The organism is Streptomyces sp. NPDC020898 (assembly GCF_044333925.1).
Classification (GTDB): Bacteria; Actinomycetota; Actinomycetes; order Streptomycetales; family Streptomycetaceae; genus Streptomyces.
The window spans coordinates 1-54,726 of the sequence record NZ_JBIRRV010000026.1 but is presented as its reverse complement, the minus strand read 5'-3'; the positions used below and the strand labels follow the sequence as shown (position 1 = coordinate 54,726).

At 70.0% G+C, this 54,726-nt stretch carries 56 protein-coding genes and 3 pseudogenes (1 of these 59 only partly in view); 31 read left to right on the top strand and 28 right to left on the bottom strand.

Annotated features, from left to right (window positions below; all coding sequences use genetic code 11):
* Positions 1 to 338, bottom strand: the 5' portion of a protein-coding gene (locus tag ACH4TV_RS43765; protein ID WP_398407010.1) for a type III effector protein. The gene continues 271 nt to the left of window position 1, outside the view; 338 of the gene's 609 nt are visible here — the first part of the coding sequence; it begins with the start codon at positions 336 to 338; the stop codon falls past the left edge of the window.
* Between ACH4TV_RS43765 and ACH4TV_RS43760 the strand changes: the two are divergent.
* Positions 334 to 429, top strand: a pseudogene (locus tag ACH4TV_RS43760) (DUF2267 domain-containing protein); the annotation flags it as partial. The gene ACH4TV_RS43765 and the pseudogene ACH4TV_RS43760 overlap by 5 nt on opposite strands.
* Before the next feature lie 27 nt (positions 430 to 456).
* Here ACH4TV_RS43760 and ACH4TV_RS43755 read toward each other — a convergent pair.
* The 4 genes from ACH4TV_RS43755 to ACH4TV_RS43740 form a co-directional block, all read right to left on the bottom strand.
* Positions 457 to 1,047 (bottom strand): hypothetical protein, encoded by a 591-nt coding sequence (locus ACH4TV_RS43755; protein WP_398407009.1) that lies wholly within the window; start codon positions 1,045 to 1,047, stop codon positions 457 to 459.
* A 34-nt stretch (positions 1,048 to 1,081) separates the two neighbouring features.
* Positions 1,082 to 1,912: an SDR family oxidoreductase gene (locus ACH4TV_RS43750; RefSeq protein ID WP_398407008.1), complete on the bottom strand. Its 831-nt coding sequence runs from the start codon at positions 1,910 to 1,912 to the stop codon at positions 1,082 to 1,084.
* 216 nt (positions 1,913 to 2,128) lie between these two features.
* Positions 2,129 to 2,395, bottom strand: coding sequence for a type II toxin-antitoxin system Phd/YefM family antitoxin (locus ACH4TV_RS43745; RefSeq protein ID WP_398407007.1), 267 nt, complete (start codon positions 2,393 to 2,395; stop codon positions 2,129 to 2,131).
* 67 nt (positions 2,396 to 2,462) lie between these two features.
* Positions 2,463 to 3,233 carry a sugar isomerase domain-containing protein gene (locus tag ACH4TV_RS43740; RefSeq protein WP_398407006.1) on the bottom strand — a complete coding sequence of 257 codons (771 nt, stop codon included), beginning with the start codon at positions 3,231 to 3,233 and terminating at the stop codon, positions 2,463 to 2,465.
* A 278-nt stretch (positions 3,234 to 3,511) separates the two neighbouring features.
* On the opposite strand from ACH4TV_RS43740, the gene ACH4TV_RS43735 reads away from it, so the two are divergent.
* The 8 genes from ACH4TV_RS43735 to ACH4TV_RS43700 all read left to right on the top strand — a co-directional run bounded on the left by ACH4TV_RS43735 (position 3,512) and on the right by ACH4TV_RS43700 (position 13,643).
* A complete protein-coding gene (locus ACH4TV_RS43735) occupies positions 3,512 to 4,396 on the top strand; it encodes a MurR/RpiR family transcriptional regulator (protein WP_398407069.1) in 885 nt (294 codons plus the stop codon).
* Between the two features lie 209 nt (positions 4,397 to 4,605).
* Positions 4,606 to 8,913, top strand: a complete 4,308-nt coding sequence (locus ACH4TV_RS43730; protein WP_398407005.1) for an NEW3 domain-containing protein — start codon at positions 4,606 to 4,608, stop codon at positions 8,911 to 8,913.
* The gene (locus ACH4TV_RS43725) at positions 8,910 to 9,623 is read left to right on the top strand and encodes a peptidyl-prolyl cis-trans isomerase (RefSeq protein ID WP_398407004.1); all 714 of its coding nucleotides are present in this window, start codon (positions 8,910 to 8,912) and stop codon (positions 9,621 to 9,623) included. Before ACH4TV_RS43730 ends, ACH4TV_RS43725 begins: the two co-directional genes overlap by 4 nt.
* 144 nt (positions 9,624 to 9,767) lie before the next feature.
* Positions 9,768 to 11,138 carry an extracellular solute-binding protein gene (locus ACH4TV_RS43720; protein ID WP_398407003.1) on the top strand — a complete coding sequence of 457 codons (1,371 nt, stop codon included), beginning with the start codon at positions 9,768 to 9,770 and terminating at the stop codon, positions 11,136 to 11,138.
* Positions 11,139 to 11,140: 2 nt separating this feature from the next.
* The gene (locus tag ACH4TV_RS43715; protein ID WP_398407002.1) at positions 11,141 to 12,169 is read left to right on the top strand and encodes a carbohydrate ABC transporter permease; all 1,029 of its coding nucleotides are present in this window, start codon (positions 11,141 to 11,143) and stop codon (positions 12,167 to 12,169) included.
* A gap of 65 nt (positions 12,170 to 12,234) precedes the next feature.
* The gene (locus tag ACH4TV_RS43710; RefSeq protein ID WP_398407068.1) at positions 12,235 to 13,080 is read left to right on the top strand and encodes a carbohydrate ABC transporter permease; all 846 of its coding nucleotides are present in this window, start codon (positions 12,235 to 12,237) and stop codon (positions 13,078 to 13,080) included.
* A gap of 88 nt (positions 13,081 to 13,168) precedes the next feature.
* Positions 13,169 to 13,342, top strand: coding sequence for a hypothetical protein (locus ACH4TV_RS43705; protein WP_398407000.1), 174 nt, complete (start codon positions 13,169 to 13,171; stop codon positions 13,340 to 13,342).
* A 76-nt stretch (positions 13,343 to 13,418) separates the two neighbouring features.
* A complete protein-coding gene (locus ACH4TV_RS43700; protein WP_398406999.1) occupies positions 13,419 to 13,643 on the top strand; it encodes a helix-turn-helix domain-containing protein in 225 nt (74 codons plus the stop codon).
* 110 nt (positions 13,644 to 13,753) lie between these two features.
* On the opposite strand, the gene ACH4TV_RS43695 is transcribed toward ACH4TV_RS43700, so the two are convergent.
* On the bottom strand, positions 13,754 to 14,956 hold the full coding sequence (locus ACH4TV_RS43695; protein ID WP_398406997.1) for an MFS transporter: 1,203 nt from the start codon (positions 14,954 to 14,956) through the stop codon (positions 13,754 to 13,756).
* A 91-nt stretch (positions 14,957 to 15,047) separates the two neighbouring features.
* Positions 15,048 to 15,632: a hypothetical protein gene (locus ACH4TV_RS43690; protein ID WP_398406996.1), complete on the bottom strand. Its 585-nt coding sequence runs from the start codon at positions 15,630 to 15,632 to the stop codon at positions 15,048 to 15,050.
* A 223-nt stretch (positions 15,633 to 15,855) separates the two neighbouring features.
* Here ACH4TV_RS43690 and ACH4TV_RS43685 point away from each other — a divergent pair, with 223 nt between their 5' ends.
* Positions 15,856 to 16,824, top strand: coding sequence for a DUF4232 domain-containing protein (locus ACH4TV_RS43685; protein ID WP_398406995.1), 969 nt, complete (start codon positions 15,856 to 15,858; stop codon positions 16,822 to 16,824).
* A 104-nt stretch (positions 16,825 to 16,928) separates the two neighbouring features.
* Here the strand turns inward: ACH4TV_RS43685 and ACH4TV_RS43680 are convergent, their stop codons facing one another.
* Complete coding sequence (locus ACH4TV_RS43680; protein WP_398406994.1) at positions 16,929 to 17,171, bottom strand: FxLYD domain-containing protein; 243 nt, start codon at positions 17,169 to 17,171, stop codon at positions 16,929 to 16,931.
* A 10-nt stretch (positions 17,172 to 17,181) separates the two neighbouring features.
* On the opposite strand from ACH4TV_RS43680, the gene ACH4TV_RS43675 reads away from it, so the two are divergent.
* The gene (locus ACH4TV_RS43675) at positions 17,182 to 17,481 is read left to right on the top strand and encodes a hypothetical protein (protein WP_398406993.1); all 300 of its coding nucleotides are present in this window, start codon (positions 17,182 to 17,184) and stop codon (positions 17,479 to 17,481) included.
* 291 nt (positions 17,482 to 17,772) lie between these two features.
* On the opposite strand, the gene ACH4TV_RS43670 is transcribed toward ACH4TV_RS43675, so the two are convergent.
* The 5 genes and pseudogenes from ACH4TV_RS43670 to ACH4TV_RS43650 all read right to left on the bottom strand — a co-directional run bounded on the left by ACH4TV_RS43670 (position 17,773) and on the right by ACH4TV_RS43650 (position 21,210).
* Positions 17,773 to 18,012, bottom strand: a complete 240-nt coding sequence (locus ACH4TV_RS43670) for a hypothetical protein (protein WP_398406992.1) — start codon at positions 18,010 to 18,012, stop codon at positions 17,773 to 17,775.
* Positions 18,013 to 18,109: 97 nt separating this feature from the next.
* Positions 18,110 to 18,742 (bottom strand): hypothetical protein, encoded by a 633-nt coding sequence (locus tag ACH4TV_RS43665; protein WP_398406991.1) that lies wholly within the window; start codon positions 18,740 to 18,742, stop codon positions 18,110 to 18,112.
* Positions 18,743 to 18,916: 174 nt separating this feature from the next.
* A pseudogene (locus ACH4TV_RS43660) lies at positions 18,917 to 19,162 on the bottom strand (type II toxin-antitoxin system Phd/YefM family antitoxin); the annotation flags it as partial.
* A 216-nt stretch (positions 19,163 to 19,378) separates the two neighbouring features.
* Positions 19,379 to 20,116, bottom strand: a complete 738-nt coding sequence (locus ACH4TV_RS43655) for a dienelactone hydrolase family protein (protein WP_398406990.1) — start codon at positions 20,114 to 20,116, stop codon at positions 19,379 to 19,381.
* 113 nt (positions 20,117 to 20,229) lie between these two features.
* Entirely contained in the window at positions 20,230 to 21,210 is a 981-nt protein-coding gene (locus ACH4TV_RS43650) for a winged helix-turn-helix domain-containing protein (protein ID WP_398406989.1), read from the bottom strand.
* Between the two features lie 89 nt (positions 21,211 to 21,299).
* On the opposite strand from ACH4TV_RS43650, the gene ACH4TV_RS43645 reads away from it, so the two are divergent.
* Positions 21,300 to 22,598, top strand: a complete 1,299-nt coding sequence (locus tag ACH4TV_RS43645; RefSeq protein ID WP_398406988.1) for an MFS transporter — start codon at positions 21,300 to 21,302, stop codon at positions 22,596 to 22,598.
* 47 nt (positions 22,599 to 22,645) lie between these two features.
* Here the strand turns inward: ACH4TV_RS43645 and ACH4TV_RS43640 are convergent, their stop codons facing one another.
* From ACH4TV_RS43640 to ACH4TV_RS43625, 4 genes are all read right to left on the bottom strand, one after another.
* Positions 22,646 to 24,862, bottom strand: a complete 2,217-nt coding sequence (locus ACH4TV_RS43640) for an NACHT domain-containing protein (protein ID WP_398406987.1) — start codon at positions 24,860 to 24,862, stop codon at positions 22,646 to 22,648.
* Positions 24,859 to 25,326 carry a hypothetical protein gene (locus ACH4TV_RS43635; RefSeq protein ID WP_398406986.1) on the bottom strand — a complete coding sequence of 156 codons (468 nt, stop codon included), beginning with the start codon at positions 25,324 to 25,326 and terminating at the stop codon, positions 24,859 to 24,861. The genes ACH4TV_RS43640 and ACH4TV_RS43635 overlap by 4 nt, the downstream gene beginning before the upstream one ends.
* A gap of 119 nt (positions 25,327 to 25,445) precedes the next feature.
* Positions 25,446 to 26,099, bottom strand: a complete 654-nt coding sequence (locus tag ACH4TV_RS43630) for a LuxR C-terminal-related transcriptional regulator (RefSeq protein ID WP_398406985.1) — start codon at positions 26,097 to 26,099, stop codon at positions 25,446 to 25,448.
* The gene (locus ACH4TV_RS43625) at positions 26,087 to 27,205 is read right to left on the bottom strand and encodes a sensor histidine kinase (RefSeq protein ID WP_398406984.1); all 1,119 of its coding nucleotides are present in this window, start codon (positions 27,203 to 27,205) and stop codon (positions 26,087 to 26,089) included. Before ACH4TV_RS43625 ends, ACH4TV_RS43630 begins: the two co-directional genes overlap by 13 nt.
* A gap of 203 nt (positions 27,206 to 27,408) precedes the next feature.
* Here ACH4TV_RS43625 and ACH4TV_RS43620 point away from each other — a divergent pair, with 203 nt between their 5' ends.
* The 6 genes from ACH4TV_RS43620 (at position 27,409) to cpt (ending at position 31,892) form a co-directional block, all read left to right on the top strand.
* Positions 27,409 to 27,936, top strand: coding sequence for a hypothetical protein (locus tag ACH4TV_RS43620; RefSeq protein WP_398406983.1), 528 nt, complete (start codon positions 27,409 to 27,411; stop codon positions 27,934 to 27,936).
* Positions 27,937 to 28,066: 130 nt separating this feature from the next.
* Positions 28,067 to 28,462, top strand: a complete 396-nt coding sequence (locus ACH4TV_RS43615) for a DUF6281 family protein (RefSeq protein WP_398406982.1) — start codon at positions 28,067 to 28,069, stop codon at positions 28,460 to 28,462.
* A 65-nt stretch (positions 28,463 to 28,527) separates the two neighbouring features.
* The gene (locus ACH4TV_RS43610; RefSeq protein ID WP_398406981.1) at positions 28,528 to 29,346 is read left to right on the top strand and encodes a leucine-rich repeat domain-containing protein; all 819 of its coding nucleotides are present in this window, start codon (positions 28,528 to 28,530) and stop codon (positions 29,344 to 29,346) included.
* Between the two features lie 174 nt (positions 29,347 to 29,520).
* Positions 29,521 to 30,393, top strand: a complete 873-nt coding sequence (locus ACH4TV_RS43605) for an alpha/beta fold hydrolase (RefSeq protein WP_398406980.1) — start codon at positions 29,521 to 29,523, stop codon at positions 30,391 to 30,393.
* A 5-nt stretch (positions 30,394 to 30,398) separates the two neighbouring features.
* Complete coding sequence (locus ACH4TV_RS43600; protein ID WP_398406979.1) at positions 30,399 to 31,256, top strand: class I SAM-dependent methyltransferase; 858 nt, start codon at positions 30,399 to 30,401, stop codon at positions 31,254 to 31,256.
* Positions 31,257 to 31,316: 60 nt separating this feature from the next.
* Entirely contained in the window at positions 31,317 to 31,892 is a 576-nt protein-coding gene (gene cpt, locus ACH4TV_RS43595) for a chloramphenicol phosphotransferase CPT (RefSeq protein ID WP_398406978.1), read from the top strand.
* A gap of 13 nt (positions 31,893 to 31,905) precedes the next feature.
* Here cpt and ACH4TV_RS43590 read toward each other — a convergent pair whose 3' ends face one another.
* Positions 31,906 to 32,760, bottom strand: a complete 855-nt coding sequence (locus tag ACH4TV_RS43590; RefSeq protein ID WP_398406976.1) for an SCO4225 family membrane protein — start codon at positions 32,758 to 32,760, stop codon at positions 31,906 to 31,908.
* A gap of 224 nt (positions 32,761 to 32,984) precedes the next feature.
* On the opposite strand from ACH4TV_RS43590, the gene ACH4TV_RS43585 reads away from it, so the two are divergent.
* Positions 32,985 to 33,296, top strand: coding sequence for an NIPSNAP family protein (locus ACH4TV_RS43585; RefSeq protein ID WP_398406974.1), 312 nt, complete (start codon positions 32,985 to 32,987; stop codon positions 33,294 to 33,296).
* Here the strand turns inward: ACH4TV_RS43585 and ACH4TV_RS43580 are convergent.
* Both ACH4TV_RS43580 and ACH4TV_RS43575 read right to left on the bottom strand, forming a co-directional pair.
* Positions 33,293 to 35,500, bottom strand: coding sequence for a glycoside hydrolase family 3 N-terminal domain-containing protein (locus ACH4TV_RS43580; RefSeq protein WP_398407066.1), 2,208 nt, complete (start codon positions 35,498 to 35,500; stop codon positions 33,293 to 33,295). The two genes, ACH4TV_RS43585 and ACH4TV_RS43580, sit on opposite strands and share 4 nt — an antisense overlap.
* Positions 35,501 to 35,568: 68 nt before the next feature.
* Positions 35,569 to 36,681 (bottom strand): N-acetylglucosamine kinase, encoded by a 1,113-nt coding sequence (locus ACH4TV_RS43575; RefSeq protein ID WP_398406973.1) that lies wholly within the window; start codon positions 36,679 to 36,681, stop codon positions 35,569 to 35,571.
* 84 nt (positions 36,682 to 36,765) lie between these two features.
* Here ACH4TV_RS43575 and ACH4TV_RS43570 point away from each other — a divergent pair, with 84 nt between their 5' ends.
* From ACH4TV_RS43570 to ACH4TV_RS43560, 3 genes are all read left to right on the top strand, one after another.
* Positions 36,766 to 38,016 carry a cellulase family glycosylhydrolase gene (locus tag ACH4TV_RS43570; protein ID WP_398406972.1) on the top strand — a complete coding sequence of 417 codons (1,251 nt, stop codon included), beginning with the start codon at positions 36,766 to 36,768 and terminating at the stop codon, positions 38,014 to 38,016.
* A gap of 94 nt (positions 38,017 to 38,110) precedes the next feature.
* Entirely contained in the window at positions 38,111 to 38,776 is a 666-nt protein-coding gene (locus ACH4TV_RS43565; protein ID WP_398406971.1) for a SigE family RNA polymerase sigma factor, read from the top strand.
* Positions 38,773 to 39,264, top strand: coding sequence for a hypothetical protein (locus ACH4TV_RS43560; protein ID WP_398406970.1), 492 nt, complete (start codon positions 38,773 to 38,775; stop codon positions 39,262 to 39,264). The genes ACH4TV_RS43565 and ACH4TV_RS43560 overlap by 4 nt, the downstream gene beginning before the upstream one ends.
* A gap of 16 nt (positions 39,265 to 39,280) precedes the next feature.
* Here ACH4TV_RS43560 and nagZ read toward each other — a convergent pair whose 3' ends face one another.
* Complete coding sequence (gene nagZ / locus ACH4TV_RS43555) at positions 39,281 to 40,789, bottom strand: beta-N-acetylhexosaminidase (RefSeq protein WP_398406969.1); 1,509 nt, start codon at positions 40,787 to 40,789, stop codon at positions 39,281 to 39,283.
* A 189-nt stretch (positions 40,790 to 40,978) separates the two neighbouring features.
* Here nagZ and ACH4TV_RS43550 point away from each other — a divergent pair, with 189 nt between their 5' ends.
* From ACH4TV_RS43550 to ACH4TV_RS43535, 4 genes are all read left to right on the top strand, one after another.
* The gene (locus tag ACH4TV_RS43550; RefSeq protein WP_398406968.1) at positions 40,979 to 42,346 is read left to right on the top strand and encodes a histidine-type phosphatase; all 1,368 of its coding nucleotides are present in this window, start codon (positions 40,979 to 40,981) and stop codon (positions 42,344 to 42,346) included.
* Between the two features lie 83 nt (positions 42,347 to 42,429).
* A complete protein-coding gene (locus ACH4TV_RS43545) occupies positions 42,430 to 42,861 on the top strand; it encodes a DUF6153 family protein (protein ID WP_398406967.1) in 432 nt (143 codons plus the stop codon).
* A gap of 51 nt (positions 42,862 to 42,912) precedes the next feature.
* Positions 42,913 to 43,509 carry a DUF305 domain-containing protein gene (locus tag ACH4TV_RS43540; RefSeq protein ID WP_398406966.1) on the top strand — a complete coding sequence of 199 codons (597 nt, stop codon included), beginning with the start codon at positions 42,913 to 42,915 and terminating at the stop codon, positions 43,507 to 43,509.
* 288 nt (positions 43,510 to 43,797) lie between these two features.
* Positions 43,798 to 44,787, top strand: a complete 990-nt coding sequence (locus ACH4TV_RS43535) for a hypothetical protein (protein ID WP_398406965.1) — start codon at positions 43,798 to 43,800, stop codon at positions 44,785 to 44,787.
* A 94-nt stretch (positions 44,788 to 44,881) separates the two neighbouring features.
* Here ACH4TV_RS43535 and ACH4TV_RS43530 read toward each other — a convergent pair whose 3' ends face one another.
* The 4 genes and pseudogenes from ACH4TV_RS43530 to ACH4TV_RS43515 all read right to left on the bottom strand — a co-directional run bounded on the left by ACH4TV_RS43530 (position 44,882) and on the right by ACH4TV_RS43515 (position 48,748).
* Positions 44,882 to 46,294 carry an ATP-binding protein gene (locus ACH4TV_RS43530; protein ID WP_398406964.1) on the bottom strand — a complete coding sequence of 471 codons (1,413 nt, stop codon included), beginning with the start codon at positions 46,292 to 46,294 and terminating at the stop codon, positions 44,882 to 44,884.
* On the bottom strand, positions 46,295 to 47,062 hold the full coding sequence (locus tag ACH4TV_RS43525; protein WP_398406963.1) for a response regulator transcription factor: 768 nt from the start codon (positions 47,060 to 47,062) through the stop codon (positions 46,295 to 46,297).
* Positions 47,063 to 47,116: 54 nt separating this feature from the next.
* Positions 47,117 to 47,431 (bottom strand): annotated as a pseudogene (locus tag ACH4TV_RS43520) (NAD(P)H-dependent oxidoreductase); the annotation flags it as partial.
* 216 nt (positions 47,432 to 47,647) lie between these two features.
* Positions 47,648 to 48,748 carry an LLM class flavin-dependent oxidoreductase gene (locus ACH4TV_RS43515; RefSeq protein ID WP_398406962.1) on the bottom strand — a complete coding sequence of 367 codons (1,101 nt, stop codon included), beginning with the start codon at positions 48,746 to 48,748 and terminating at the stop codon, positions 47,648 to 47,650.
* A gap of 148 nt (positions 48,749 to 48,896) precedes the next feature.
* Between ACH4TV_RS43515 and ACH4TV_RS43510 the strand changes: the two genes are divergently transcribed.
* Positions 48,897 to 49,661 (top strand): SDR family oxidoreductase, encoded by a 765-nt coding sequence (locus ACH4TV_RS43510; RefSeq protein ID WP_398406961.1) that lies wholly within the window; start codon positions 48,897 to 48,899, stop codon positions 49,659 to 49,661.
* 3 nt (positions 49,662 to 49,664) lie between these two features.
* Here ACH4TV_RS43510 and ACH4TV_RS43505 read toward each other — a convergent pair whose 3' ends face one another.
* A complete protein-coding gene (locus tag ACH4TV_RS43505; RefSeq protein WP_398407064.1) occupies positions 49,665 to 50,141 on the bottom strand; it encodes a hypothetical protein in 477 nt (158 codons plus the stop codon).
* 145 nt (positions 50,142 to 50,286) lie between these two features.
* Between ACH4TV_RS43505 and ACH4TV_RS43500 the strand changes: the two genes are divergently transcribed.
* Entirely contained in the window at positions 50,287 to 50,625 is a 339-nt protein-coding gene (locus tag ACH4TV_RS43500; protein WP_398406960.1) for a YnfA family protein, read from the top strand.
* Between the two features lie 24 nt (positions 50,626 to 50,649).
* Here the strand turns inward: ACH4TV_RS43500 and ACH4TV_RS43495 are convergent, their stop codons facing one another.
* On the bottom strand, positions 50,650 to 51,084 hold the full coding sequence (locus ACH4TV_RS43495; protein ID WP_398406959.1) for an ester cyclase: 435 nt from the start codon (positions 51,082 to 51,084) through the stop codon (positions 50,650 to 50,652).
* A 179-nt stretch (positions 51,085 to 51,263) separates the two neighbouring features.
* Between ACH4TV_RS43495 and ACH4TV_RS43490 the strand changes: the two genes are divergently transcribed.
* Together ACH4TV_RS43490 and ACH4TV_RS43485 are read left to right on the top strand one after the other, a co-directional pair.
* Positions 51,264 to 52,040, top strand: a complete 777-nt coding sequence (locus ACH4TV_RS43490) for an SDR family NAD(P)-dependent oxidoreductase (RefSeq protein WP_398406958.1) — start codon at positions 51,264 to 51,266, stop codon at positions 52,038 to 52,040.
* Positions 52,040 to 52,234 (top strand): hypothetical protein, encoded by a 195-nt coding sequence (locus tag ACH4TV_RS43485; protein ID WP_398406957.1) that lies wholly within the window; start codon positions 52,040 to 52,042, stop codon positions 52,232 to 52,234. Before ACH4TV_RS43490 ends, ACH4TV_RS43485 begins: the two co-directional genes overlap by 1 nt.
* Positions 52,235 to 52,262: 28 nt before the next feature.
* Here ACH4TV_RS43485 and ACH4TV_RS43480 read toward each other — a convergent pair whose 3' ends face one another.
* Complete coding sequence (locus ACH4TV_RS43480; protein WP_398407062.1) at positions 52,263 to 53,444, bottom strand: cytochrome P450; 1,182 nt, start codon at positions 53,442 to 53,444, stop codon at positions 52,263 to 52,265.
* A 361-nt stretch (positions 53,445 to 53,805) separates the two neighbouring features.
* On the opposite strand from ACH4TV_RS43480, the gene ACH4TV_RS43475 reads away from it, so the two are divergent.
* Complete coding sequence (locus ACH4TV_RS43475; RefSeq protein ID WP_398406956.1) at positions 53,806 to 54,606, top strand: hypothetical protein; 801 nt, start codon at positions 53,806 to 53,808, stop codon at positions 54,604 to 54,606.
* The last annotated feature ends 120 nt before the right edge of the window (positions 54,607 to 54,726 follow it).

Genomic DNA, 54,726 nt, shown 5'->3' with positions numbered 1-54,726 from the left:
GTGGTGACGGTGCGGGCGGCGGCGCGGCGGTCGCGGGTCGCGCGTACCCGCTGCTCGCCCGTGGATCCCGGGGTTCCGGGGCGTACGCGCAGGTAGCGGCGTTCGGCGGCCTGGCGGCTGGAGACGCCGAGGGGGTGGGCGAGGTCGGCCCAGCTGGCGCCCGCCTCCCGGGCCTCCTCGATCAGACCCGGCTCCCACTCGGCGAGCTGATCGCGGACTTCACGGAGCAGCAGGAGCGCGGCGAGTGCCTGCTCCGAGCCCGAGACCGAGTCAGCGCCGGTGCCGGTTGGGTGGCCGGGCTCGGAGTCCTCGCCGTCCCGCGACGCCTCCCAGCTCACCGGCGAGGAACTCCTCACCCGCGTCCTCGCCCGACTCCCCTCCGGCTACGCCCTCCTCTTCGGCCGCGCCGAACTCATCCAGGCGGCCTGACGCGGATACGGGGCGGTGAGAGTTGGGCTACCCGGCCTGCGCCCGCCGCCACTCCAATTCCTCGGCAGTCAGCGGGGCGTGGATGCTGTAGACGTCGCCGACCCGCAGATTGTCCGGCGTTTCGTGCTCGCCGTAGGTGCCTATGACGGTGATGGCTACACGGGAATCGGGCTGCCAGAAATCACGGTAATACGGGCTGGCCGTGGGCAATCCCGGGACCTCCAGCAGGGGGACCCCGCGCCGCGCCAGTAGACGTTGCAGCTTTTCGAAACGCAGCCGGGGAGTGAACCGTCCGTACCTGGCACGAAGCACGCCGTGGACGTCGGGGCGGTTCCAGTTCCGGTCCTGGTTCCAGTTCCAGTGGCTGTTCCGGTACGCGAGCCGGTGTACATAGAGGGTGAAGTGGTGGCCGGACCAGGGGTGTTCGGTGGAAGCGCGGTCACAGTGGAACTCGACGAAGCCGTAGCCACGGCACATGGTGCGGTCGTCGAACGTGTTCTCAGCGAAGTCCGGCCCAAGGACCTCGGCGACGCGCTCGGGGGAATCCGCGGGGCCCACGCCGAGCACGGTGCCGGTGGTGACGACGTCCATGTAGAACGCCAGGGAATGCGGAGTCAACGGCTGATCCTCGATGCGGTGTGGTCCAACATGACTACCCAAGTCCCCCGTTGCTCTTCAGCAGTTGCCCGTTGATCCACTGCCCCTCCCCCGAGCACAGGAAGTCCACGAGGTGCGCCGTGTCCTGTGGAGTGCCCAGGCGGCCCAGCGGGGTGTGGCGAACGGCGTTCTCGCGGTCCCCCTCCGACATCCAACCGGTGTCCACCGGACCGGGGTTGATGACATTGGCGGTCACCCCGAGGTGGGAGAGTTCGTGGGCCGCCGCCAAAGTGATGCGGTCCAGGGCCCCCTTGCTCGCCCCGTACGGCAGGTTGCCCACGGTGTGGTCGCTGGTGAGGCTGATGATCCGGCCGGTTCCGGGAGGTGCCGTGAAGCGTCGCCCGAACTCGCGGATCAACAGCCAGGTGGCTCGCGCGTTGACGGCGAAATGGCGGTCGAAGCTCTCCAGGGTCGTGTCCAGCAGCCCCGAGTCGACCGACTCGCAGTGACACATCACCAGCGCGGTGACACCCGTACCGGCACCGGCACCGGCACCGCCCATCCTGCGCTCGGCCTCGTCGAAGACGTGGGCCGGGGAGTCCGGGTCGGCGAGGTCCGCCTCGATCGCCGTACTCGCGGCGCCCCGCTCGGCCAGGGACCGGGCGATCGCCTCGGTCGCGCCCGGCTCGGCGCCCCAGGACATGCGGTCGTCGTACGGCGTCCAGTGGGTGAAGGCGATGTCCCAGCCCGACGCCGCCAGCCGTCGCGCGATCCCGGCACCGATCCCGACGGTGCGACCCACTCCGGTTACCAGGGCGAGCGGGCGGGTGGTGGGAGGGTGCGGGGTGCGGTCCCCGGGGCGGGGCTCGTCGGCATGAGTCGTCACGGTCCGGGATCGTCCATGACGGACGCCGGCTCAGCAACTGCTTTTCCTCTGACGGAAGTTGAAGCCAAAGCCGACGTCGACGGTGAGGGAAGAAGGGGAGCCATGAGATCCACCCGCCCTCAGCCTCCGACGGGACCTCACGCCCCGTAGACCGCGGAACGGTGCCCGGCCTGCGCCTCGGGCCGGAAGACCGTGCGGTACTCGCTCACGCTGTGCTCATTCACTGCGTGCCCAGGTCTCCTTTATGACGTCCTCGATGGGGACACCGGCGGAACGGTTCGCCATGCGCTCGTCGATGATGCGGTTGGTCTCGCGCTCTTCCCACTTCAGGTACTTGCGCAGGACGTCGATCGAAACGACGGCGGCGACTTCCTTTCCTCGTCGCGTGATCACGGTGGGCCGGTCATCGCGCTCTGCCCGCTCGACGACTTCGGCAAGGTGCGTGCGGACGTCACGGATGGACTCTTTGGGCATCTGCGTCATGTACACATAGGTACCGGATGCCCCATGTGTACACAACGGCGGACGCGGCCCCGGATCCGTACGCCCCTCAGCTAGCCGGCCGCCGAATCCGCCCCCCGTAATGCTGCTCCAGCCCCAGGTTCCCCTCGAAGCCCCCGGGCACGTTCGCCGACACGTACACCGGCGGACGCTCCCCCGCCTCGATCAGCACCGCCGCCGCCTCCGCGACCGCCATCTGTACGAGCATCACCCCGGTCAGTGTGGACAGCGCACATACGGCACCCCCGCCCGGGAGTTCGAGCAGCGCGTCGCCCGTCGGTGCCTCGTTGTCCAGCACCACGTCCGCGATGTCGGCGAGCTTCTTGCCGCTGACGTGGCCCGCCGGGACCGTGCGGGTGTGGGTGAGGGAGGTGATCGCGAGGATCTTGTGGCCGCGCTCCTTCGCGCGCAGGGCCATCTCGACGATGACGTTGTTGACGCCCGAGTTGGAGATGATCACGAACAGGTCGGCGGGGTGCGGCGCGGCGAGATCGTACAGCCGCTCGGCGATGCCCGGCTTGCGTTCCAGGAGGGGGTCGTCGAGGGCGCTGGGGCGGTCGCCGCCGTAGAGGACGAGGTCGGCCATCGACAGGCGGTTGGTGGGGACGAGGCCGCCCGCTCTGCCCGCCAGCTCCAGGACCAGGGCCTGGGAGTGGCCCGTACCGAAGGCCTGGATCACGCCGTCCGCGCGGATCGTGTCCGCGATCAGCCTGGCGGCGCGGCTCACCGACTCCTGGACCGCCTCCGACCCGGTGATGCGGTCGAGGACGGCCCGGCTCTCGCGCGCGAAGCCCTGGGCGCTGACGGACTCGACGGACACTCGACTCTCCCCACCGGTGGATTGAACCACCCGCTCTATCGCTATCGGTGAATCAATAAATCACAGTGTACGGGCTGCGGGCAACGACAGGGCGGCGACAGAGCTACGGCCCCGGCCCCTTGAACCCTCTTGGGCCCCTTCCCTGGTCCTGGAATTCAATCCGGCCCTCAGACGGTGGCTGATACATTCGACACCCCCACCATCAGTCACCGTCAGTTCAGCGCCGAGGAGACCGGAAACCCATGGAACGGACCGAACGGACCGGCTCCGGCAACGGAATGCCCCCGACGGACGTCACCACCCTCATCCGTACGGAGCTGCCGCGCCTCGCCGGCTCCCTGCGGAAGGTGGGTGAGCTGATCCTTGAGGATCCCGCCGCCGTCACCCACTGCTCGGCCGCCGAGCTGGGCCGCCGGACCGGCACCTCCCAGGCCACCGTCACCCGGTTCTGCCGTGCCATCGGCCTCGACTCCTACCAGCATCTCCTCATCGAGCTGGCCCAGGAGCGCGGTCGCGGCGAGGTCTCCGACTGGGGCACCGCCGAGATCGGGCCGGACATCTCCCCCGACGACAGCCTGGAGCGGGTTGTCCAGGTCGTCGGCTCGGCCGATCTGCGTGCCGTCCAGCAGACCATCGACCGCATCGACTTCGACTCCCTCGAACGCGCCGGCCAGGCCGCCGCCCGCGCCCGCCGCATCGACGTGTACGGCGTCGGCGGCAGCGGTGCCGTCGCCCAGGAGACCGAGACGCGGCTCTTCCGTATCGGCTGCGCGGTGCGCGGCTGGACCGAGGTGCACGCGGCCCTGACCTCCGCCGCCCTCCTCACCCCCGCCGACGTCGCCATCGGCATCTCGCACTCCGGTGCCACCCGCGAGACCATCGAGCCCTTCGAACTGGCCAAGCAGCGCGGCGCCACCACCGTGGCCATCACCGGCGACCCCAAGTCCCCGCTGGCCCGCGCCGCCGACATCCGGCTCATCTCCTCCTCCTCGGAGACCAGCTTCCGCACCGAGGGCATCGGCGCCCGGCACTCCGTGCTCGTCCTCATCGACTGCCTGTACGTCCGGGTCGCCCAGCTCTCCTACCAGCGCGCCAGCTCCTCCCTCGCCCTCACCGACCACATCGCCAGGGAGCACTCGGTGAAGTCCCGCCGCACGCGCTGACCGAACGAAACGAACGAAGCGAACGACAAGCACCCCGAAAGCCGCCTTGGGAGACATCCCCCAGGGCGGTTTTTGCATGGATGAACCACCAAGGAAACGAGAAGGTGGTTGTTTGAACCATCCGAACGGTGCCACGATGGCCCCCGTCGTTCCCCGTTCCCCCCGCCCTCCCCCTCCCCTGTTTCCCTCGTATGCCTCGTAGGAGACCCATGCGCGTCACCTCAGTCGAGTCGACCGAGCTGTTCGTCGGCAGCGCCGAGCATCCGCGTCAGGTGGTGGCCGCCGAGGTCAGCCACGCCGCCGGCCGTACGGTCCGCCTCGCAGTCGAGGGCCCCGGTGTCCGCGGCGACGAGGAAACGCTCGCGGTCGTCGGTGACGACGGCACCGTCCGCGTCGAGATACCCGTGCTCTGCGACCTGCCCCCGGGCGAGCGCACCCACGTCACGGTCACCGCGCAGGACGTCGACGACCCCGCCCAGCAGGCCGCCCTCACCGGCAGCCTCCTCGTCGCCGAGCCGGGCTGGACGATGTTCATGGTCAGCCACTTCCACTACGACCCGGTCTGGTGGAACACCCAGGCCGCCTACACCGAGACCTGGGACGTCGCCGACGATCCGGCGGCCTCCGGACTCCCCGCCCGCACCTTCGACTCCCGTGGCCAGTCCGGGATGAGCCTCGTCCGCGCGCACATCGATCTCGCACGGCGCGATCCCGCGTACACCTTCGTGCTCGCCGAGGTCGACTACCTGAAGCCGTACTGGGACTCGTTCCCCGAGGAGCGCGCCTTCCTGCGGCAGCTGCTGCGGACCGGGCGCGTCGAGATCATGGGCGGGACGTACAACGAGCCGAACACCAACCTCACGGGTGCGGAGGCGACCGTACGCAACGCGCTCTACGGCGACGGCTTCCAGCGCGGGATCCTCGGCGCCGACCCGCACACCGCCTGGCAGCTCGACGCGTTCGGGCACGATCCGCAGTTCCCCGGGCTGATGGCCGACGCGGGGCTCACCTCCAGCTCCTGGGCGCGCGGGCCGTTCCACCAGTGGGGGCCCACTCTGTCGGTCTTCGGCGAGGAACCCCGCGACCCCCAACGCATGCAGTTCCAGGCCGAGTTCGACTGGATCGCCCCCTCGGGACGCGGGCTGCTGACCGCCTACATGGTCAACCACTACGGCGCCGGCTGGGCCATCGACAACGCGCCCACCCTGCCCGAGGCAGAGGAGGCCGCCCTCAAGCTCTTCGCCGGGCTGAAGAAGGTAGCGCTCACCCGCAATGCGCTGCTGCCCGTCGGCGGCGACTACGCGCCGCCCTGCCGCTGGGTCATGGCCATCCACCGCGACTGGAACGAGCGGTACGTCTGGCCGCGCTTCGTCTCCGCGATCCCCCGCGACTTCTTCGCCGCCGTGCGCGCCGAACTCGACGCCGAGGGGCGCAGGGCATCGCCGCAGACGCGGGACATGAACCCGGTCTACACCGGCAAGGACGTCTCGTACATCGACACCAAACAGGCCCAGCGGTACGGCGAGACACTCCTCGCCGACGCCGAGGCCTGGGCGACGCTCGCCTCGCTCGTCACCGGGCGCGCCTATCCCGACGCCGCGCTCGACAAGGCCTGGCGGCAGCTCGTCTACGGCGCCCATCACGACGCCATCACCGGTTCCGAGTCCGACCAGGTCTACATCGACCTGCTGACCGGCTGGCGCGAGCTGTACGACCTCGCCGAGTCCGTGCACACCGACGCCACCCAGGCCCTCGCGGATCAGGTCACTCCGCTGCCCGGCGGCGGGCCCGACCTCGTCGTCCTCAACTCGGCCACCTGGCCACGCCGGGACACCCTCACCACCGACCTGCCCGACGGCCTCGTCCCGCTGGACGACACAACAGGCCTTCCCCTGCCCGCCGTTCGGGAAGCGGACGGTGAACTACGGGTCGTGGTGCCCGAGGTGCCGGGGCTCGGGCTGAAGGCCCTTCCGCTCGGGGACGGGTCCGTCCCCGGCTGGACCCCCGGCGACGGACTGACCATCCGCAACGACTTCTACGAGGTGACGGTCGACCCCGCTCGCGGCGGCGGCGTCAGCAGCCTGCGCCAACTCACTGACGGTGGACGAGAGTTGCTGCGCGCCGGTGACATCGGCAACGAGCTGGTCGTGCAGGAGGAGTATCCGAGGCACCCGCGCTTCGGCGAGGGGCCCTGGCATCTCACGCCGACGGGTACGACGGCCGCCCGTAGCCGCGACCTCACCGGCGCGGACGTACGGGTGGAGCACTCGGCCGCCGGGTCGCGTATCACCGTCACCGCGACTCTCGGCCAACTCCTCACCTACACCCAGCAGTTGACCCTCTGGACGGGTGTCGACCGACTCGATGTCTCGACGACCATCGACGGGTACGACGGCTCCGACCGGCTCATCCGCGTCCGCTGGCCGGCCAATGTCCAGGGCGGGCTGCCCGTGCACGAGGTGGCCGACGCGGTCATCGGGCGCGGGTTCGGGTTCGTGGAGGTCGACAGTGAGCAGTTCCCGTGGACGCTCGACAACCCGGCCAACAACTGGTTCGGGCTGGGCAGCACGGCTCGGGTGGCGGTCAGTGACGACACCGGTCGGCTGCTCGGCAAACGGGCCATCGGTGTCGCCGAGTTGATCTATCCCTCCTGGGACGAGGCCGGTGAACTCGGTGCCGAACTCGCCGCCGCGCTCGTGCGGGTGGGCGTCACGGCCACCTCGACGATCGCGGGCGGGCAGCGCTACGGCGACCTCGAAGTCGACTCGAACCTCCCCGACATCCGTATCGCCGTCGGCTCCCCCGAACGCAACTCCGTCGTCGCCGAGGCCCTCGGCATGGACCCGGCCGCCGGACGCGAACTCCGGCGCCAGCTCGCCGAGTCGGGCGTGGCGGCGGTGTGGGTCGCGCCGCGTGCCGGGCTGCGCGAGGAGTGGGTGCCCGGGGCCGACCTGCGCGATCTGGAGCGGCTGCCGCTGCTCGTGGTGGCGGGCAGGGGTCCGGAGGACGACGCCAAGGCGGTGGACGCGCTGATCGCCGACCTCGGCGACGCGGTCGTCCATGCCACGGCCGCCGGTGGCGGCGAGGCGCTGCCGCCGGGCGACACCTGGGACGGCACCAGCCTCGCCGTCCTCAACCGGGGCACACCCGGCTGCGTGGTCACGTCCTCCGGCGACCTCTACATGAGCCTGATGCGCTCCTGCACCGGCTGGCCCTCCGGCATCTGGGTCGACCCGCCCCGCCGCACGGCCCCCGACGGCTCGGCGTTCCAGCTCCAGCGCTGGTCGCACACCTTCGAGTACGCCGTCCTCGGCGGCACCGGCGACTGGCGTGAGCTGCGGCTGCCGCAGGCCGGGCACGCGTACAACCATCCGTTGCGGGCGAGGCTGCGGGAGCGGTCGGCGGGATCAAAAACGTCAGGGGGCGCCGAACTTCCGCGCACCACCACCCTGTTGAGCCTGGAACCCGCCGGTGAGGTGATCCTCGACGCCCTCAAGCCCGCCGGGTCGCCGCTCGCCCGGGGGAGCGTGGCGCCCGCCGACCCGGGGCGCGGTGTCGTCGTACGGATGCACGAGGTGAACGGCCGTCCGGTGCGGGCGCGGGTGCGCGGGCCGGTGGCATGGACGGACGCCGCCCGTGCCGACGTCCTGGAGAGGCTCGGGACTTCCCTGCCCCCGGACGCGGACGGTGGCCTCGGGGACCACCTGACCGGTTTCGAGGTCGCGACCGTCCTGGCAACCCCCGGTAGCACGGCGGCTGTTGACTGCGTGGGTACCGATGCGGTGGGCACCGAGGACGTGGGCATCGACGCGTACGAGCCCGCCCAGCCCGTCCACACCCGCTACTGGCTGCACAACTCCGGCCCGGCGCCGCGCGGCAACCTGCCCGTCGCCGTCTACCTCTCCCCCACCGCCCTCACCGCCTCCGGCCCGGTCACGGCGACGGTCCGCATCAGTTCCGAGCTGACCGACTCCCCCGTCTCCGGCACCCTCGCCCTCGGCGTCCCGCCCGGCTGGACGGCCGAACCGGCCGAGCTGCCGTACGCGCTCGGCCCCGCCGGTTTCACCCTCACCGAGGTCACGGTGACCCCGCCGAAGGACGCGCCCCCCGGCCGCCACTGGCTCATCGCCCGCCTGCCGCACGGCGGCCAGGTGTACGAGGACACCGTGGCCCTGGACGTGCCGGACGGCCATACCGGCCCAACTCTGGTGACAGAGCTGGGAGTTGACCGAGTCGTCGTGCGTCGCGGAGAGCGCGCCCAAGTCCCCGTGAACCTGCGCAACACCACCCTCGGAGAGATCAACGGCACCCTGTGGGCCGTGTCCTCGTGGGGGACGTGGGCGGGCGTCGGACCGGGGGTCCAGGGGTTCGCCGTACCGGCCGGGGAGTCGGTGGAGTGCGCGATCGAGGTGGACGGCGGGGCGCTGGCACCGGGGTCGTACTGGCTGATGGCGAAGTCCGCCTGGCACGGCTGCGTGGCGTACACGGAGGCCGTGATCCTGGAGGTGACGCCATGAACCAGCAACACGAGCATGTGCATCCGCCCGAGGGCGCCTGTGCCCTCGTACACGGCGAGTCGGTATCCCGGGACCAGGTGGACGAGGTTCTGGCGGCGATTCCGGTACGAGAGGGCTGGGGCCGCGGTGACGCGCCCCTTCAGGGGCGCGGGGAACTGCGCGACCAGCCCCCACCCGCCGGCAGCCGAAACACAACGCTCTCCGCGGAGCGACAACGCCGCCGCTGGGCAACACAGATCGTCGTGGCGGACGTACTGGCACGACGGGAATGCGAGGAGCGGGGCCTGAAACCTCCGGAACCCCCCGTACGTGCCCTGCCCGCCGTGCCGGAGGCAGACGTCGCCGGACTAGGCAGCATCGTCGCGGTGGTGCTGGCGTACTCCGCCGCCGCGCGGACGCTGCTGGGGCACCTCGAAGGGCGCCAGGCGATCCCCGAGGCGGCCGTGTGGGAGTACTACGAGCGCAACAGGGACCGCTTCCTGACAGTGGCCGCGCTACGAACCGGCGTCGATCCGTTCGGCGACGCGGCGGACGCGGATTTCCTGCCGTACGAGCAGGTGAAGGCGGGTATCGAGGGCGAGTTGAGGCAGGCGGCGGGCCGGCGCGCCTTCTTCTCGTGGCTCGACCTGGCGCGGGCGGACGTCGTGTACGCGCACGGGCACGAGCACCCCGGGGACCCGTCCCACCCGGACCACGAACACCGGCACTGAAGCGGCCTCGCCGGTTCCGGAACACAAAAGCAACACGGCACCCCATTGACCTCCGATGAATTCTGGTCCACATTTTCATCACTCGGAGTCAAAGTTGGTGAATTGAACCAGCATCGCCAGCATCCATCCAGGAGGGCAGCAGCAATGCGCGCAAGAAGACTGACCGGATCCCTGTCCTGTCTCGTCGTACTGACGTTGACGGCCGCCGGCTGCGGACTCTCCGGAGGCTCCGACGACGGCGGCGCCACCGCCGGCGGCTGCACGGTCGACAAGGGCAACGTCGGCTCCGGGAAGCTCACCGGCGACGTCAAGGGCAAGATCACGTTCCAGACGACGAACCTGAAGAAGGACTTCGGCGGCTACTTCAACGGAGTCATCGCCGCCTTCGAGAAGGCCCACCCGGACACGACCGTCAAGTGGATCGACGACCCGGGCGACAGCCAGTTCACGCAGCGCCTGGTCGCCGACGCGCAGGCCTGCACGCTGCCCGACGTGGTCAACCTGAACGTCAACACGCAGATCGCGCTGACCAAGGCCGGCTACCTGCTGGACCTGGACAAGAAGGCCCCGGACTCGGGCAAGGTGTTCGGCGCCGCGATGTGGAAGTCCAGCATGTTCACCGACGCCTCGGGGGCGAAGGTGCACAGCGCGTTCCCCTGGTACTCCGGCGGCATCGCCCAGACCTTCAACACCGACCTGATGAAGAAGGCGGGCCTCGATCCGACCAAGCCGGCGACGACGATCCTCGGCTTGTTCGACGACGCCCTGAAGATCGCCAAGGTGTCCGACGGCAAGTACTACGCCACCGTCGCCAACCCGATCTGGCGCATCCCGGCCGACTGGCAGCAGATGGGCGTCAAGGTCCTCTCGGACGACGGCAAGTCGTTCGCCTTCGCCGACGATCCCAAGACGGTGGCGTGGGTCGAGGCGATGACCAAGATGTACAAGGCGGGCGCGATGCCGAAGGACTCGCTCTCCTCCAACCAGGACGCGTCCACCCTCTACGCGCAGGGCAAACTGGTCTACGGCTCCACCAACCCCAACTACCTGCGCTTCATCCAGGAGAACAACCCGAGCGTCTACAAGAAGACGGGCGTCGCCCGCTACATGCTGGACGACCTCGGCCACACGGTGGGCGCCCCGCAGTACATCTCGGTCGCGGCGACGAGCAAGAACGCGCCCACGGCCCTCTCCTTCGCCCAGTTCCTGACGAACGCGGAGAACCAGCTGCTGTGGGCGAAGGACCCGAACGTGGTCATCTTCCCGTCCACGACAGCCTCGTTGGACGACCCCTTCTTCCAGTCGGTCAAGGGCACGGACCCGTTCTCCGAGGCCCGCAAGATAGTCGCCGAGGACCGCAAGACGGCGACAGCCGACGAAATCGCCCTGTCCCCGGGTGAGTTGAACGCCATCACGGCCCAGGTGCAGCTGGCGATGCAGGGCAAGAAGAGCGCCGAGGACGCCCTCAAGGAGGCACAGTCCAAGGCCGACGAGCTGCTGAAGCAGGGCAGTTGAGGATGACGGCGGTACGTACGATGCCTGACGGCGAGGCGCCCGCGACCGCTCCGGCGGCCAAGGGCGCCCCGGCGCCGAACCCCCCTTCGGGCCTGCGCCGCCTGGTGAAGGCGGTCACCCCCGGCCCGACCCCGGACGCGGGCGGCGCGGCCATCTACCGCCGCTGGTGGCTCCCTTGGCTGTGGATGCTCCCGGCGATCTTCGGAGCGGCGGCCTTCGGTGTCTTCCCGTTCCTGAACACGCTGGTCCTCTCCTTCACGGACGCGAAACCGCTCGGCGGCGTGGCGGACTTCGTGGGCCTGGACAACTACACCCGTATGTTCGGCGACTCGGACTTCTGGCTGGCGACCCGCAACAGCGTGCTGTACGCGGTGATCGTGGTCCCCCTGATGGTCCTGCTGCCCCTCCTCCTGGCGATCCTGGTGGAGAAGAACCTGCCGGGCATCGGCTTCTTCCGCTCGGCGTTCTACACACCGGTGCTGGCGTCGAGCGTGGTCGTCGGCCTGAGCTGGCAGTGGCTGCTGGCGGACCAGGGCCTGGTCAACACCTGGCTCCAGAAGGCCCACATCATCAAGGAGGCCATTCCCTTCCTCTCCGACAGCTGGCTGATCCTGCTGTCGGCGATGGGCCTGACCCTGTGGAAGGGCCTCGGCTGGTACATGATCTTCTACCTCGCCGCCCTCGGAAACGTCCCCAAGGAACTCCACGAGGCGGCCTCGGTGGACGGCGCCGGCGCGGTACGCCGCTTCTGGCACATCACGGTGCCCGGCGTACGCACGTCGATGATGCTGGTCGGCACGCTGACCGGCATCGGCTCCCTGCGCGTCTTCACGGAGATCTACATGCTCGGCGGCTCGACAGGCGGCCCCGGCGGCGCCGACCGCACGCTCCCCTTCTACATCAGGGACGTCGGCCTGGACCCCCTGAGCGGCAACGCCGGCTACGGCGCGGCCGTCAGCGTGGCCCTCTTCGCACTGACCCTGGGCCTGACGCTGCTCGCACAGCGCCTGACGAAGGAGGACGAGTCGTGACGACGGCAGCCCCGGCCACTGCTCCGGCGAATTCCCCGGCCCCGGCGCCCCGGAAGAAACGGTTGATGCCCCGCTGGCGCGACTACGGGCGCCCCCGCGAACTCATCGTCCGCTACCTGCTGTTGCTGTTCGTGCTCGGCATCACGATCGGCCCGCTGCTCTGGCAGTTCCTGGCGTCGCTGAAGGGCGTAGGAGAGGACGTCTTCGGCTCGAACGCCTCCCTGATCCCCCACCACCCGACGCTGCGCGCCTACCGCGAGGTCTTCGCCCAGGTCCCGGTGGCCACGTACATCAGGAACAGCGTGATGATCGCGCTGCTGTCGATAGCGAGCCAGCTCGCCTTCTCGACGATGGCCGGCTATATGCTGTCCAAGCCCGGCTGGAAGGGCAAAAAGGCAGTCTGGGTCCTGTTGCTGGCATCCATGATGTTCCCCTTCGAGTCCATCATGGTCTCCCTGTTCCTGAGCATCCGGGACCTGGGCCTGATCGACCACCTGGCCGGCGTCTGGCTCCCCGGCTTCGTCGGCGCGATCAACGTCCTCATCATGCGCGCCGCGTTCCTGGCCGTCCCGCGCGAGATCGAGGACGCCGCGATGCTCGACGGCGCGGGCGAGTGGAAACGCTTCCGCTACCTGTACCTGCCTTCGGCGTACGGCGCGATCCTGGTCGTCACCATCAACACGTTCATCAGCGCCTGGGACGACTTCCTCTGGCCCCTGATCGTCCTGCGCACCGAGGAACACTTCACGCTGACGCTGGGGTTGGCGAGGCTCCAGACGTCGTCGTTCGGGTACGACCAGCGGATGGTGATGGCGGGGTCGGTGATCTCTGTGGTGCCTGTGCTGGTGCTGTTCGTCATCACGCAGCGGTGGTTCTACCGGGGGGTGGCTTCGGGGGCGGTGAAGATCTGAGGAGCGGGGTGCGTGCCCCGGCCTGTCCGCGCCGGCGAGGGCCGGGCGGACGGGCGGGGCGGGCAAGGGGGGGACGGTCAGCATCCGGATGCTGTTCGTCTTCGACCCCGAGCGTCGAGCTATCTTCCTGGTGGCGGGCAACAAGGCGATCGCGCGGCAGTGGGCATCCTGGTACCCCCGGGCGATCAAGGAAGCGGACGACAAGTACACGGCCTACCTTGAGGCACTTCAGCAGGAGAAGAAGGAAGGGCAGGGCAGATGAACCTCGGCACCATGGCCGACCTGGCGGCCGACATCCCCCCGAGAAGCGCGAACGCATCGACGCCATCAAGGCGGAGATGATCGACGCCGAGCGAGGACATGAACTGGCCGCCCTCCGCAAGGCACAAGGATTCACGCAGGTTCAGGTCGCCGCAGCGATGGGAGTCACCCAGGGGCGGGTCAGTCAGATCGAGCGGGGGGCCGCCCGTCTGGACACCTCGACCATGGCCGCATACCTGCACGCGATCGGTGGCGAGCTGACCATAACTGCCACCGTGGGGAACCTCTCAGTGCGGCTGTAGAACGTCTGCGCGTGCAGTGCGCACCTTCTGCCAGATCTGTGACGGCCAGTCCTCGACGGCTGAACCACCAGCCACCGACCTGAATCGGTGACCCGCAAAGTACGGGCCCACTACTCCAGCCGCACCAGCACGAGCGCCGTCACGAGATACGGGACCGCGAACACAGCGAACGCGATCCCGTGCGCGTACGACGCACCGACCAGGGCGTACGCGGCGAACACCCCGACCGTGGCCAGCTCGGTCCCCATGCTCGCGACGGAGGTCAGAGTCGCCCGGCGAGCCCCCTCGATCCGGTCCTGGAGCCGCGCGTCAGCAAGGACGTTGACCAGCTGGAAGCCGCCGAAGGCGACCGCGACCAGACCGATACCGGCCGGAGTGCCCATCAGCGAACCCACGGCCAGGGCGAACGCCGAGCCCGCAAGCACCACGCCGAGCCCCGTCGTGCTCAGCCGCTCCCCCGCCCCGGCCAGCAGGCTGCCGATCGCGGGGCCCACCCAGATCACCAGCAGCAGATACGGAATCGTCTGCTGGGCCACGCCGGTGTCCCGGACCAACAGCGGCGTGTACTCGTCGAGCGCACCCCAGACCGCACCGACGGCCGGAACGAGCAGCAGCGCCCCACGGACGGACCGGTCCCGGCGGGCCTCGACGAGCCCGGCCCGCAGGGTGGTGAGAGCGGAAACCCGCTCATCATCGTGAGACACCGCGTCCCGATGCTCGGGGAACCGGGTCGCCACCACCGAGGTCAGCACACAGGCCAGCACGCTCGCCGCGCCCACGGCCTGGTAGCCGCCGAAGTCGAGCACCGGACCGGCCAGTCCCATCGCCGCCATCACGGCGACCATCCCGACCGCCTGAGCCCGGCCGATGACACGCGCGTACCGGTCGGCCGCGCCCAACCGGTCGAGCTCGTCGTACACCAGTGCTTCCAGCGCACCGGAGCCGAGCGCGCCACGCACCCCCCAGAGCACGAAGCCGAGCGCGAAGGCCCAGTACGACGGCACGATCACCCACAGGGCGAAGCCGACGACGGTGAGCAGCGGGCCCAGCCACAGCAGCAGCCGCCGGGAGACGGCGTCGGCCCAGGCGCCGGAGGGGACCTCCAGCAGGATCCCGGTGATCGACCACAGGGCGAACAGTGAGGAGATCTGCCAGATCGACAGTCCGGTGTCGCTGAACAGCAGCGCGTACACCGGGTAGAGCAGCACGAAGTCGTCGAGGAACGCGTAGCCGTAGAGCGTGGCCGTCAGCCGCCGGACACCGGTGCTCCTGGTGTTCTCGGCGCCGGGCGCACGCGCAGGTGAGAGAGTCATGAGGCCTTCCCGCAGGGGCGATTCGGACGTCGGATGTACGGCGTCCGAGGCGGCCCTCGGGAGGCACGGCTGGTGGATCAATGTCGCCAGGTCATGGCACCGATGGTAGGCGGGCGGCGCCGGGCGGCCCAGTGAATTCCGGCCCAGTGAATTCCGAGGACCCCCCGGAGGGGACGACGCTGGGAGACGGCACTCCTGCCGTCGTGCACGCGGACTGCGGCTCGTTCTCCGCGGCCAGTTCCCTGACGGTGACCTCGGGCCTCCGATGGCCGCGCCCGTCCGGCGTGACGGTGAAGGTGAAGCACCCCGTCATATATGTCGCGCTGGTGAGGAAGACCCCCGGCCCGACGCCCAGTAGCTCGGCCGTCACGACGACATCAGGACCGTGCCGCTGGATCCTGACCAGGCCCTGATCCGGCTTTCCCGGAGGGAAAACCCGGGCGATCTCGCTGTCGTCCAGCACACCGTCTGCCGCCGCCGCGACGAGCTTTTCCTGCCGCGTCTCAGCATCACTCCGCATATCGGCGCGGGCCTTTCCCTCGGCGCGTTCATCCGCCGTGGCCAACCGGATCCCTACTCCGATGACGCACACAAGAAGCAGCACGAGCACAGCCAGACAACCGTTGAACAGACACCCTCCGACCGTTCCCCTCCGCACCCCGTCGCGTCTCCCCATGCCCCGAGCATTGCCGGTACCCGGACCGGCCAGGCGACACGAGTCCAAGCCGTTACCGACTCCGCCCCTGCCCGAAACCAGTCACCCGGGCTCCGGTGCCGCAGGTCCTACCCGTCTTCGTACGCCCAACCCGCCCGCAGGCCACGGAACTTGTGACACCCCCGTGACCGGAACTATGGCCTCCACCACATGCACAGGACTCACACCCTGATCAGATGACCCGATGCGCAGACCCGCCCCCCTCCACCCGGCTCTCGCCAGGACCGCCCCCTTCCTGTCGGCTCTCGCCGCGACCGCTCTGCTGCTCACGGCCTGCGGAACGGAGCGCACGGGTGCCGGGAACCCCAGCACCGATGCGACCGGACCGACGTCCGCCACGCAGGTCGACGATCCGGGCAAGGACGGCGTACGGATCACCTCGCTGACCCTCCCGTCGACCTCGCCCTCACCCTCACCCACCCGCAGCTACTCCGTCTCCGCCGACAGCCTCGACCTCACCGCAGACTCGGGGGTCGTCGCCGCCTACGAGGTCACCAACGAGGGCACCGAGACCCTGACCTACGCGATCGTCTTCACCTTCATGAGCAGTGACGGCGGGGCCATGACCAACCAAACCGCGACCGTGCGCGACGTCGGCCCCGGGAAGACCGTCCGGGGCACGGTCCGGGCCGGGGAACTGCCGCCCGCCGCGCCACGGGTGACGCAGGCCAAGGTGCTCCAAGTGACCAAGGTCCCAGCAAGCGAGGCACCGACCGAGCCGGGCACATGCCCCGCCTCCGGGATCCGAGTCACCGCCGACAAGGGCGACGCGGCCATGGGACTGCGCGTCGTGGGCCTGCACCTCGACAACTGCGGCACGCGCGACTACACCGTCGAGGGCTACCCGCTGCTGGAGCTCCTGGACAACGAGTTCAAGCCCGTCGACGGCATCAAGATCCTCGACGGCAGCGGCGAGATCACCACCAGCGCCGGCCCGGACAACCAACCCCTCCCCGTCACGCTCGGCCCCGGCGAGTCGGCGACCGCCGCCCTGGTCTGGCGCAACACCACCCAGTTCGGCACGCCGGTGAACGTGCCCTACGTACGGGTCCGGGCGAAGACCGGCGCCGACCCGGTGACGGTGACCCCGAACCTCGACCTCGGAACCACCGGAAAACTGGGGGTCAGACCGTGGGAGAAGGCGGAGCGCTAGTGCCCTGACCTCGTAGACGACCTGGGTCGCGAGCACATCGGTGCAGCTGAGACGCCTCGTCGCCCGGGCGAGCGACGGGGCGTCGGCGCACCTGCACGACGGGTCTACGACGCGTACCGCGTCACCTCGGTCACCCGGCACTTGATCTTCACGTTGATCGAGTCCAGGCCCTGCGCCGTCTCCTCCGCCTGCTGCCTCGGTGCGAGGTTGTTGGTCGCCGTGAACGCCTCTCCGAGCCGCTTTCCCGAGGCGTCCACGAACTCCACGTTCACGATGTAGTTCGACGTCTTCGACGACCGGTTCGTGATCAGCAGCTCAGCCGACGGCCACGAGGTCGTTGCGTCCACCTTGCACGACGTGATCTTCACATCACCCTTGGGACCGTCCGGCACCCCCGCCGCCGTCTCCTTCGCCGGGGCACTGCTCTTCCCCGTCGACGGCTTGTCTACCGTCGGCGCGCTCCCGCCCTTCGACGAACCGCTGTCGCTCCCGCTCACGGCCAGGCCGATCCCGATGAGCACGACGAACACCGCGAAGACGCCGAGGCAGCTGAACCCGATGATCTTCCCCGCGCTGCTCTTTCTCGGCGGAGGCGGACCGCCCCAACCAGGCCCGGCCGGCGGCTGCTGCCACCCCGGCGGAGGAGGTGGCTGCTGACCCCACTGCGGCTGCCCCGGCTGTTGGCCCCACCCCGGCTGCCCCTGCGGCGGCTGCTGGCCCCCCGGCCCTGGATACCCGTACGACATGAGACCCCCCACGGTCTATGTGATGAGAGGGGGACACGGTATGCGGTGGTGTGCGTACAGTGCGTACCTTGTGCCAGATCTGTGACGGCCAGTTTTCGACGGCTGAACCCCCAGCGTGCGCCCGGGCGGGCGACGCCGCACGCCGACGGGCATCACGGCATGCCTTCCACATCCGCCACGCCCGCAGCACCCCGGTTCGGAGTCACAACCGACGGCGGGCGTACGCCGCCCCCCACACGACAGCGCCGCGCGCGAAGCTCTCGCGCAGGTGTACGTCGGCCTCGGCCTGGTCGGCGGTAAGGGCAAGGGGCGCGAAGACCAGGCAGACACGGCAGGGGGCGCCGCGCTCGACCAGGACCAGCCAGTCCTGAGACGGCGGCGGGATCGTCATGACGTACTGATCGTGGCCGTAGTCCAGAGCGACGCGCCCGCGCTGGGTCATGAGGCGTGCGCCGATCGCCGGCGGGAGTCGGGTTCCGGGGCAGAGACGAAGCGCTCGGGCGAGACCGCGCATACCGTCCTCGACGGCTGTGATCGTCTCAGCGGCCCGTCGGGGGCCGGGGTGAGTGAGGAGCAGCTGGGCTCTGGGCTGCCGAGAGTTGCAGAGCGACTGATCGCCAGGTGACTGGTTCGAGTCGCGTGTGGCGCGGTGGGTCGGCGCCGATCCAGGCGGCCCAGGCGTCGAGCCAGTTGTACAGGGTGCTGTGCGCCCAGCGGCCTCCGTCACCGGCCCACTCACCGCGGCGGATCGCCGCCTGGCATTCCCGCTGGTGGCTGGCGAAGTCGGTGGCGAGGGTAGCCGCGTACCGCCACATGTCGATTGCGCTGTCCACCTCATGCGACTGGGTTCCGGATTCGGCCAGGACGCAGTTGAATCCGGGGGGAGAGGTGCGGGCCCTGTCCAGTTGGAAGGCCAGACCTTGCCACCCGGGCCGCCCATCAGCCTCTTCCTGTAGCAGGTCGGTGCCGTCGATTCGCTTGCCCAGGAGCCGGACCCAGCCCCAGAGGAAGTCGGAGATCGTTTGGTTGGTCCATCGCTGTGCCGCAGGTTCGTTGATGTCCTGCCCGATGCAGGCATGCTCACAGTCGGCCGCTAGTAGATGCAGGTAAGCGGCGAAGTCCTGGCGGGAGTTGACCTGCTGCCAGGAGCCGGTGTTTCGGGGTACGGACACGCCGAGAGGCTACGAGCCCGGGCCGACCTGCGTCGACCGGATTGCCTGAGACCCACGCCTCCCCCTGACCGTGACCTGGTGGAGCCGTCAGATGTTGCGACAGACATCGCGACGGTCTCCGGCCTTGACGACCAGGATGACGAGTTCGCCGTCCAGGGGTTCTGAACGCGTACGTCACGCCACGCCCGCATCCCGCTCGGTGAACAGGTCGGCGAGCAGCTCGGCCATGGTCACGGTGGGGCCGCCCTCGGCCAGTACGGCTGCCGCCTCGCGCGCGAGCAGTTTGTCGGCCGCGTCTACCAGTGCGTTGAAGTCGGCGATGGGCACGAGAGCTGCCACCGGCGCGCCATTGCGGGTGATCACCGTCGGGGTGCCCTGCTCCGCACGGTGGATGTGGTCGGCGAAGTGGGCGCGGGCTTCGCTGTTCTGTGTACAGACGGGTACTGGCTCACTGGCGCCGAGCCACCCACCGCAAGCCCGGAGACCCAGCCCCCGTCGTCATCGGGCTTGGGGAACGTCGGTACAGCGGTTGGCGCTGAGAACGATCTCAAGCGTGGTTCTGCTGGGGGAACTTGAAGGGAGGGGGCTGTGAGTGCCCGACGCGGACCACGCCTGGTGCCGGGCTGTTTGCCTGGGTCATGCCCCCAGATCTTCCGTCACGGGCAGGCACTCGGTGAGCAGGTCGACGACGTCGCGCCAGGCTCGCTGCGCGTGCTGTGGGTGGTAGCCGACGCCGGGGACCGTGGGGTGGTCGACCGGCGGGTGGTGGAAGGCATGCAGGGCGCCGCCGTAGACCGTGAGGCGCCAGTCGACGCCCGCGGCCTGCATCTCGGCGGTGAACGCGTTTCGTTGTGCGGGCGGCATGATCGGGTCTTCCGACCCGACCCCGGCCCACACCGGGCAGCGAATGCGCGCTGCCTCGCCCGGTCGGCCCGTGGTCAGTGCATTGACTGTCCCGATCGCGCGCAGGTTGACGCCGTCGCGCCCGAGTTCCAGCCCGACGGCGCCCCCGGTGCCGTAGCCGACGGCGGCGATCCGGTCGGGGTCGGTCCGCGGTTCGGTGCGCAACACGGCGAGTGCCGCATGGCCGATGCCCCGCATCCGGTCGGGATCAGCGAGCAGTGGCAGGCAACGGGCCAGCATCTCCTCGGGGTCGCTCAAATAGCGCCCGCCGTGAAGGTCGAAGGCCAGCGCTACATATCCCAGCTCGGCGAGAGCATCGGCCCGGCGGCGCTCGACATCGCTGAGCCCCATGCCCTCTGGTCCGAGCAGCACCGCGGGCCGGCGGGCGACACCGGCCGGGAGCGCGAGGTGCCCGATCATCGTCACACCGTCGGTCGGATACTCGACCGTACGCGTCGTAATCGTCGTCATGAGGCTGGACTGTAGTGATCGTCGAGCCCGGTCCGGCCGGTGTTCTGCCGCTGGCAGAGCGGTGCCCGTTGATCTGCTGGCGAGACCTCAAAAAACAGTGCTGATCTGAGCCCTCAGCCCGTACCGGCGACCAGCGCCTCGCCGATCGGGGTACGCCGGTAGAGCACCGACCGTCCGGACCGGGCGCGGACGAGCAGTCCCGCGCCTCGCAGGATGGCGAGGTGGTCTCCTACCGCGCCGGGTGTCATGGCGAGGCTTCGGGCGAGGTGGCTCGTACTGGCCGGGGCGTCCAGCGCCAACAGCAGCCGGGCTCGGGCCCGGCCGATCAGAGCGGTCAGGGCGTCCGGTTGAGGGACGGTCTCCTGTTCGCCCCGCAGGGCGGCGGTACCGCGGGCACGATAGATCAAGGTCCTGGGCCAGGGGTCTTCCAGGTGGGCGGCGATATTCGCGACGAAGACCGAAGGGATCAGCAGGAGCCCGTCGCCGACGAGGCGGAGTGTTCCGACGTGGGGGAAGTGGCCGATCTCGATACCGCCGGCTTGCCAGGCGATGCTCGGGTGCAGGCTCTCGATGGTCGTGGCCCATCCATGTTCGCCGATCACACCCACCCGGTGCACGACGTCGCGCTCACAGATCGCGCGCAGTTGCGGCCAGTCCGGGGCGAGCAGTTCGTGCCACGCCTGGTCCATCGCCGCGGCGATCCTGGAGACGGCGTCCGTCGAGTCAAGCACTGCGCGTACGCGGGGATCGCGGGTGGACGGGCCGGTCGCGTTGGTGGCGATTTCGTGGCGGGCCGCTTCCAGCGGTGTGGCCCGGATCATGGCCAGGTCGTCCGCCCAGGTCTGGTTGAGGCCGCGCGGGGGCGGGGCGACGAAGTTCGGTCCGGATCGCGGGGTGTGCAGGGCGAGGGCGGCGTTCAGTTCGGTCTCGCGGCGAAGCCGTTCAAAGGCCGGCATGAGCCGGGTGGCCCAGGCTCGCGGCAGCGGCCGGTCCTGGCCGGCGAGCGAGCGCAGCAGGAAGCACAGGTCCATCGCGGGGGAGAGTGCGAAGCGGCTGCGCAGCAGGTCCTCGACGGAGACTTCGAAGCGCAGCACCCGGCCATGCTACCGAAGGACGTCTGTTCCGATTCGTCCAGCGACGAATCATTGGTGAGTGGTGTGGGCGCACGGCGAGGCTGCGCATCATGACCCCAACCGCCGAACCCGCGCAGGTCAACCACCGTGCCACCTACCGGGAGGTACTGGCCGAGCCACGATTCCGGCTGCTCTTCTCAACCCGCACCGTCGCGATCACTGCGGACGCGTTGCGGATCACCACGTTCTCGGTGCTGGTCTTCTCGGCCACCGGCTCCGCGCTGCTGAGCGCACTGGCCTTCGGCATCGGCTTCATCCCGCAGCTGTTCGGCTCGCTGCTGCTGGGCTCACTGGCCGACCGACTGCCGCCCCGCGCGCTCATCACCGGCGGCTACGCCTTGACGTGCGCCGCCGCCCTGCTGCTCGCCCTGGTGCGGATGCCGATCGTGGCAAGCCTTGGTGTCGTGGCGCTGGTCGCCCTCGCCACACCGGTGTTTCACGGGGCGTCGAGTCGGCTGGTCGCGCAGTCGCTGGAGGGCGACGCCTATGTACTGGGCCGTTCACTGAACAACATCGCTGCCTCCGGCGCGCAATTGCTCGGTCTGGCACTGGGAGGTGCGGCCGTCGCGGTACTCGGCCCGCACCGGGCGCTCGCAGTAAGCGCCGCCCTCTACCTCGGCTGCGCGCTCGCTGTCCGCATCCGGCTACCCCGGCTGCAGCCGGGAGAGTTCGGCGGCACACCCGGCAGCGCTCGGGGCGACGGCGGGGCCGTCCGGGCAAGCCTGCGCGGGGCCGGCCTGCTGCTGCGCGGACGCACGGTGCGACGGCTGATGGTGGCCCAGTGGCTACCGGTCGCGTTCGTAGCGGGCGCGGAAGGCCTGCTCGTCGCCTACGCCGGAGGACGCCACTTCGCGCCCGGCTGGTACGCGGTGCTGATGGGCTGTCTGCCGGTCGGCATGCTCGTCGGTGACCTGCTGGTGGGCCGACTCCTCCTACCACCCACCCGGGAGCGACTGGTGGTCCCGTTGATCGCGCTGATGGGACTGCCGCTGCTCGGCTTCGCCGCCGAGCCCGGAGTGGGCGTCTCGTCCTGTCTGCTGCTGCTCTGCGGCTTCGGATTCGCCTACGGTCTCGGCCTGCAACGGCCGTTCCTGGACGCCCTGCCGCAGGATGGCCAGGGCCAGGCCTTCGGTCTGCTCGGCTCCGGCAGCATGACGCTGCAAGGCGTCGGGCCGGTCTGCTTCGGCACGGTGGCCGCAGGCATCGGAACAGGCGGCGCGATCGCCCTGGCAGGCGGCGCGGCAGCGCTTACCGCCGGCTGGATCCTCACCTGGCACCCGCCCACCTCCCCGATCCCCGTCCCGAACTGCTCAACGGGATCAGAGAACGGCACCGAACAGCACGCGTAGTTCTCCCGCGCAGCGCCAACCGCTGTACCGATGTTCCCCAAGCCCGGTCATGTGCGATCCCGGCCGCGTTCCGCGTGGCGTGCCGCGAGGGATTCCTGGAGGCGGGCGTGGCGGAACTGGTAGGCGGCGCCTGCCTGGCGAAGGACCTCGCGTTCGTGTGCGTCGGTGAGGAAGGCCCAGACGGGCCAGGGCAGGTGTCCTCTCAGGGGCAGCAGGATCCGGGCGAGGAGCAGCCACCGGCCCCAGGCGTGTGCGCCGAAGCCGAAGGCCAGGCCGATCACGGGTCCGGCCACGAGGTATCGGGGTCCGGCCAGGACTCCGGCCACGATCCCGTAGGCGATCGTGACGGTGAGCGTCTGGAAGATCGCGTAGTTGCGGTTCGCCACCAGCAGGTCGGACGGCCTGACCACGGTTTCGATCTTCATGCGGGCGATCAGCCCCGCGCCGAGGCCGAAGGCGAGCCCGACCGTGAGTCCCAGCACCACCCAGTCCGTGTAGCTGCCGGTCGGCAGGTCCGTCAACCAGCCCACGAGCCCTACCGCGAACCCGCCCGCGGCCCCGCCCATGGTCCCGACCTTGATCTCGTGTAGTTGGGCCCTGGTGTCGAGACCTCGGGCCCGGCTGGACAGCGCACTCCCGATCGCGTTGCCGACCGCGCCCGCGACGGGCAACGCGAACCACCCACAGAGCCTGACGGCAGGCCAGCCCAGCAGCCCGACGGTCAGCCCGCCCATGAGGTTGATCGCGATATGCAGCAGGACCTGCCGTGCCCTGCCGGTGATCCGCACTTCCATACGTTCCGGTCGGGGTCCCTCGGACCAGCCGACCAGGCCGCCGATCAGCCCGAGCGCCAGCGCGCAGACGAGCGCCCCCGCCGGTCCGAAGAGCAGCCAGCCGACCGGTGCGCACATGCCCGCTCCCAACACGCCGATCACCAGGGCGCGTTGGTACCGGGGAATGGTGTTGCCCAGCATCCACCAGGCGAAGTCCGGTCCGTGCTGGTGCTGTGCGAGATAACCGAGCCAGCGCTCGGCGTCCTCGCGCCTGCCCTGCCATGTCGGTTCCGGCCGGACGGCGTTGCCGGGGTTGGGAGGCCGACGGTCGTACACGGTGGGCACGAACTCGTTCAGGAGATGGGCCTCGACGGCGTCGGCGGTGGGGAACCGGGCCGGATCGAGGAGTTCGGCGGGATCTCGGTCGGGGGTGTCGGTGTAGACGGCTCGGGCGAGACCGGCCATGAGCGGGGTGGATATCCCCGTACGCACCACCTCGCACTGCCGTTGCGTCGGCTGTTCCCGCAGGCGGGCCAGGACCGGTTCCCACTTACCGGATGCCGGCCCCGGGCCGGTCGGGGGCAGATAGCCGGCCAGGTCGTCGAGGGTGAGGTCGTCCAGGACGATGACCGCGGCGTTGGTGAGCGCGCCGACCGCGGCGACCGCGGCGTTGTACTGACCGGGTTGGCTGGTGAGCAGCAACGGCATGCCGGTGGCGTTCAGTTCGCGCAGGGCCTGGTGTCGCTGCTCGGGGACGATCTCGTCGAGACCGTCCAGGACGGGCAGGATCCATCCGCCGTCGAAGAGGACCGCGGCCAGACTCGACCCGCCCGAGATGGGGGCGCCGAGGAACGGAACCTCGAACAAAAGCTGGGCGAGGAGCCAGTTCCGCAGGCCCTCCTTGCTGGGATCCCACAGCCCCAGTCTGAATACGACCGGTACCGGGCCGGTGTTGCCGCGGCCCTTCAGCCGGTTGAGGACGAAGTGCATGGCAAGGACGGACTTGCCCGAGCCGGGCTTGCCCAGCACCACCAGTCGCTTCGAGGCCACCCGCTCGTAGACCCTGCCGAGGTCATCAAGTCGGCCGTCGAGTCCGTTGTTGTCGAGTCGGTCGTCGGGGAGGCCTGCCGGGTTCCGCCCGGGGTGATGGCCAGGACCGGGTCTTCGGCCGGTTCCCCCTTCCTCGGCGGTATGCCAGCACACCCCGAGCGCGAAGGGATCGCTCAGTCGCCGGCGCCTCGACTCCGCGTTCGTCGCGCCACCCACCGAGTCGGCGAGCCTGGCAGCCGCGTCCCGTAATTCCAGGTGGAACGGACTGACCTGCTCCGGCGCCTCGTGGACCGTCACCGTCATGTTGGCGGCCTGATAGACCGTGGCGTTGTCGTGTGCCTCGGCGTTGAAGATCATCTGTCCGATGCCTGTTTCGGGCGCCGGGTCAGGCCGGTTGTCGTCGGGATGCGGAGCGTCGTCGAGCGGGGGGACCGCTGTCACTTCTCGTGAACGGTCATGCTCTGACCGGCCTGGTACGAGCGGCCGTTACCGCTGACGGTCGCGTTCATGATGACCGTACCCGCGGTGGTGTCGGTCCCGTTCTGTGCGCTCTGCGCGGCTGCCCAGACCAGGAGAGCCTGTAGTTGGGCGGTCGCTTCCTGGCGTTCGGTGTCGTCGAGGCTTTCGAGGAAGTCTTCGAGACGGGTCTGCCAGACGATCTCCTGTCGCGCGATCGCCTGTTCCAGCGTCCCGGTGGTCTGCGGGTCCGTGGTGTTCTCGGCGGCCTGTTCCAGGGCGGTGCGGGTGTGGTCCAGGCGTTCGAGGACGGCTTGCTGCGTCTGCGGCTCACGGCCCAGAAGTTGGGCCGTCCGTCTCCGTAGGCCCTCCCAGGCGTCGCTGCCCGCTGCCTGCACGATCGCTCCGCCGCCAGCCGCGGCCAGGGCTGCCAGTGCTTCGGCCAACATGGGGCCTCCTTATGACATATACGGTGCCTGGACCGTAATGCCTAGGAAGCTGCCCCCACAGGTCTTCTGCAGGAACATACGCGGGAGCCGATATCGGTTCCGTTATCGGTTCGATGCTGTCACGAGTTCGGGTCGAGCCGCTCACGGCTCAGGTCGTCCTCGCGGACACGGTCCCGGTAGTGGGCCGGGTGCTTGATGTCCCGTCCGACGGCGGCGTACTTGGCGCGTACCGACTTCAGATGCGACCGCACGGTGCTCGCGCCGATGCCCAGCCGGCGTCCGATCGTCTCGTGCAGCATCCCCTCACCGACCGCGCGCAGAACCTCGGACTCCCGTGGCGAGAGACGCGGACGGGTCGGCCGGTCGTCCCGGGACAGCCAGAAGGCGTGCTCGGGCGTGGTGGGCACGTCGCCCCGGTGCAGAGCCCGGACGACCTCGGCGAGAGCGTCCAGGTTGTTGTTCTTGGTGAGGTACGCGGCTGCGCCGGCCTCGGTGGTCGCGGTGATGTAGGCCTGATCGCGGATGACGGTGACGACGACGACCTGGTGCCCGGCACCCACCAGCGCCGCGACGTTGGCCGCCGGGTCGGTCCCGTTGTGCAGATGGAGGTCGAGGGTGACGATCCCCGGCTCCGGTGCCACCGCCAGATACTCCTCGACCGACGCGGCGGTGGTCGCCAGCCGCAGGTCGCTGGTGCCGTCGATCCAGGCGGCCATTCCCTGCATGAACATCTGGTCGTCGTCGACGGCACCGATGCCGATCACGGATTCCATGTCATCTCCACGATGGTTCCCTCGCCGGGCGCGCTGGTGATCGCGGCCCGCCCGCCCGCATCGGCGACACGCTTGAGGATCGAGTGATTCACGCCCAGTCGCATGGACTTGGTGCCGGGATCGAAGCCCGCGCCCCGGTCCACGACGGTGACCCGCACCCCGTGGTCCCCTTCGGCGGAGGCCGTCAGCCATGCCTGGTCCGTACGCGCGTGCTGGGCAACGTTGTTGAGTGCCTCCCGTGCCGCGCCGGTCAGCGCCTCCACGACGCCGGGGGGAAGATCCGGGGGCAGCCTGTCGAAGGCCGTGTTCACCCGCTTCAGCGTCTGCCGGTCCGGATGATCGCGGACCATCCGGGACAGGGCTGCCCCGAGTTCGGCGGGCACACCGTCCGTACCGCTGGTGACCAGCCCGCGGAGGAACTCGGCATCCAGCGCGCAACGGCTTCGTGTCCCTTCCGGGTCGTTGTCGAACCTGCCCCGGGCGATGCCTTCGAGGGTGTGGAGGACGGTGTCGTGCAACTGCGTGAACTGGCGGGTGCGTTCGGCGTCGCGTGCCGTGGCGGCGGCCTCCTTGCGCTCTGCGTCGACGGCGCGGTCCGCCGCCTCGTCCGCCTCCCGTGCGGCCCGGATCAGGAGCGTGCCGGTGACTCCCGCCACTCCGGCGAACAGGGCCATCATCGCGGCGTTGGAGAACAGTTCCTGGACGCTGGGGGTCCGGGTCGCGGGCCACGCCCCCCACAACCAGGCGGCGACGACCACTCCTACGGCCGCCACCCTGAAACGGCCCGCGTAGATCGCGGCGGTGACGGCCACCCCGCACAGCGGAGGAATCACCCAGTTCGTGATCGACGCGGCCTCGGCGGCCGGATAGGCCCGGCTCACCACCACCGCGTACCCGACCGCGAGCACCACGTCGGCGGCCACCCAGCGTGGCGTCAGGGCGTGCCGCCGGATTCCCACGCCGAAGAACAGGACCGACCAGAGAGCCGCCAGCACGTAGCAGGTGAAGACCTGCGGCGGATAACGTCCAGGACCGTCCAGTACGGGCAACCAGAGCCAGAGGGCGAACTGCGCGGCCCGCAGCCACGCCAACGCACGAACGACCATTCGCTGAGTCCGTTCTCGGGCGCTGACCGGCGGCGCGATCTCTACGGGCATGCGCTCAAGGTGGCACAGCCGAAGTACCGCGAACACTCCCCTCCCCAGCTACCCCGGCAGCCGACGGGCGAGGACGCTCAGCGGCGCCGTGGCGCCACCCGTATCAACAGCAGACCCCCTCAAGGCGATAGCGAAACGAAGGCGAAAGCGAAATGCCGCACATCTCCGAAGAAGACCGCGATCAGCGCATCCTGCGCACGCTGGAGCAGGCCGACCGTCGGCCGGGGCCCGATCATCTGGAATTCCCCGACGGCTTCGACCATCCTCGCGCCAGGAGACTCCTGACCGAACTCCACGCCCGGCTGGAGAAGGAGTTCTCCCACCCCTGCACCGTCGACCGTCATGTCCAGGACGCCAGTTTTCACGCTCTGGTGGGCGTCCCCGCCGAAGCCACCGAGGCCGGAGTGCACATCGGTATCCGGCTCAGCACCTACGCGGACCTCGCCGTCATCACCCTGCCCAGCCCCGGGATCCACCAGTCCCTGGACGACGCCGTGACCCAGGGAGACCTGACGGAGACGGACCGGCGGAGAGTCGAGAGCGCGCTGTCGGAACTCGGATTCACGACCGTCCCGGAACACTTTCTGCATCGCCCGTACGACGGCGTCACCCCGTTGAACGAGTTTCGCAACCCGGACCATCCGGCAACCTGGTGGACCCGGTTCTTCGACTACATCTGACCGGCCCATCACACATCAACAGCCGCACGAACGAAAACGTCCTCCGCTCCGTCGGTGCTCATGAGAAAGGCCGGGACGCTCGGCAGAAGACGCGTCCTCGTACCTCGCCGCATTCACCAGGAGGACGTCGATGAACTGGGCCGAACGACTCACAGGCACCCTGCTGGCAGCCGCCATGGCGTCAGCCGCATGCACATCAGGCAGCGGTGGCGGTGTCGCCGACGAGGGGTCGGCGTCCTGCGCCTACCAGATCCTGTACGAGGGCCGCACGTACCAGGACGTCGCCAACGTGAAGTTCACGATCGGCGAGCAGCTCGGCGACGCCATCCTGCCGCCCTGCGACGACACCGGCGGTCAGGACGAAGTCGAGGAGTCGGGTACGACACTGACGGCATACGAGGTGACCGGAATCTCCCCGAAGGTGGCCCTCGCCGTCGGGGGCACGCACGACGACGTCATCTTCGTCGCCGCCTACTCCGGCACCGAGCTGCCGGCCGACGTGCAGAAACTGATCGACGGCTCATGACAGCAACTCCGGGGTCCCGTAACCCTGGTGGGGAACGATGCGGTCAGGATCCGTATCTTGGCGCCATGGGGGACAAGGAAAAGCCGAAGCTGTTCGAGAACCACTGGGTCGACCCGTCGAACACGGACCTCCAGGGACCGCGACCCTACCGGGACAGCTGCTCGTGCTTCGATCAGCACCACGTGCGTCCGTCCGCCCGCGTTGATTTCCACACCGAGCTTCAGGACACCTCCTCTGCGGGCTGGCAGCATCTGCTCGCGCTGGTCGACGAGGCAGCCTCCGACGGCCGGGAGGAGTTCCGTCCGCTGGCCGAACTCAGCCCGCAGGAACGGCGGCAGATCGTCACTCTGCCGCCGTCCATCTCCAAGCTGACGGCGGTCAAGCACTTCATGCTCTACGGCAGCAACCTGGTCCGCATCCCGCCCGAGATCGGTGCCATGACAGGCCTGGAGGAGTTCACGCCCTACACGTCGAGCCGCCTGCACTGGTTCCCGTACGAGATCACCAGATGCTCCCGGCTGGTCCGCAGCACGGTCAGCACACGGTTGTTGTTCGGCAACTACAAACTGCGTCCGCAGTTCCCCCGGCTTCAGCCGCCTCGGGACTCCCTCGCGGAACCCGAGCTGCTCGATCCGACCGACCTGGACCCCGGCCGCTGGGGAGCGACAGCCGTCCGTACGTGCAGCGTCTGCGACCGGCCGGTGGAGAAGGGCGGGCTCCACCAGGCCTGGATCTCATTGCGCGTGGCCACCGACGTCCTGCCTCTGTTGGTCAATGCGTGCTCGTCAGCGTGCGTGACAGCCCTCCCCGGCGGAGCCGAGGACTACATCCCGTCACCGCACCAGGGCGGCCAGGTCGACCAGCCCGCGCCGGACTGGGACTGAGCGGGAACAACGCCGCCGGAAGCCGCCGGCAGGATCGCCGCGCGTACCTGATCGGGTCACCTGCGGTCACCTGTGCTCGGCGATCCTGCCGGCGGCTTCCACGGCGATCTCGATCGCCCGTGCCGCGGAAACCATCGCTTTTGGCGATGGCTTGCCGGGTCTAGCGTGGTGTTCATGACCGATCACCTTTCGCACGGCGAGAAGCTCGTCGAGATCAAGACCGAGACCGGCGTCGTCGACGTCGAGCTGTGCGTCGAGACCTTCGGGAACCCCGCGCACCCGGCGATCCTGCTCATCGACGGTGCGGCCGCGTCGATGCTCTGGTGGGAAGCCGAGCTGTGCGAACAGATCGCGCGCGGCGGCCGGTTCGTGATCCGTTACGACAACCGGGACACCGGCAGATCCACCAGCTACCCGCCGGGGCGGCCTGGCTACACGTACACCGACTGGGCCGGGGACGCACTCGGCATCCTGGACGCCCTGGACGTGGAGCGCGCACACATCGTCTGCCGGTCCATGTCCGGCGGAATCGGGCTCATCCTCGGGGTCGACCACTCCGACCGGGTGGAGTCACTGACGTTCGTCTCCACCTCCACGGGCGAGGACGGACTCCCGTCGCCGTCGGACGAGCTCACCGGCTCCACCCCCGCCGACCCGGACCCCACCGATACCGGCGCGGTGGTGGACTTCGTGGTCGCCTCGGCGAAGGCGTACGCGGGTGGCTCGCCCTACTTCGACGAGACCGCCACCCGCACACTGGTCGAGCGGGACGTGGCCCGCACCCGCGACATCGCGGCCACCCTCGTCAACCACTACTCGATGTCCTTCGACGGGTCGTCCCGCGACTTCGCCTCCATCAAGGCGCCGACCCTGGTGGTGCACGGCGACCACGACCCGGTGTTCCCGCTCCCCCACGGACACGCGCTGCGCGACGCGATTCCCGGCGCGACGCTGCTGGTCCTGGAAGGCGCCGGGCACGACCTGCCGAGGCCGCTGTGGGACGTGTTCGTCCCGGCTCTGCTCCAGCACACCGGAAACGGCAGGTGAAGGTGATGTCCGACCCGACAGACCCGACAGACCCGACCGACCTTTTCGACTACGACGCTGAACTGCACCTGCACAACGAGCTCTTCCGTGCCGCTGCCCGCGTCGGCTCTCGCGACCGTGTGCTCGACATCGGCTGTGGGACAGGCCGGACCACCCGCGAAGCCGCCCGGGCCGCCGTCGACGGAAGCGCGGTGGGCGTCGACCTCTCCGCCCCGATGCTTGAACGGGCCCGCCGGCTCAGCGCCGACGAGGGACTGACCAACGTCACCTACCAGCAGGCGGACGCCCAGGTTCACCGCTTTCCACCGCCGCGTTTCGACCTCTGCATCAGCAGGTTCGGAACGATGTTCTTCGCCGACCCGGTCGCCGCGTTCACCAACATCGGGCGCGCTCTGCGCCCCGGGGCGCGCCTGGTGCTGCTGGTCTGGCAGGAGCGCGACCGCAACGAGTGGGCCACCGCGATCCGCCGAACCCTCACGGACGCCCCGGCCGCACCGGCCGCGCCCCTCGCTCCGGACCCGTTCTCGCTCGCCGACCCGACCGTCACGGAAGGCATCCTGGCGGCGGCCGGCTTCACGGACGTCAGCTTCACCGACGTACACGAGCCCGTCTACTACGGCCCGGACAGCGCCACCGCCCTCGATGCCGTGCTCCGCCTGTGGGAGGTCAAGGACCTGCTCGCCGGCCTCGACGCCACGCCGGCCGAGCAGGCCCGCACGCGGCTACGCACCATGCTCGACGCCCACCACACCGACGGCGGCGTGTACTTCGACTCGCGAGCCTGGATCGTCACAGCACGCCACAACCAGCCGCAGTCGCCCTCACCGACAAACCCCGCGCACGACCCGCGGTCAGCCAAATAGTCTGGCGCGATGCCGATCCCCGTCATCCAGATTCAGCCTCACCCTCACCCTCAGGCCCAGATGATCATTCTCAACGGTGGCTCCAGCGCGGGGAAGTCCGAGATCGTACGGTGTCTGCAAGCCGAACTGCCGGATGCGTGGCTGGCGTTCGGGTGCGACTCGTTCGTCGACGCCCTGCCCGCGAGGATGCAGGCGTCGGACGCGGGGATCGAGATCGCGGCGGACGGTCGGGTGAGTGTCGGGGCGGACTTCCTGGCGCTGGAGGCGGCCTGGCGGGAAGGCGTCGTGGCGATGGTCCGGGCGGGCGCCCGCGTCGTCATCGACGACGTCTTCCTCGGCGGAGCCGCGTCCCAGCAGCGGTGGCGCAAGGCGCTCGGCGACGTGGGTGAGCTGGGCGTGCTGTGGGTGGGCGTCCGGTGCGAGAGCGCCGTCGCCGCAGGCCGCGAGGCCGCCCGGGGAGACCGGGTCCGGGGAATGGCCGCAGCGCAGGCGGATGTGGTTCACGAGGGCGTGGTCTACGACCTGGAGGTCGACACGACGCGTACCGAGTCCCTGCTGTGCGCGCGAACCATTGCCGGCCGCGTCCACGACGGCGAGGGGGCTCACAGCCGTTATGCCCCGGACCCGGCCGACTGATCCGGCGTCTCCCTCAACCGGCTGGGCGCGGTTCCGGGGCCCGCAGCCTGCGTGCGAGTCGGCCGAGGAGCACGGCGTTGAACAGCCCTGCCGGGACCGCACCCGCGGAGAAGACCAACGGGCTCAGCCAGGCGAGCGCGGGGTTCCACTCGGGTGACACCACCAGCGAGACGAGGACGGCGAGGATGCTGAGCGGCGCCGTGGCCATGAACGGCCAGATCCCGGCGAACCCCGGGTCCGGCAACACGTACGCGGCGTACAGGAAGAATCCCACCGCTGCCGCGACCACGGCGAGGTACCCGCGCGCGAGCCAGTTGTCGACCGCGGGCGCCAGCAGAACCTGAATCCCTCGCAGCCGGGGGTGTGCGGAATCCGCCGTAACCGTTGTCTTCTGCTCGGAGGAGTCCGAGACCCTCGGAAGGGTCTCAGGCGCGCCGGGCGATGCGGCGGTCCCCGACCTCGCGGCGAGGGCACCGATCACGGCGGCGTTCACGAGGGCGCAGAGAAGCAGCCACGCGACCCAGTAGCCGACGGCCAGCGCCTCGACCGTCCCGCCGCCCTGGGTGCCGGGACCGAAGGGGAGGACCACGCTCAGGAAGGAGAGGGGTGCCGTGAACAGCACGGGGCTCCCGCCGAAGCCGCTGTCCGGGAAGAGGAGCATGGCCGCGACTGAGGCTGCGAAGACGGCCAGATAGCCCCGGGCAGGCCAGTTGTCCGTGGCGAGCGCGAGGATCCGCCGCAGTCGCGGGAGGTGGCGCGGGCGGGAGGCGTTCGGCATCGCGGGGCCCTTCGGGTCGGTGCGTGGGTCGTGCGTGGGTGGTGCGTCGGTGGTGTTCTCCACGGTGGACCGGGGGGCGCGCTCAGACATGAGTACGGGTACTCATCCCGGTGTGGGGGGGTGCTTCTGTCTGTTCGGTCGGGTCTGTGGGCTTGTCCCCGTGGATCTCAATCTGTCAAATGCCGTACGCAGCAAGCCGGTTCACTGAACGTCCGCCCTGTTGCCCAGTCGAGATGAACCCCCGACTTCCGTTACAGGACACCGAGGTCACCAAGGACACCAACAGCACCCCACTGCTCTGTGACGATGGACGCGTGATCACTATCCATCTGAAGTACGAGATCGACGCCGACAAGATCGAGGCCTTCGAGGAGTACGGCCGCCGCTGGGTCCGGCTCGTCAACCGTTTCGGCGGGACGCACCACGGCTACTTCCTGCCGAGTGAGGGCGACAGCGACATCGCCTACGCCCTCTTCTCCTTTCCCAGCCTGGCCGTGTACGAGCAGTACCGCACGGACAGCATGTCCGACGCCGAGTGCCAGGAGGCCTTCGCGCTGGCGCGGGACACCCGCTGCATCAGGCGGTACGAGCGCCGCTTCCTCCGGCCGCTCGACGGCCTGGCCTAGGACAGGACGACCGGCACAGCACCCAGCGCCCCCCGCGCCGACTCCGCGACCCTGATCTCCACACTCCCCGGCAGTACCCCCGTCTCCAAGTCAACGCCGACCTGCGCGAGTTGGTCGTCACCGAGGGCGAAGGTGACCGTGCGGCGCTCACCGGGATCCAGGTCGACGCTCTGGAAGCCACGGAGTTCCAGGGTGCGCGGCCAGACAGGTGTGCGCAGCCGGCGGACGTACAGCTGGACCACCGAACGCCCGGCCCGTTCCCCGGTGTTGGTGACCTCGACCTCGCAGCAGGTCTGCCCTTCTCCCGTGAGCCTCGGGACGCCGTACTCGAAGGTCGTGTACGTCAGGCCGTGTCCGAAGGAGTAGAGCGGCTCGGCGTCCTGGTCCACGTAGGAGCCGTACTCCGTGTCCTTGTGGTTGTAGTAGACGGGGAGTTGGGCCGCCGAGCGCGGGACCGAGACGGGGAGGCGGCCGGTGGGAGCGGTGTGGCCGAGGAGGATCTCGGCGATGGCGTCGCCGCCCCAGGGGCCCGGGTACCAGGCCGTCAGCAGCGCAGCCGCGTGTTCCGCCGCCTCGGGGACCGCGTGCGGGCGGCCCTGGACCAGGACGACGACCGTGGGTGTGCCGGTGGCGGTCACCGCGTCCAGCAGGGCGTGCTGGGCCCTGCCCAGGCGCAGGTCGGCGAGGTCGGCGCCCTCGCCGCACGTCATCTCCGAGACGGTCGTCCGGGCGGCGCCGTTGGCGTCGAACTCCGTGTCCGGCGTACGGGCGCTGCTGCCGCCCAGGACCAGTACGGCCAGGTCGGAGGCTGTTGCCACTGCCACCGCCTCGGGGATGCGGGTCAGGTCGTCGCCGGTGAGGGTGCAGCCCTGGGCGTGCCGGATGTCGGTGCCGGGCGGGGCCAGGAGGCGGAGTCCGGCCAGGACGCTGGTTCCGGTGCCGGGGCGTTGGGGGGCCGTGTAGTCGCCGAGTTGGTGGGCGGTGGTGGCGGAGTGCGGGCCCAGGACGGCGATACGGGAGACCGCGGAAGGGCGGATGGGGAGTGCGCCCGCCTTGTTATGGAGGAGGGTGACCGCGGTTCGCGCCAGGGCCGTGCTCAGGGAACGGCCCTCATCAGGTGACGGGGGCGGCAACTGCGGTGTCGTACCCGGGAGTTCGAAGAGGCCGAGCCTGAATTTCAGGGTCAGGACCCGGGACACGGCCGCGTCGACCGTGGACTCAGCCACCAGGCCGCGTTCCACCGCCTCCTCCAGATGCGTGAAGCCCTCGTCCCAAAGGCTCAGGTCGATACCGGAGTTGAGGGCCAGGGCGCCCGCCGAGACCTTGTCGCCGGTGATGCGGGCCAGCCGGTCCACCGCCAGACCGTCCGCCACGACCAGTCCCTCGAAGCCCCAGCGGTCGCGCAACAACCCGTTCAGCAGAGTGCTGTTGGCCGAACAGGGGAGGCCGTCCACCTCGTTGTACGCGGCCATCACCGCGGCGGCACCCGCGCGTACGCCGGCCCTGGCCGCGGGGAGGTGGATCTCGTGGAGTTCCCGGGGGCCCAGCTCCGACTCGGCGGAGTTGCGCCCCCCGACCGTGGCCCCCTGACCGGCGAAGTGCTTGAGAACCACCGGGGCCTTGTCGGAAGAGAAACTCCCCTGCGCCTCCACACCCCCCTGCATACCCCTGACCAGCGCCTCCGTCAGCCGGGCGGCGAGGTACGGGTCCTCCCCGAAGCACTCCTCGGTCCGGCCCCAGCGCGGGTCGCGGGCGATGTCCAGCGCCGAGACGAGGGCCAAGTGGCCGCCCCGGGCGCGGAGTTCGGCGGCGGCGTGGGCTGCCGCGCGCTCGTACAGGTCCGGGTCCCAGGTGGCGCCCACCGTGAGGTTGACGGGGAGGACCGTGCCGTCGAGGGCCATGAGTCCGTGCGGCACCTCTTCGACGAACAGGGCGGGGATGCCCAGGCGGCTGCGTCCGCGCACGTGGCGCTGGACCAGGTCGGCCAGCGCCGGGCCGGCTTCCGCGTCGGCGCCTGTGGAGTGGTCGACGCCGGACCAGGCGTCGGCGCGGAGGAGTCCGTACAGGGCGCCGAGTCCCTCGAAGCGGTCGGTCTCCTCGTACAGGGCCTCCGTCAGCTCGAACTCGCCGTCCGGGCGGCGGCGGTAGGCGTCCCAGCCGTACATCCGCTGGTTGAGCTGGCCGACCTTCTCGCGCAGGGTCATCCGGGCGAGGAGGTCGGACACGCGGGCGCCGACGGGGGCGGCCGGGTCGCGGTACAGAGGGGGCACGGTCACTGGTTCTTCTCCGGGTGCGTGGCGGGGCCGCCGTCGAGTACGAGCCGGGCCAGGGCCACCGCGCCCCGGCTGCCGTCGGGGACCCAGTGCGCCACCAGGCCCAGGGCGCCCAGATGCCGGTCCAGGGGGGCGGTCAGCGGGCCTTCCGGGCCGAACAGGCCGCCCGTCGCAACCAGCGACTCGCCCGGCGTCGGCTCCAACGCCCGTACGCAGTCGGCGAGATGACCGGCCGCCTCGTCGAGGATCGCCCCCGCGAGGACATCCCCCGCCCGGGCCGCCCCGGCGACCAGCGGCGCGAACCGGGCCAGCCGGACCGGCGGTTCGGCCATGACCGCGGGGAGGACGTGCCGGCGATAGGCCTCGCGCGCGGAACGGGACCAGGGCCGACGGACGCCGCCCTCACCCTCGTACACCAACCTCTCACCCTCGTACGCCAATACGTCACCCTCGTACGGGAGAACCGTGTCCGGCACCCCCAACTCCCGTCCCACCAGCGCCGCCAGAGCCGTGTCGGCGCCCCGGTGGTCCGCCATGCGCAGCGCGACCCGGACCGCTTCCCGGCCGATCCAGAAGCCGCCCCCGTCGTCACCGAGGAGCCAGCCGTCGCCGCCGACCGTCTTCTCGCAGTGGCGGGCGGTGATGCGCATCGCGACGGCGCCCGTACCGGCGACGAGGGCCAGCCCGTCTGCCGGGGCGCCCGGAGCGGAGGCGAAGGCGGCCTCGATGTCGCTGCAGAGGCGGATCTCGCGCGCGGGGATGCCCAGCCGCCGCAGGGCTTCCGTCAGCGCGGTGAGGGCATGGACGCGGCCGGGTTCGTTCGCGGTGCCCGCGGCGCCCGCGAAGCCGCCCGCGACGGCGACGACCCGAGGGCGGGCCGGTTCGGGCACCGCCTGGGCGATGGCCGCCACCAGGTGCTCGGTGAGCTGCGGTACGGGGACGGTGAGGGCGTTGCCCGGCCCGGCGACGCCCTCGCCGAGGGGGCGCCCGTCGGCGGCGGACGCCAGTACGGCGCGCGTACGGGTGCCCCCGGCGTCGAGGCCGACGACCAGATCGCCCCGCGTGGAACGGTGGGAATCCCGATCCGAATCCTGGTTCAATTCATTGCTCATCGCGCACTATGGTGGTTCATACATTCGCCGAGGACAAGACCCGACTCGCGGCCCGGCGCAGTCACGCACGTCCGAGGAGGACCCGTGAGCACTCCCCCTGCCCCCTCTTCCGGCTCTCCCGCGCCTCGCTTCGGCGTCAACTACACGCCGCGCCGGGGCTGGTTCCACTCCTGGTACGACTTCGACCCGGCCCGCGCCCGCGAGGACCTCGACCAGATCGCCGGCCTGGGCCTGGACCACGTACGGATCTTCCCGCTCTGGCCGCTGCTCCAGCCGAACCGCACGCTCATCCGCACCTCCGCCGTCGACCAGGTGGCGCAACTCGTGGACGTGGCGGCGCAGGCCGGCCTCGACGTCATGGTGGACGGCGTGCAGGGCCACCTCTCCAGCTTCGACTTCTACCCGGAGTGGACCCGCAGCTGGCACCACCGCAACGTCTTCACCGACCCGGAGGCGATCGAGGCGCAGGCGACCCTCCTGCGCACCCTCGGCAGCGCCCTCACCGGCCGCCCGAACCTCCTCGGCCTCCAGCTCGGCAACGAGCTCAACAACCTGGTCGAACACAACCCGGTGACCGTGGACGACATCGACCACTACCTGGACACACTCCTCACCGCCGGCCGAGCCGGACTGGGCCCGACGGAGGGCCTGGTCACGCACTCCGCGTACGACGCCGCCTGGTACGGCGACGACCACCCCTTCACCCCGAAGGCCTCGGCCCGCAAGGGCGACCTGACGACCGTCCACCCCTGGGTGTTCTCGGCCGACTGCGCCCGCCGCTACGGCCCCCGCTCCCCGCAGGTCCAGCACCTCGCGGAGTACGGCGTCGAGCTGGCCACGGCGTACGCCCTCGACCCCGCCCGGCCCGTCTGGGTCCAGGAGACCGGCGCCCCCGAGCCGCACATCCCGGCGTCCGACGCCCCCGGCTTCGCCCGCGCGACCCTCCTCAACGCCGCCGGCTGCGCCAACCTGTACGGGGTTACCTGGTGGTGCTCCCATGACGTCGACCGCTCCCTCGCCGACTTCCCCGAACTGGAATACACGCTCGGCCTGTTCGACTCCACGGGCCGACCGAAACCCATCGCCGACACCCTCGCGGAGACGGTCGCCGAGCTGCGCGACGACCCCCGTCCGGCCGAGCCCCGCACCACCGGCCTGGTGCTGGACTGCACCCCGGGGAACCGTTCGATTTCGGGTCCTGGCGGCGCGTACTTCGAGGCGTGGATGCGACTGCGGGCGGAGGGCACGCGTCCGGCAGTGGTGCTGGCGGAACGGGCCGAGGACGAGGGGTACTTGGCTGCGCGGGGGATCAAGGAGATCGTCCAGGACCTCTGAGAACCCCCTCTCTGTGACCCAGGTCACATCCCGCCCGTGCAGCAGATGCGCGGCCTGTCACGTCGAGGAGAGGTGACAGGAAAGGAGGGGGCGTGTGGATCTGGCAACCGAGTGGAAGCCCGGCGCCGGCCTCGGCAGGACCGAGGCCGGGGCCGGCTTCGAGGCCGAGTTCGAGGGCGGCGAGATGGATTTCCCGGGATTCGTCGCTACCCGTTCGGCGTCCTTATTCCGCGGTGCGCTCGTCCTGACGGGGAACCGGGAGGCGGCCGAGGACCTGGTCCAGGAGACCCTGGAACGGGCCTGCCGCAAGTGGCGCACGATCGCCGCCAAGGACGCCCCGGACGCCTACGTCCGGCGGATCATGGTGAACCTGGCCAACGACCGCTGGCGGCGATTCCGCCGTGCGGTTCCGCTGGTCTCGCCGGTCCCGCACCAGGACACCGGCGACCGGGCGGCCCACGGGGACGAGTACGGGCGCGTCGACAGCAGGGACCAGCTGGTACGGGCCCTGCAGTCCTTGCCGATGCGTATGCGCACGGTCGTGGTGCTGCGGTACTTCCACGACCTCTCCGACGCCGAGATCGCGGCCGACCTGAGGATCTCACCGAGCACCGTACGGTCCCAGCTCGCCCGTGGGATCGACAAGCTCAGAAGCCAGATTCCCGCACTCGCCGGCCCTTCACCGTCACCTCCGTCGCCGTCGTCGTCGCCGCAGCCCGGACCAACGGGACCCGCGGGGCCCACGGAAGGAACCCGATGACTCGCTGCACCGACGGCACACCCTTCGAAGAGGAACTGGTGAACGCCATGAACGACTTCGCGAACTCCGCCGCCGCACCGGACTTCGACAGTGCCGGCATCGTGCGCAGGACCCGCCGCAGGCGGAACTCGGCCATAGCCGGTGTCGCCGCCGCCCTCATCGTGGCCGGCGCCGGCACCGCCATCGCCACCGGCGGTTCGGACGCCCCCAAGCCGTCCGTCGCCTCCGCGACCGGCCCGACCACGTCGACCCACAACGACGCTGCCACGGTCGTGCTGGAAGGCAGCAAGTCCAAGAACGAGTTCGGGGGCCTCAGCCTGGACTTCGCCAAGCAGCAGCTGCAGAGGTTGCGGCTCGATCTCGGCAAGGTCACCGAGATCGACTGCGGCAAGCTCGGCGAGCCCCACACGGTCATCACGGTCTACCCGCACGGCCCGAACGCCGTGCCCACCGGCACCACCATCGACCTGTCACTCTGCTCCGACTGACCACACGGAGACAGCCTCAGAAGGCGGCGCCTCCCACCAACACCTCGGCCAGCGCCCGCAAGTTGACCTTCCCCCGCCCGTACGAACACAGGGCGCCGCCTTCCGGCAGTCCCGTGTCGACGCGCACCGCGTCCCCGCGTCCGGCCACCAACGCCGCCCGCAGCTCCGCCTGCCACGGATACAGCCCGGCATCCGACGTGGCGACCACCAGCGGCACCCCGGCCGCCCGCCGCAGTACGCCCGCGACCAGGGCCTCCCGGTCCACCGGCGCCTCACTCAGCGCCACGCCCGCCGCCGTGGGATCCAGCGCGCGCACCTCGCTCAGCAGATCCTCGCCGCCCCAGTTCAACGCGGGATGCGGCGGCGGAAACAGGTCGACGACATACGCACCCGGCGCCGGAGCCACACCACCACCAGCACCTCGACCCCGCACCGCCCGTCGAGCAGCCTCAAGCCCAACTCCCGCACCCCAGCCGCCACTTGCCCCCTCCCCTTCCCCCACCGCGCCCGCGTACCGCTCCGCCAGCTTCCGCACCCGCCCGGCGGCCTCCCGTACCCGCTCCTCCTCCAGCGTGCCGTCGCGCAGCGCGCCGAGGACCGCGTCCCGGCAGGCCAGCGTGACCGCGAGGTCCGGTACCGCCACGATCACCTGGTCGGCGCCCGCGGCGAGGGCGAGCCGGGCGCCGGCCGCCTCGCCGTACCGGTCGGCTATCGCCTTCATCTCCAGGGCGTCGCTGACGAGGACGCCTTCGAAACCGAGGTCGTGCCGGAGCAGGTCGTTCAGAATGCGCCGACTCAGCGTCGCGGGCCGCTCCGGATCCAGCGCCGGGTACACCACGTGCGCGCTCATCAGCATCGGCACGCCCGCGGCCACGGCGGCCCGGAACGGCTCGACGTCGACGCGGATCTCGTCGTACGACCGCCGGTCGACCGCCATCTCGTGGTGGCTGTCGGTCACCGTGCCGCCGTGGCCGGGGAAGTGCTTGGCGCAGGAGGCGACGCCGCGAGCCTCGGTGGCCGTGATCCAGGCCCGGAGATGACGGGCGGCGAGGTCGGGGGCGGCGCCGAAGGAGCGGGTGCGGACGATCGGGTTGTCGGGGTGCTGCTGGAGGTCGGCCACGGGGGCGTACGAGACGGTGATGCCGAGCGAGGCGAGGTGCCCGGCGAGTGCGTCGGCGCAGCGGGCGGTGAGGTCCGGGTCGTCGACGACGCCGAGGGCGTACGAGCCGGGTACCTCGGGGGCGCCGGCGGCGACGAGGTGGCCGATGCCGCCGCCCTCGTTGTCGATGGCGACGAGGAGATCGGGGCGCAGGGCGCGCAGCTCGTCGGTGAGGCGGCGGACCTGGTCCGCGTCACGCACGTTGCGGGTGAAGAGGATGACGCCGCCGAGGCCCCGGTCGATCAGCCGCTTGAGGGTGTGCGGGACGCCGGTGGTGCCGTCGAACCCGGCGACGAGACACCGGTGGACGGCTTCGTCGAGATCGACGGGCAGGTGGTGGTGCTGGGGCTGCTGCATCGACTTCATCGGCCGGCCTCTGGGTCTCGCGGGGTCTCGCGGTCAAGACCTAGATGATAGAAGTCACCAAAACCCCAGCACAAGATGAATCAAACAACCGAAATCTCACAGCACATTTGCCCCACACATGCCCCATACACCCCTCCTGCGCCATTCCACGGCCATCCACGGTTCACACGCGCCGCCGACGATGCGCCCATGAACCGCGCCACTCTCGCCCTCGCCGCACCCCTGTGCGCCCTGCTGGCCGCCGCCACCGCCCTGCCCGCCCACGCGGCGGACCGTTCCACCACCGCCGACAGCTACGGCACCAAGGGCTCGTACGCCCCCCAGCAGAACCTCCGCACCTACCAGCAGCCCCCGAAGGGCTTCGCCCCGGTGTTCACGGAGAACGTCTCCCGGCACGGCTCCCGGGCCGCGACCGACAGCTCGGACGGCGACCTGATCCTCAGGCTGTGGGACCAGGCGGCGAGCGAGGGGCAACTCACCGCCCGTGGCAAGGAGTTCGGGCCGAAGGTACGGGCCCTGCTCGCCGCCATGGACAAGGTCGGCTACGGCAATCTCAGCGAGCGCGGCAAGAGCGAGATCGCGGGCACCGCCGTACGGATGGAACAGCGACTGCCCGGCCTCTTCGCCGGCATCGCGAAGAACGGCGAGAAGATCGACGTCGTCAGCTCCGGACAGGGCCGCGCCGTCGACAGCGGACAGCTCTTCGCCGACACCCTCGCGGCCACCGACCCGGCACTCAAGCCGCTCATCGGGGCGGCCCGCACGGACAAGGACCTCCTCTACTTCCACAAGTCCGCCGGCGGCGCCGCCTACCGCGACTACATCGCGAACGACCAGCGCCTCACCACCACCCTCACGTCGATCACCGACCAGCCGACGACCCACCGTGCGGCGTCGGACGTACTGCGGAAGATCTTCAAGCGGGACTTCGTGCAGCGCATCGTCGACGGCGAGTTCGCGACCACCGCCGGCAGCGCGGTGGACGCGGCCGAGGCGGTCTACAACCTGTACGGCATCGCCCCGGCGATGAGCGCCGAGAGCCCCGGCGGCAAGGGCTGGCACATGGACCGGTACATCAACCAGCAGGACGCCGCCTGGTTCGGGTACCTGAGCGACGCCGAGGACTTCTACGAGAAGGGTCCCGGCTTCGCCGGCAGCAACATCACGTACAAGATGGCCGACGTCCTGCTCGACGACTTCTTCAAGAAGGCCGAGGGAGCCGCGAGCACTACCACCACCCTCGGCGCCGAGCTGCGCTTCACGCACGCCGAGGAGATCATCCCGCTGGCCGCGCTGATGGGCCTGCCGGGCAGTACGCAGGGGGCAACCGCCGAGACGCCGTACACGTACGCCGACAACCCGTGGCGGGGCGCTGCCGTGGCGCCGATGGCCTCGAACATCCAGTGGGACGTGTTCCGCAAGGGCGACACCACCCTCGTACGCATGCTCTACAACGAGAAGGAGACCGCCTTCAAGACGGGCTGCCGTCCGGTGTCGAAGGGCAGCAAGTTCTACGACCTGAATGAGCTGGAGCGCTGCTTCGGCCGTACTTCCTGAAGTACGGCAGTACGACCTGACACTGGCTACGGATATAGGGGTACCCCGTATCCCTATACGTCTCCCGCGCTAGCATGACCCGCGTGACAGCCCGCGCACAGCAACACCGGCGCACGCACCCGCCCTCCTGGTGGGCGCGTGCGTTCGTCGTGCTCGGGCTGCTGGCGGGCGTCCTCGCGATGCACGGCCTCGGGCCGGGTGGCATGTCCGGCGGGACGACGGACGGCGCCCATCACGGTCGTCACCAGGCGCAGCCGATGAGCACGAACGCCGGGACCGCCACACAGGTCGAGTACGTCTGTCACGGCACCGGCCCGAACGGCGGCCACGCCCACCACGCCGACGCGACCTGCGCGTCCGGTGCCGTCCCGGCGGGCCACGCACTCCCCGCCCTCACGCCCGACCCGACCACCGCCCCGGCCCCGGACGACGGCGCCGGGCGCTCCCTGCCCCGCTCCCCCGAGGGCGCCCGCGCGCCACCCTCCCTCGCCGAACTCCAGCTCCTGCGGATCTAGAGGCAGCCTCCACCTCGCCTCATATCCCTTTCGGACAACAGGAGTTCCAGCATGCGCACAACCCGCAAGACCCTCGTCGCCATGGCCGCCACCGCCGCGCTCGCCCTCACGCTCACCGCCTGCGGCAGCGACGACGGCAACAGCGACACCAGCAGCGCCGCAGGCGCGGGAAGCAGCAGCAAGGCCGAGGGCTACAACGCCCAGGACGTCTCCTTCGCGCAGGGCATGATCCCCCACCACAAGGGCGCCCTGGAGATGGCGGAAGAAGCGGCCGAAAAGGCCTCGTCGGCCGAGGTCAAGTCCCTCGCCGCCCGCATCGAGAAGGCCCAGGCACCGGAGATCGAGACCATGAGCGGGTGGCTGAAGACCTGGGGCGAGGACGTCCCGACGTCGACGGAGTCGATGCCCGGCATGGAGTCCATGGAAGGCATGGAATCGATGCCCGGCATGGACCACGGCGCCACCGGCAAGGAGTTCGACAAGAACTTCCTGACCATGATGATCGAGCACCACAAGGGTGCCGTGACGATGGCCACCACCGAGAAGGCCAAGGGCGAGTACGCCCCCGCCACCTCCATGGCCGACGACGTCATCCGCACCCAGAACGCCGAGATCACCGAGATGAACAAGCTCCTCGGCAAGAACTGACACTGCTGACGCTGCCGGTGGGTCGGCCGGCCACCAAGCCGGCCGACCCACCGCACCACAAATCCAGCAGCCTTGCAGCAGTTTCCCGAGGAGAGCATCAGGAACGTCACGGCCGAGGCGTTCCACCGTCTGGCGACGGTCGCGGCCTGAGCTCGTACGGCCGCACCCCGAGGCCGGCACCAGGACACCGGCCGCGCGGGGCGGGCCCGACGTATGGCTCGCCCATCGGTTGCCGCCGCCGGTAGGGTCCCTCGCGGAGGGATCCCCGTGACCCGAACATCCGGCCTCGTGACCCGAACATCCGGCCTCGCCATTGCGCTCGTCCTGGTTGCCGTCATGACGGCCGTCGCCGGATGCGGCGGGCCGGCGCCGGAGCCGGCCAGGAGCCCGTCCGCCGGCGGGTCCGCGCCTCACCCGGTCGTCAGCCTCAGCGCGGACAGTCGCGTACTGGTCCCCGGCGGCCCGCCGCTCGCCTTCCGTGTCGCCGTCGCGGGCCTCACCGCCGGACAGGCCGGCCGGCGGCAACTGACGCTCTACATCGGTACCGTCCCCGATCGACTCCAGATCCGCGAAGCCGGGTCGTGGCACGATGCGGCGCTCCAGTGGAGCAACGAGCAGGACGACAACGGGGAGTTCGTCGCCGTGGTGCCGCTCTCCCACCGCGGCGAGGCACGCACGGAGATCGAGTTCCGGCTGTTCACCGCCGACCAGCAGATCGACCACGTGGACGACCAGGTTCCCGCCATACGCAACACCATCGCCGCGCAGACGGACCAGGAAGGCCGGATTCCGGCTGCCCATGCGGCGGCGTCCGCGGTGCGGATGGATCTGTCCGTCGATGCCACCCACCTCACCATCGAGGTCCCGCAGTTGCTCAGGGCGACCGCGGGCGGCCCTGCGGTGGAGTGGGAGGTGAGAGTGCGCAACGCGGCGGGCACTCTCACCCGCTCCGGCCTGCGCGTCGCGATCTCCCTGCTCCCAGGATCGGCCGACGAGTCCGTGCGGCAGCTGCACTGGTCGATCGACCGCCGGGGCCGGTGGACCGATCTGACGGGCCGGACGCACATCGAGACCGAGGTGTTCACGCTCAAGCCCGGTGCGTCACGGACCGTCCGGATCCGGCTCGCCCTGCCGGCCGGCACCACGGCGAAGGGTTCCGACCAGGTCGGCGCCATGCTCGCCGCAGCGGTCACGGCCCCCTGGTGGCCCTCCGACCCGGACCGGCCCTCGGGAGTCTCCCTGGACGCGGAGTCCACCAACGTGCTCACAAAACCGTAGGTACGAGGAGTCCCCCGCCCGCCGGTGTCGCGGGCAGGGGACGGTCACGTCACCGGTCCGGGCTCACTTCACATCGACGCTGAGGAAGCCGCACTCACCCCTGCCCACCCACCGTGAACCCGATGACCGCCCCGCCCCCGTCCCGCCGGTTCGCGAAAGGCGCCCCGCCGTGGGCGATCGCCACCTCGCGGACGATCGACAGCCCCAGACCCGAACCGGGCAGGCTGCGGGCGTCGGCGGCGCGGTAGAAGCGGTCGAACAGGCGCAGGAGGTCGCCCTCGGCGATGCCCGGACCCCGGTCGAGCACCTCCACCCGGATCGCGCCCTGCCGGCCGCCCTGGCGGGCCCGTTCCGGCCCGGTGACCGCGATCTCGATCGGTGTCGTGCCGCCCCGGTCGAACTTGGCCGCGTTCTCGACGAGGTTCGACATCGCGCGCTGGAGTGCGGCGGGACGGGCGTCGGCGACCGTCTCCCCGCTCACCCGGACGGTGATCTCCCGCCCGGTACGCCGCCGGGCCACCACCGCGACCTCGTCCGCGATGTCGGCGAGGTCGATCAGCTGCTTGGGCTCGGTGTCCGACTGCCCGGCCGCCAGGTCCACCAACTCGTTGACCAGGTCGGTGAGTTCACGCGCCTCCTGGGCCAGGTCGGCGACCAGTTCGCCCCGCATCTCGGTCGGCAGTTCGTCGATGCGGCGCAGCAGCGAGATGTTCGTACGGAGGGAGGTGAGCGGGGTGCGCAGCTCGTGCCCCGCGTCCTGGACCAGCCGGCGCTGGTCGTCCTCCGACTGGGCGAGCCGGCCCAGCATCCGGTCGAAGGACCGGCCCAGGCGCCCCACCTCGTCGGCCCCGGTGACCGGCACCTGGATGCCGAGGCGCCGGGTGCGGGCGACGTCCTCGGCGGCGGACGCGAGGATGCGCAGCCGGCGGGTGATCCGGCGGGCCAGCCACCACCCGAACAACCCGGCCGCGACGACGACCGCGACGACCAGCAGGACCGTCCGCTGCTGGAGCTCCCGGAGCAGGTCCTCCGTGTCGCTGAACTCCTGCGCGACCTGCACCGCGCCCCGCCCACCGCCGAGCGCGACGGTCGCGATGCGGTAGACGTCCGGGCCGACGTCGATGTCCTTGTGCTGCACGACCCGCCCGGCGAACGGGGAGGCGGCGGTCCGGCGGTCGGCGGCGGTGACGGGCAGCCCCGGACTGCCCTTGTCGACCACCTCTCCGACCGGCCCGAGGACCTGCACATCGGTACGGCTGGGCCGGACGATGTCGTGCCCCGGCTCGGACGACGAGAAGTCCTGCGGCGTCATCGTGTTGTGCCGCACCTCGTCCTGGAGGTCCTGCACGACCTCCGCGAAGGCGGACTGCTGGTCCACCCGGACCAGCCGCGCGGCGGCGTCGTACGACAGGAACCCGACGAGGACGGTCACCCCGGCCGCGACCGCGGCGAACGACACGGCGAAGGTGGTCCGCAGCGAGGCCAGCCCCGACCTCCGCAGGGCCACTCAGTCCTCCCGGAGGACGTAACCCACGCCTCGCACCGTGTGGATCAGCTGCGACGCACCCGGCTCGTCGAGCTTGCGGCGCAGATAACCGACGTACACGGCAAGGTTCTTCGAACCCGGACCGAAGTCGTAGCCCCAGATACGGTCGTAGATCGTCGAGTGGTCGAGCACGATCCCGGCGTTGCGCACGAGCAGTTCCAGCAGCTCGAACTCGGTCCGGGTCAGCTCCAGTTCCCGCGTCCCGCGCCACACCCGCCGCGCCTGGAGATCCATCCGCAGCCCGGCCGCGGCGAGCTGCCGCTCGGGAATCGTGGGTTCCTTCGGCGCGCGGACGTCGGCGGGGGTGGCGTTCCGGGAAGGGCTCTCGCCGAAACCGAAACCGGAACCAGAGCCAGAACCGGGGCCGGTGCGCCGCAGCAGCGCACGCAGCCGCGCGAAGACCTCCTCGACGTCGAACGGCTTCACGACGTAGTCATCGGCGCCCGCGTCGAGGCCGGCGATCCGGTCGGCGGTCTCCACGAGCGCGGTGAGCATCAGGATCGGCGTACGGTCCCCCTCGGCGCGCAGCACCCGGCACACCTGAAGTCCGTCGATGCCGGGCATCATCACGTCCAGGACGAGGATGTCCGGTGGCGTACGGTGCGCCTGCGCAAGCGCCTCGACACCGTCGGCGACCGCGGTGACCCGGTAACCCTCCAGGGTCAGGGCCCGCTCCAGGGCATGGCGGATGGCACGGTCGTCCTCGGCGAGCAGCACGGTTTGTGGCACCCGCCCAGTGTGCCAAGGGGGCCTCTTACTCGCCTCTCACCCTCACTCCCGCTCTTACCGCCGGAGCGCGTCCAGCTGCTGTGCGAACGGGACCACCTCGAACCCGCCCGACGCGGGTTTCGGTACCGGCCGCTGAGCCGACAGCCCCGACATCAGAGCCGTCAACTCCCCCGCCGCCCGCTCCACCCGCTCCGCCAGCCCCTCCGCACCCCGGTCCTCCGAGGCCGCGTACACAGCCGTCGGCACGACCACGGCCCGCAGATACGCGAACAACGGCCGCATCGCATGCTCCAGCACCAGCGAATGCCGGGCCGAACCACCGGTCGCACCGACCAGCACCGGCTTCCCCACCAGCGGGTCCTTGTCCAGCGCGTGCCTCCGGCACGACCGACATGACCACGATCGGCGGGCCCGTACGGCGCGTGGAACGGCGGCTCCTGGAGGTCACCGCCCCGGGCAACCCCTCAGGGGCGCGGGGCTGTGTCGATTTGCGGCTCCGCCGCGTGGGCGCGACCAGCCACGACGCACCGGCAGACGGGATACAGCGCACCCCCTACGGCGCTCCCCCGGCCGGGACGGCAAGCTTCACACGCCGGCCCCTTCCTTCGAGGCACCCTGCGCTGCGGCCAGCAGAGACGCGTGCGTCGGCGCATCAGGCACCCCCGCCGCCCGCCCCTTGGCGAACTCCGCCCGCAGCACCGGCACGACCTCCTCGCCGAGCAGGTCGAGCTGCTCCAGCACGGTCTTCAGGGGCAGCCCGGCATGGTCGATCAGGAACAGCTGACGCTGGTAGTCACCGGCGTACTCCCGGAAGGCCAGCGTCTTCTCGATGACCTGCTGCGGGGACCCGACGGTCAGCGGGGTCTGGTCGGTGAAGTCCTCCAGGGACGGTCCGTGCCCGTACACCGGCGCGACGTCGAAGTACGGCCGGAACTCCCGTACCGCGTCCTGCGAGTTGCGGCGCATGAACACATGCCCGCCCAGCCCCACAATGGCCTGCTCGGCGGTCCCGTGCCCGTAGTGCGCGTACCGCTCCCGGTACAGCTCGACCATCTGCCTCGTATGGTCGGCGGGCCAGAAGATGTTGTTGTGGAAGAAGCCGTCGCCGTAGTAGGCGGCCTGTTCGGCGATCTCGGGCGACCGGATCGACCCGTGCCAGACGAACGGCGGTACGTCGTCCAGGGGACGCGGGGTGGAGGTGAACCCCTGCAGCGGTGTGCGGAACCGCCCCTCCCAGTTCACGACGTCCTCGCGCCACAGCCGGCGCAGCAGCGCGTAGTTCTCGACGGCGAGGTTGATGCCCTCGCGGATGTCCTGCCCGAACCACGGGTACACAGGGCCGGTGTTCCCGCGCCCCATCATCAGGTCCACGCGCCCGTCGGCCAGGTGCTGGAGCATCGCGAAGTCCTCCGCGATCTTCACCGGGTCGTTGGTGGTGATGAGGGTGGTGGAGGTGGAGAGGACCAGCTTCTCCGTCTGCGCGGCTATGTACCCGAGCATCGTCGTCGGGGACGAGGGCACGAACGGCGGGTTGTGGTGCTCGCCGGTCGCGAACACGTCCAGCCCGACCTCCTCGGCCTTCAGCGCGACGGCGACCATGGCCTTGATGCGCTCACGCTCGGTCGGCGCCCGGCCCGTGGTCGGGTCCGGTGTGACATCGCCGACGCTGAAGATCCCGAACTGCATGGTCGCTCACCCTTCAGTTTGTTTACCCTTCAACTATAGCGTCCGTGGGCGACAACCGCGCCCCCTTCAGAGGTATTCCACCTCGCTCCAGCTCGTGCTAGAACTCAGCAGAGGAAGATTTCCATTTTACGAGAATGAGGTTCTTCCAATGAGCGCGATCGGTGCGATGAGAGTGGTGGTCGTCGGTGCGTCGAGCGGCCTTGGCCGTAGTACAGCCATCGACCTCGGCAGCCGCGGCGACCGCGTCGCCCTGCTCGCCCGCCGACACGACCGACTGATCGACGCCGCGAAGGAAGCGGGCCCGGACGCGCTCGCCGTCACCTGCGACGTGACCGACGAGGAGTCCTGCCGGGCCGCGATCGAGGAGGCCGCCGACGGACTCGGCGGCATCGACTCCCTCGTCTACGCCACCGGCATCGGCCCCCTCGCCCCCGTCGAGAAGACCGACGCCGACACCTGGCGCCGGGTCATGGACACCAACGTGATCGGCGCCGCCCTCATCACCAACGCCGCACTCCCCCACCTCACCGCGTCCGCCGGCACCGCCGTCTACCTCTCCACGGTCGGCGCCTCCATCACCCAAGCCTGGCCCGGATTCGCGGCCTACCACGTCAGCAAGGCGGCCCTGGAGAAGCTGGCCGAGGCCTACCGCGTCGAGCATCCACAGGTCGGCTTCACCCGCTTCGTGGTCAGGGACTGCGGAGGCGGCGACGGCGACTCCCGCACCGAGTTCACCAACGGCTGGGACATGACGTACGCGGCCCAGGTCGTACCCGTCTGGCGGCAGCGCGGCTACCTCGGCGACGACCTGCTCGACGTGTCCGAGTTCCTCCGCACCCTGGACGCCGTACTGCGCTGCGGCGGCACCATCCCGGAGGTGACGGTGACACCGCGAGCGAGCCGGAAGCCATGACGCTCAGAAGTAGTACGCGTCCCCCGTGTCGAGCACGAGAACACGCTGCTGGTCGTTGCCCCGGTTACGGTCCACGACCCCGCCGCTCCAGACCGTACCGATCTCCAGCAGCACCTCGGAGGGCGTGCCCTGGAGCCGCACCCTGAGCCCGATCTGCTCGCCCACCCCGTCCGCGGTCAGCGCCCCCGTCCGGCACACCACCACCCGCGCCCCGAGCCGCGCACACCCGTCCGGCAGCTGCTGCCGGGCGGCCAGCGGGGCCGACCAGGTCAGCCGCACCGTCGCGTCGGCGACGGCGGACGGCCCGTGGTTGAGCGGGGTCACCCGCAGGTCGATCCGCCCACGGTCCAGCGAAACGGACCCGTGATACGCGAGATCGGCCTCCGGCCCCCCACTGTCGGCACCGGCGAGACCCCCCGCCCCGACCACACCCGACGCCACCACCGCACCCGCGACCACCCCACGCACCCAGACCCTCATACCCATGTCACGCACGCCACCCACGCCACCCACTCCTCGCCCTGCCGAGCCTGCCCGAAGACCGTCAAAGCGATGTATCCCACCTGACGCGCACCTCAGGCGCCCTCCAACAGGTGACGGTGAGCAAGCGTGCAAGGCTGCCCCCATGCCGTCGCTCCTCCGCTCCGTAGCCCTCTTCGTCGTCGCCGCGCTGTTCGAGATCGGCGGCGCCTGGCTCGTCTGGCAGGGCGTACGGGAGCACCGCGGCTGGACGTGGATCGGCGCGGGCGTGCTGGCCCTGGGCGCGTACGGGTTCGTCGCCACCCTCCAGCCCGACGCCGAGTTCGGCCGCATCCTGGCCGCGTACGGCGGTGTCTTCGTCGCCGGTTCACTGGCCTGGGGCATGGCCGCGGACGGCTACCGCCCGGACCGCTGGGACGTGACGGGCGCGCTGATCTGCCTCGCGGGCATGGCCGTGATCATGTACGCCCCACGAGGCGACTGAGAGACCCGGGAAGGTCGGCAGAGCTCAGGTGAACTCCTCGGGCAGCAACCCGAGTTGGCCCAGGAACTCCATCTGGTCGAAGTAGAGCCGGTAGTCGACGATGTGACCGTCCCGGACCGTCGCGACATCGACCCCCCGGACCCTGACCTCCTTCTGCGTCGCCGGCAGATGCTCGCCCGTGGGCAGCGGGATCGGCCCGGTGTTCCGCCCGGTGAAGTAGCCCTCGTCGACGGCCGTGTCACCGATCTCGTACGTGTGCACGGGCTCGTACGTGGCCTCGGGCAACGCGTCCGTCATCTGCCGCCAGTAGTCGACGATGTTGTCGCGCCCGTGGATCTCGCCGCCGTCAGGGGTGAAGGCGACCGCGTCCGGCGCGTACAGCTCGGCGACGGCCTTCAGATCGGGCGTCGAGGTGAGTGCCTCCGTGAGCCGGTCCATGACGTCACGTGCTTCTCCCATGATCCACCTCCATTGCCGCGGATCACCCACCTCATTTTCCCACCACCCCAGAGCCTCGGCAGCTCGGCACCGGCCCACCCCCCGGACACCCCGCCGCCCATTCCGCCCGCCTGCCTATCCTGGGCAGCAGCTCAGCCCGCCTCCACCCCGAACGCCCCGAACATCCCGAGGAGCAGTCCATGGCCACCGCCGCCCCGTCCGCCGCCTCCCGCATCGCCGTCGTCACCGGCGCCAGCAGCGGAATCGGCGCCGCGACGGCCCGCCGGCTCGCCGCGGCCGGCTACCGCGTCGTCCTGACGGCCCGCCGCAAGGACCGCATCGAGGCGCTGGCCGAGGAGATCAACGCGACGGGCGGCCAGGCCACCGCGTACCCCCTGGACGTCACCGACCGCACGGCGGTCGACGAGTTCGCGTCGGCCTTCAAGACCATCGGCGTCCTCATCAACAACGCCGGCGGCGCACTCGGCGCCGACCCGGTGGCCACCGGCGACCCGGCCGACTGGCGCCAGATGTACGAGACGAACGTCATCGGCACCCTCAACCTCACCCAGGCCCTCCTCCCCGCCCTGACGGCGAGCGGCGACGGCACCATCGTGGTCGTCTCCTCCACCGCCGGACACGGCACCTACGAGGGCGGCGGAGGCTACGTCGCCGCCAAGCACGGCGCCCACGTCCTCGCGGAGACACTGCGCCTGGAGATCGTCGGCACCCCGGTCCGGGTCATCGAGATCGCGCCGGGCATGGTGAAGACGGACGAGTTCGCCCTGACCCGCTTCTCCGGCGACCCGGACAAGGCGGCCAAGGTCTACGAGGGCGTCGCCGAACCCCTCACCGCCGACGACGTGGCCGAGACGATCACCTGGACGGTCACCCGCCCCAGCCACGTCAACGTCGACCTCCTGGTCCTGCGCCCCCGCGCCCAGGCATCCAACACGAAGGTCCACCGGGACGTGTGATGACGGACGACCAGGAACGGGAGCAGGACCAGGCGCGGGAACAAGAACGGGCCCAGGAGCGGGAACGCGACCAGGAACGTCTGGCCCTGGAGAAGCAACGCGAACGCTACGTCTGGTACTACCTCGCGTACTTCCTCTTCGGCATCCACCTCATCGCCTTCGTGATGATCTACGCGGTGAAGCACGCGGGGTAACACCTGACACCCCTACCGGGGCTGCCAGTTACCAGGTAACGGGCAGCTCATACACCCCGTACACGATGCCGTCGTCCTTGAACGGAATCGCGTCCAGCTCTGCGGCGACCCTCAGTTCGGGTATGCGCCGGAACAACGTGCCGTAGACCACCTGGAGTTCGAGACGGGCCAGCGGCTGCCCCAGACACTGGTGGATACCGAACCCGAAGGCCAGGTGGCGACGGGCGTCCCGGGTGACGTCGAGCGTCTCCGGATCGGGGAATCGATCCGCGTCCCAGTTCCCGGTCGCGCCGGGCATGATGACACCCTCACCGGCCCGGACGACCTGCCCGCCGATCTCCAGATCCTCCAACGCCAGCCGCCGCTGCCCGTTGTGAACGACCGTCAGATAACGCAGCATCTCCTCCGCGGCACCCGCGAGAACCTTGGGATCGTCGGTGTCACGGACGATCGCGAGCTGCTCGGGATGCTCCAGAAACGCGAGCACCCCCAAAGCGATCATGTTCGCGCTCGTCTCATGACCGGCCCCGAGCAGCAACTGCCCCAGCATGACCGCCTCTTGACGAGTCAGGTCGCCCGTCTGGAACCGCGCGCCCAACTCGGAGAGCATGTCGTCGCCAGGGTTGGCGATCTTGTTGTCCAACTGCCGGTCCAGATACTGGAAGAGAGCGCCACTGGCCGCCCGCACCGCCTCCGGTGTCACATCCCGGCGCAGACCGACCTTGCTGTTGCTCTGGAAGAAGTCGTGGTCCTCGTACGGGACACCGAGCAACTCGCAGATCACCAGCGACGGCAACGGCAACGCCAACGCCTCGACGAGATCCACCGGCTTCGGCCCCGCCAGCATCCGGTCGATCAGCTCGTCCGTCATCCGCTGGATCGCCGGCCGCAACGCCTCGATCCGCTTGATGGCGAACGGCGCCGTCACCATCCGCCGGATCCGGGCATGGTCAGGATCGTCCATGTTGAGGAACGACGGCGGCGTCTTGGCCGCGATTTCCCGGAACGCCTCGTTGAGGTACGGAAACCCCTCCCGGGTCGTATCAACACTGAGCCGCTGATCCCCGTAAAGGGCCCGCTGATCCTCGTACCGGGTGACCAGCCAGTGCGTACTCCCGTCCCACAACCGCACCTTGGACACCGGCTGTTCGGCATCCCGCTTCAGCAGCTCAGGGGGCGGACTGAACGGACAGGCGGAATCCCGGGGCATCGGAAACTCGGCGATCTCCTCGGACAGTTCGTGCGCAAGATGGGTCGTCACAACGCCGGCGCTCCTCGTGGTGGGGGGACAAGGACATCCGCCGCCATGGAACCGCAGCTCCCTGACAACTCCCGGACAAGCACCTGACGGCACCCACTCGTGACCGAGGTCACGCCGACCCGTTTGCGGAGTAACTCACAAGAGTGACGATCGTCGATCACCCGCACGGCACCTGAACAGCCGACCTAGGCTCGCGCCACAACATCAATTCGACGGCCCTCGGCCGGGGGTGCGATCCCGGCCAAGGGCCTGACCAACAAGGAAGTAGGGCTTCCCTGTGGCTGACTGCGAGCCTAGCGCTCAACAGTTCATGGACCTCACGGTCCCCGAGTACGCGTACATGTTTGGCTTCTTTCAAGCAGACGGGCATCTGCAACAAGGGGTCGGGCAGAAAGGCAAGCTGACCGTCGAGATCAACGCTCGAGACATCGAGATTCTGCACAAGTTCCAGAAACTGACGCCGTACTACAGCAGCGTCACAGAACGCACTCGGTCGACGAACTTCTCCGAGGCCCACCGCTCGGCCACCTGGAGCCTCTGTTCCCTCGAAGCGAGGACCAAGCTCAATGAACTCGGCCTGCCGTACGGCCGCAAGTCGAAGACCATCGGCCCGCCTCACATCGAGTTCTCGCGACGTGACTATCTCCGAGGCGTCGTCGATGCCGACGGATCTGTGGGCTGCACGAGCCAGGGCTTCCCTTTTATCTCACTGACCACGGCCAGTACGGCCATCGGCGCCTATCTGTGCTTTTACGCAGGAAAGATCACAGGAGCCGAACGCACCCTCAAGCGCAACGCCCGCGACGACATCTACAACATCCTCTACACGAAGGAGAACGCCCAGAAGCTGGCAGCCGACCTCTACTACAAGGACTGCCTGTCCCTCCAGCGCAAGAAGACCGCCGCCGACTCCCTGAGCACATGGACCCGACCGGCAGAGATGAGGGTCGCACCCGACCGCCGCCGCTGGACGGCGCAAGAAGACCGCATGCTGCTGCAACTGAACGACGATGCCGCGGCAGCCAAGGAACTCGGTCGAACCGAAAAGAGCTGCTACATCCGCCTCTGGCGCCTGCGGACCGGCAAGGTCCGCCTGCCGATCGACCGATGACCAGCTGAGCGAGGCCCCCGGTACCCTTGGGTTCAAGAGGTCGTTGCAACACCCCGTCTGTAGGGAGTTGCAGTGGACTTCGAGATTCGGGAGGACCGGAGGCCGCAGGGGCCGCGGAAG

Excerpts from the sequence above, each read along its gene's own strand:
- ACH4TV_RS43485 (WP_398406957.1), top strand. The coding sequence starts at position 52,040 with ATGACGGACGACCAGGAACGGGAGCAGGACCAGGCGCGGGAACAAGAA.
- ACH4TV_RS43610 (WP_398406981.1), top strand. The coding sequence starts at position 28,528 with ATGGGGGACAAGGAAAAGCCGAAGCTGTTCGAGAACCACTGGGTCGAC.
- ACH4TV_RS43645 (WP_398406988.1), top strand. The coding sequence starts at position 21,300 with ATGACCCCAACCGCCGAACCCGCGCAGGTCAACCACCGTGCCACCTAC.
- ACH4TV_RS43690 (WP_398406996.1), bottom strand. The coding sequence starts at position 15,632 with ATGGGGAGACGCGACGGGGTGCGGAGGGGAACGGTCGGAGGGTGTCTG.
- ACH4TV_RS43700 (WP_398406999.1), top strand. The coding sequence starts at position 13,419 with ATGATCGACGCCGAGCGAGGACATGAACTGGCCGCCCTCCGCAAGGCA.
- ACH4TV_RS43635 (WP_398406986.1), bottom strand. The coding sequence starts at position 25,326 with ATGTTGGCCGAAGCACTGGCAGCCCTGGCCGCGGCTGGCGGCGGAGCG.
- ACH4TV_RS43695 (WP_398406997.1), bottom strand. The coding sequence starts at position 14,956 with ATGACTCTCTCACCTGCGCGTGCGCCCGGCGCCGAGAACACCAGGAGC.
- ACH4TV_RS43735 (WP_398407069.1), top strand. The coding sequence starts at position 3,512 with ATGCCCCCGACGGACGTCACCACCCTCATCCGTACGGAGCTGCCGCGC.
- cpt (WP_398406978.1), top strand. The coding sequence starts at position 31,317 with ATGATCATTCTCAACGGTGGCTCCAGCGCGGGGAAGTCCGAGATCGTA.
- ACH4TV_RS43480 (WP_398407062.1), bottom strand. The coding sequence starts at position 53,444 with ATGCCCCGGGATTCCGCCTGTCCGTTCAGTCCGCCCCCTGAGCTGCTG.
- ACH4TV_RS43710 (WP_398407068.1), top strand. The coding sequence starts at position 12,235 with ATGCCCCGCTGGCGCGACTACGGGCGCCCCCGCGAACTCATCGTCCGC.
- ACH4TV_RS43720 (WP_398407003.1), top strand. The coding sequence starts at position 9,768 with ATGCGCGCAAGAAGACTGACCGGATCCCTGTCCTGTCTCGTCGTACTG.
- ACH4TV_RS43605 (WP_398406980.1), top strand. The coding sequence starts at position 29,521 with ATGACCGATCACCTTTCGCACGGCGAGAAGCTCGTCGAGATCAAGACC.
- ACH4TV_RS43615 (WP_398406982.1), top strand. The coding sequence starts at position 28,067 with ATGAACTGGGCCGAACGACTCACAGGCACCCTGCTGGCAGCCGCCATG.
- ACH4TV_RS43575 (WP_398406973.1), bottom strand. The coding sequence starts at position 36,681 with ATGAGCAATGAATTGAACCAGGATTCGGATCGGGATTCCCACCGTTCC.
- ACH4TV_RS43730 (WP_398407005.1), top strand. The coding sequence starts at position 4,606 with ATGCGCGTCACCTCAGTCGAGTCGACCGAGCTGTTCGTCGGCAGCGCC.
- ACH4TV_RS43685 (WP_398406995.1), top strand. The coding sequence starts at position 15,856 with ATGCGCAGACCCGCCCCCCTCCACCCGGCTCTCGCCAGGACCGCCCCC.
- ACH4TV_RS43505 (WP_398407064.1), bottom strand. The coding sequence starts at position 50,141 with ATGAGGGTCTGGGTGCGTGGGGTGGTCGCGGGTGCGGTGGTGGCGTCG.
- ACH4TV_RS43490 (WP_398406958.1), top strand. The coding sequence starts at position 51,264 with ATGGCCACCGCCGCCCCGTCCGCCGCCTCCCGCATCGCCGTCGTCACC.
- ACH4TV_RS43510 (WP_398406961.1), top strand. The coding sequence starts at position 48,897 with ATGAGCGCGATCGGTGCGATGAGAGTGGTGGTCGTCGGTGCGTCGAGC.
- ACH4TV_RS43705 (WP_398407000.1), top strand. The coding sequence starts at position 13,169 with ATGCTGTTCGTCTTCGACCCCGAGCGTCGAGCTATCTTCCTGGTGGCG.
- ACH4TV_RS43670 (WP_398406992.1), bottom strand. The coding sequence starts at position 18,012 with ATGACCCAGCGCGGGCGCGTCGCTCTGGACTACGGCCACGATCAGTAC.
- ACH4TV_RS43590 (WP_398406976.1), bottom strand. The coding sequence starts at position 32,760 with ATGTCTGAGCGCGCCCCCCGGTCCACCGTGGAGAACACCACCGACGCA.
- ACH4TV_RS43500 (WP_398406960.1), top strand. The coding sequence starts at position 50,287 with ATGCCGTCGCTCCTCCGCTCCGTAGCCCTCTTCGTCGTCGCCGCGCTG.
- ACH4TV_RS43745 (WP_398407007.1), bottom strand. The coding sequence starts at position 2,395 with ATGACGCAGATGCCCAAAGAGTCCATCCGTGACGTCCGCACGCACCTT.
- ACH4TV_RS43630 (WP_398406985.1), bottom strand. The coding sequence starts at position 26,099 with ATGGAATCCGTGATCGGCATCGGTGCCGTCGACGACGACCAGATGTTC.
- ACH4TV_RS43540 (WP_398406966.1), top strand. The coding sequence starts at position 42,913 with ATGCGCACAACCCGCAAGACCCTCGTCGCCATGGCCGCCACCGCCGCG.
- nagZ (WP_398406969.1), bottom strand. The coding sequence starts at position 40,789 with ATGAAGTCGATGCAGCAGCCCCAGCACCACCACCTGCCCGTCGATCTC.
- ACH4TV_RS43580 (WP_398407066.1), bottom strand. The coding sequence starts at position 35,500 with ATGACCCTGCGCGAGAAGGTCGGCCAGCTCAACCAGCGGATGTACGGC.
- ACH4TV_RS43475 (WP_398406956.1), top strand. The coding sequence starts at position 53,806 with ATGGACCTCACGGTCCCCGAGTACGCGTACATGTTTGGCTTCTTTCAA.
- ACH4TV_RS43655 (WP_398406990.1), bottom strand. The coding sequence starts at position 20,116 with ATGACGACGATTACGACGCGTACGGTCGAGTATCCGACCGACGGTGTG.
- ACH4TV_RS43550 (WP_398406968.1), top strand. The coding sequence starts at position 40,979 with ATGAACCGCGCCACTCTCGCCCTCGCCGCACCCCTGTGCGCCCTGCTG.
- ACH4TV_RS43515 (WP_398406962.1), bottom strand. The coding sequence starts at position 48,748 with ATGCAGTTCGGGATCTTCAGCGTCGGCGATGTCACACCGGACCCGACC.
- ACH4TV_RS43600 (WP_398406979.1), top strand. The coding sequence starts at position 30,399 with ATGTCCGACCCGACAGACCCGACAGACCCGACCGACCTTTTCGACTAC.
- ACH4TV_RS43625 (WP_398406984.1), bottom strand. The coding sequence starts at position 27,205 with ATGGTCGTTCGTGCGTTGGCGTGGCTGCGGGCCGCGCAGTTCGCCCTC.
- ACH4TV_RS43560 (WP_398406970.1), top strand. The coding sequence starts at position 38,773 with ATGACTCGCTGCACCGACGGCACACCCTTCGAAGAGGAACTGGTGAAC.
- ACH4TV_RS43715 (WP_398407002.1), top strand. The coding sequence starts at position 11,141 with ATGACGGCGGTACGTACGATGCCTGACGGCGAGGCGCCCGCGACCGCT.
- ACH4TV_RS43495 (WP_398406959.1), bottom strand. The coding sequence starts at position 51,084 with ATGGGAGAAGCACGTGACGTCATGGACCGGCTCACGGAGGCACTCACC.
- ACH4TV_RS43725 (WP_398407004.1), top strand. The coding sequence starts at position 8,910 with ATGAACCAGCAACACGAGCATGTGCATCCGCCCGAGGGCGCCTGTGCC.
- ACH4TV_RS43620 (WP_398406983.1), top strand. The coding sequence starts at position 27,409 with ATGCCGCACATCTCCGAAGAAGACCGCGATCAGCGCATCCTGCGCACG.